The organism is Streptomyces sp. NPDC026500, from assembly GCF_055567635.1.
Map to the genome: position 1 here is coordinate 1 of NZ_JBVHQB010000043.1, position 41,749 is coordinate 41,749.

Here is a 41,749-nt window from a genome sequence, read left to right on the forward strand (position 1 = left end):
GGCTGCTCGTGGACTGCCATGATGCTCATCCCTCCCAGAGATGTTCGACGTGGTCCTGCCTGCTTCCGTTGCGTCTTCAATGTCTCGCGGTGGCAAGGGAGTTCGGAGGGGTCGCGGGTCCCTGACAGGAGGGCCGAAGGTCCCTGTCCGGGGAACGCCGGAGTCGTGCGCGATCACCAACCAGGTTTTCCCGCAAGGGAATTCACTTCGCTGTACCGCGATGTACGCCGCACTCCGGTGCACATCACCCATGTACGGCCACTCCGGTGCACATGCGTCCATGTGCGATCCGTTCCGGAGTACATCGTCCGTGTGCGCGATGCTCTCGCACACGGCGTCCACGGGCGGGCCGTCCGGTACCACCACCACAGTCCCGCCCGGTCGTCACGCCGCGTCGCTGGGTACCAGCACCACCGGGCAGTGCGCGTGACGGAGCAGGGCACGGGCGACCGGGCCCGGCCCGGGCCCGCGGTACTGGACGCCGACGACCACGACGACCGCCCCGCGGGTCGCCTCCAGGAGCTCGCGCACGGGACGGGCGGGCGGCAACGATCCGCGCCCCGTGGGCGATGCGTCGCCCACGCCGGACACCGGCCGCTCGCCTCCCGGCGATCGGCAGGCGCCGTCATCCGGCACCAGAGCCCGGCGGCGGGCCTTCGCGTACCGGGAGGCCTCGGCGCGCAGCACGCACAGGCGGGCCCCTCGCCGCTCCGCCTCCGCGAAGGCGAACGCGGCGGCATCCGCGTCCGTCTCACCCCCCGGCCAGAACAACACCCCACCGTCCGGGGCTCCTTGAGCGCCCCGGACGACGAGCAGCGGGCCACGCGTGCGCGCGGACAGTCGACGGCTCACCGAGCAGGCCAGCAGTCCGCCGAGTACGCCCGACCCGCGCGCTCCGACGACGGTCAGCTCGGAGTTCCGGCCATGGTGCGCCAGTGCCCGGACCGGGCTGCCGACGGCGGCCAGGGCCGTGACGGTCAGACCGGGACAGCGTCGGCGGGCCCGTAACGCGGCGGCGGCGAGCACGGGTCCGGCGATGTCCACGTCGGGCACGGCGTGGACGATGTTCAGGGCGGCGCCGCGCAGCGCCGCTTCCTCGGCGGCCCGGTCCAGCGCTCGTACGGCGATGAGCGAGCCGTCGACACCGACCGTCACCTGACGGGTGATCATGTCTGTTCCTCCCCTTGGCCGTTGACTCCTAGGTCGCGGCCGACGCGCCGTCCCTGCCGTCGGCGAGTGAGGCCCGGCCCGCTTCGAGGCGGGCGACCGGGACGCGGAACGGCGAGCAGGAGACGTAGTCGAGCCCGGTGTCGTGGAAGAAGTGGATGGAGTCCGGGTCGCCGCCGTGTTCGCCGCAGACGCCGATCTTCAGACCGGGGTGGGCGGCGCGGCCCTCCTCGACGGCGATGCGCACCAGACGTCCGACGCCGTCCCGGTCGAGGGTCTCGAACGGCGAGGCGGCGAAGACGCCCTGGGCCAGATAGGCCGGGAAGAAGGACGCCTCGACGTCGTCGCGGGACAGGCCCCAGGCCGTCTGGGTCAGGTCGTTGGTGCCGAAGGAGAAGAAGTCGGCGGCCTCGGCGATCCGGCCGGCGGTCAGCGCGGCCCGGGGCAGCTCGATCATCGTGCCGATCGGGCACTCGACGGTGAGCCCGGACTCCCGCGAGACCTCGGCGAGGACACGCTCCGCCGCGGCGCGGACGATCCGCAGTTCCTCGACCGTGCCGACCAGCGGGACCATGATCTCCGCCCGGGGGTCTCCCCCGGCGCGGATCCGTTCCACCACGGCTTCGGCGATCGCCCGTACCTGCATCTCGACCAGGCCGGGGACGACGAGCCCGAGGCGGACGCCGCGCAGTCCGAGCATGGGGTTGGACTCGTGCATGCGCTCGACCGCGGCGAGCAGGCGGCGGTCGTGCTCGGTGGGCCGGGTGGCGACGCGGACGGCCAGTTCGGTGCGGTCGGGCAGGAACTCGTGCAGCGGCGGATCGATGAGCCGGATCGTCACCGGCAGTCCGTCCATCGCGGCGAGGATCCCGGTGAAGTCGCCCCGCTGAAGGGGCAGGAGGGCGTCCAGGGCGGCGCGCCGTCCGGTGTCGTCGTCGGCGAGGATCATCGCCTCGACCAGGCTCCGGCGCTCACCGAGGAACATGTGCTCGGTGCGGCACAGCCCGATGCCCTCGGCGCCGTATCGGCGGGCGCGGGCCGCGTCCTCGGGGGTGTCGGCGTTGGCACGCACGCCCAAACGCCGTACGGAGTCGGCGTGCTGGAGGGTACGGGCGACCGCGTCGGTCAGTGCGCCGTCGCCTTCCCCGGTGTCGAGGAAGTGCCCGACCGGGGAGTCGGCCAGCGGCAGGGCGCCGAGATGGACGGTGCCCACCGTGCCGTCCACGGAGATCACGGTGCCCTCGGTGAGCACGGTCCCGTCGGGTGCGGTGAGGGTGCGGGATTCGACGTCCACCGTCAGTTCTTCGGCACCGCACACACAGACCTTGCCCATCCCGCGGGCGACGACGGCCGCGTGGCTGGTCTTGCCGCCCCGGCTGGTCAGCACGGCCTCGGCCGCGACCATCCCGGGCAGGTCGTCGGGCGTCGTCTCACGCCGTACGAGGACGACGTGCTCCCCGGCGTCCGCGCGTCGTACGGCCTCCGCCGAGTCGAAGACGATCGCGCCGACCGCGGCGCCGGGCGAGGCGGGGACACCGTGCGCCAGCGGCGTGACCTCGGCATGCGCCTCGAACCGGGGGAACATCAGCCGTGCCAGCTGCGTCCCGTCGACCCGGGCGAGCGCCTCGTCCTCGCCGATCAGCTTCTCGTCGACGAGCGCCTCCGCGATCCGGAAGGCCGCCTCGGCGGTGCGCTTGCCGACCCTGGTCTGAAGCATCCAGAGCCTGCCGCGCTCGACGGTGAACTCGACGTCGCACAGATCGCGGTAGTGGTGCTCCAAGGTCTCCATGTGCTGGAGGAGTTGACGGTGGGAGGCCGGGTCGAGGTGCTCAAGTTCGGCGAGTGGGACGGCGTTGCGGATGCCGGCGACGACGTCCTCGCCCTGGGCGTCGGGAAGGTAGTCGCCGTAGACGCCCCGTGCGCCGGTGGCCGGGTCGCGGGTGAAGGCGACGCCCGTGCCGGAGTCCGGGCCGAGGTTGCCGAGGACCATCACCTGGATGTTGACGGCGGTTCCGAGGTCGTCGGGGATGTGTTCACGGCTGCGGTAGAGACGGGCGCGCTCGCCGTTCCAGGAGTCGAAGACGGCACGGATCGCCCGCTGGAGCTGTTCGGCCGGGTCCTGCGGGAACTCCTCGCCGGTCGCGTCGCGGATGACCTGCTTGAAGTGCTCGACGAGCGCTGCGGGGTCGCCCCCGGCGGTGTGCCGGTCGAAGCGTTCCGGTGCGATGCCGAGCACGGTGCGGCCGTACATCTGGAGGAGCCTGCGGTAGGAGTCCCACGCGACATGCTCGCGGCCCGTGGCCTTGGCGAGGCCGGCGACGGACTCGTCCCCGAGGCCGATGTCGAGGATGGTCTCCATCATCCCGGGCATCGAGAACTTGCTGCCCGAACGGACGGAGAGCAGCAGCGGGTTGTCCCGGCCGCCGAGCTCGCGACCGGTGCTCCGCTCCAACTCGGCGAGCGCGTGCACGACTTGCGCACCCAGCTCGCCCGGTTCCTCGCCGGTGGCCAGGTACTCGCGGCACGCTGTGGTGGTGACGGTGAAGCCGGGCGGGACGGGAAGTCCCAGCCGGGTCATCTCCGCGAGATTGGCTCCCTTGCCGCCGAGCAGGTCCGCCATGTCGCGGCCCCCGTCAGCGAATTCGTACACGTAGCGGGTCATGTCCTTTACCCTCCGGGTGTGTTCAGGCGTGCGTGACGGCGGCGGAACAGGCGAATTCGCACACGTGGCGATCGCGGGTCATGTCCTTCGCCTTCCAGGTGTGTTCAGGCGTGCGGGACGACGGCCACCGAACAGTCGGCGTGGTGCAGCACCGCGTGGGCGACCGGACCGAGGTAGGTGCCGAAGCGGGTCTCCCGCTGCCGGCGTCCCACCACGATCAGGGCGGCGCCCGCGGAGGCGCGGACGAGTTCACCCGCCGCGCGGCCGTCCACCACGGTCTCGGCGACGGGAATCTCGGGGAACTTCTCGCACCAGGGGCGCAGGGTGGCTACCACGGCGTGTTCGTGCTCGGCCAGCAACTGCGGGCCGCCCACCTGGACGAGCCGGTCGACGGCGGCGAAGGAGGGCGGGGCGCTGAAGGCGTGAAGGACGCGCAGCGCGGCGCCACGGAGCCGGGCTGCGTCGAAGGCGAACTCGATCACCTCGTCGCACGGCCGGTCGGTGTCGAGGCCGAGTACCACGTCGCGGTACGGGACCTGCGGTATCTCGTCCGGGGAGATGCCGTCCGGTGCCGGAAAGTGCTCGTCGCAGGTGCCCACGCCGGCGCGCACCAGGACCACCGGGACCGGTGACCTGGAGACGATCCGCTGGGAGATCGAACCCAGCAGGAATCCCGTGACCCCGCTGAGCCCGCGGGACCCGAGGACCAGCACGGCGGCCTCGTCGGCCGCGGCGAGCAGAGCGGTCACCGGGGCGTCCTCGACGGACCGGTCGAGCACCCGCAGTCCGGGGTGCGCCGCACACAGACCGTCCGAGACCCCGGTCAGCAGGTCCTCGGCCCAGGCCCGCTGGGACATGTCCGCCGGCACGGACGGAGCCGGTCGCGGATGCCACTGCCAGGCGTGCACCAGAAGGAGCGGCGTGCCCCGGCGCAGGGCTTCACGGGCCGCCCAGTGCGCGGCGGCCAGACTCTCCGGGGACCCGTCGATCCCCGCTGCGACCGGTCGAATCATGATCCGCACCTCCAGCGTCGTACGCTCGGCGGAGAGACCACGGGCCGGGCGGCGGTCGCCGCTGCCGTGGCGTCTCTTCTCCCGTCAAGCCTGCTACCGGGGCGGAGTCCGCGCGCAGGGGCCGGGCGTCCCTTCCACGGGGCCCTTCGGCCCCGGGCTGTGCCGGGCGGCCCGCAGCCGGGGCCGGATGGCCCATGGCGACCGGAGGGGCACGGGCAGAGATTGGGGGTGGAAGGATCGCGCGCCAGGAAGAGGCAGGATCATGAACACTTCCACCACATCCACCATGCTGCGAGCGCTGCCCGTCGACCACCGGGAGCGGCTGCTGCGAATGGCCCGTGAGGTGTCGTTCCCCGAGGGCACCCGGCTGTTCGAGGAAGGCCGCCGCGCGGACCGGTTCTGGATCATCCGGACCGGCACGGTGGCCCTCGACCTGCGGGTGCCGGGCCGCCGACCGGCCGTCATCGAGAACCTCGGGCACAACGAACTCGTCGGCTGGTCCTGGCTGTTCGCCCCGCACACCTGGCATCTGGGCGCCGAGGCGACGAGCCCGGTGCGCGCCTACGAGTTCGACGCCGAGGTGGTCAGGGAGACGTGCCGGGCCGATCCCGAGCTGGGGATGGCCGTGGCCCTGTGGACGGGCGGGATCGTCGCCCACCGGCTGCAGTCGGCCCGGACCCGGCTGCTCGACCTGTATGCCCCCTACGGAAGCGGCGACGCGCGCTGATCGCGATGGTCGCGCTGACAGCCATTGCCGGAACCGACCAAGGAGCCATCGTGCACGGCAGTCCGCACATCGTGAGCGACGTGATGACCCACACCGTCGCCGCCATCGGCCGTGGGGCCGGTTTCAAGGAGATCGTGCAGCTGATGGAGCAGTGGCAGGTCAGTGCCCTGCCCGTGGTGGAGGGCGAGAGCCGGGTGATCGGGGTCGTCTCCGAAGCCGATCTGCTGCCCAAGGAGGAGTTCCGCGACGGTGACCCGGACCGGTACACACAGCTGCGGCGGCTGAGCGATCTGGCCAAGGCCGGCGGGGTGAGTGCCGAGGAGCTGATGACCTCTCCGGCGGTCACCGTGCGCGCGAACGCGACCCTCGCGCAGGCCGCCCGCATCATGGCGCACGCCAAGGTCAAGCGGCTGCCCGTCGTCGACGAGCTCGGCGGTCTCGAGGGCGTCGTCAGCCGCGGTGACCTCCTCAAGGTGTTCCTGCGCAGTGACGAGGACATCGCCGAGGAGGTCCGCAGGGAGATCGTGTCCTACCTCTTCCACGCGTCGCCCTCGGCGGTCCGCGTCGAGGTGCGGGGCGGTGTCGTCACCCTCTCCGGACGCGTCAAGGACACATCACTGGTACCGGTGGCCGCCCGTCTGGTGCGGGCCGTCGAAGGAGTGGTGGACGTAGGCTTCGACTTCACAGCCCCGGAACACCGCCAGGAGCGGTGAAGTGGGCCGCCAGGCTCGGATTGGGCCGATCGGCCCTAGTGCATCCGGGCCGGAAGGATGATGATCGTCGTCAGGGACTCACGGTCCGTGGTCCATCACTGAACAAGGGGTCGTCATGGCCGAGGCGCGTACGTTCTCCGAGCAGAACCCGATCCGGGTGTTCCTGCTGGACGACCACGAGGTGGTACGCCGCGGTCTGACGGACCTGCTGGACGCCGAGCCGGACATCTCGGTGGTCGGCGACGCGGACAGCGTCGAGCACGCCCTGGTGCGCGGCCCGGCGCTGCGCCCGGACGTGGCGGTCCTCGACGTACGCCTGCCGGACGGCGACGGCATCACTGTGTGCCGGGAGCTGCGCAGCCAGATGCCGGAGCTGTCCTGTCTGATGCTGACGTCGTTCGACGACGAGGAAGCCCTCCTCGACGCGATCATGGCCGGGGCGGCGGGCTACGTACTGAAGCAGATCAAGGGCTCCGACCTGGTTTCGGCGGTCCGTACCGTCGCGTCCGGCCAGTCGATGCTGGACCCCACGACGACCGCCCGGCTGATGCGCAAGCTGCGCACGGACCCGGCCGAGGAGCCGGCCCTCTCGCCCGAGCTCGCCAGTCTCTCGCCGCGCGAGCGGGACATCCTCGCGTTGATCGGGAACGGGCTGACGAACCGTGAGATCGGCAAAGAGCTCTATCTGTCCGAGAAGACGGTCAAGAACCACATCTCCCGGCTGCTGGCCAAGCTCGGCGTCCAGCGCCGCGTGCAGGCCGCGGTCCTGGCCAACCAACTCGAACACCCCGAAGCGGCCGACCACCACCACTCCACGCGCTGAGTCCCGAACCGGCCGACCACCAACGACAGCTGGATCCGGCCGAGTTGGGTGGGGAGGCCGTTCGCGGCCTCCCGCCCCATGTCTGGATCAGTTCCGGGTCATGCTGATCGCGCGTTCGAGGTTGACGTGTCCGGCACGCTGGAAGGCATTCGTCATGGGGTGTTGCTGAGATCCGTGGACGCCCGGATGCGCGGGATGTTCTGCCCGGCAAGCACGCGGGTGCCTTCGGCGAGGATCTCGTCGATGTAGCCGTTGCCGCGGAGGGCAAGCAGTTCCTCGACATCACGCACCGACCCGGCGCAGCCCTGTACGCAACGTCGGGCGCAACAGGGCCGTTCCATCCAAGAACCCCGCCAGTAGGTCTGCCTCACCGAACACACCGGCGCCTGACAACCTGGCGCCAACGGGCGCCGCTGCCGTGACCGGTTGCGTGCGAGCCGCAACCAGACGGCACCCCTCCGGGGCGACAGCGCTGGGGAGGCACAGGCCGCACGAGTGGTCGCGATCCGCGGGCCGGCCTGGCGGTGGGGCAAGACGCCGGGGCGGCAGGGAGCGCAGCCGGTCCCTGCCCGGCCAGGCGCTTGAACTGACGCGACGGCCTGCCTCGACGACGTACCGCATGATTGTCGAGACCGACGATGTCCGGCGCGTCTTCGCTGTTACCGTCACGCCATGTCCAAGATCGAGATAGACGTCGTGACCGCCGAGTTCTTCGGTGCCTTTGACAACCGGGGCGGCAAGGCTGCCGACGTGGCCCGGATCCGCCGACTGGTTCTTCCGGATGGCGTGATCGTCAAGACCGGCCCGGATTTCACGGTCTACACCGTGGAGGAGTTCATCGAGCCCCGCAAGCGACTGCTGACCGACGGTCGGCTGGTCGAGTTCTCGGAGTGGGAGACCTCTGAACGGACAGAGATCGCGGGTGATATCGCGTCGCGGTTCGGCGAATACCGCAAGTCCGGGATCTTGGATGGTGAGGCGTTCGAGGGAGGCGGGACCAAGACCATCCAGTACGTCCGCACCCCAGAGGGCTGGCGGATCGCAGCATTTGCCTGGTACGACCAGCCCTGACCACAGAATCGGTTCGGCTGCGGCCTATCCGCTTGGGTTGTTGTAGTGCGCCATCATCACCAGCCTCAGCAAACTGCCGGACCAGGCCCGTCGGAACCTCATCTGAGGCCAAGGACGAAGTGGTCCGCCATCATGAACTGGCGAACGAAAACACGGGTGTGGGCCAAGCTGCACCGCCTCGTACTTGACGAACTGGGCTCCCGCGGCGACCTGGACCGGTCCCGTTGCGCGATCGATTCGGTGAACATGCGGGCCCAAAAAAGGGGGAGTTGACGGGTCCGAATCCTGTCGATCGGGGCAAATACGGCTCAAGGATCCACCTGGTCACCAAGCGGAGCGGTCTGCGGTCTGCCCCTGTCTGTCGGGGTTTCCGGTGCCAACGTCCATGACAGCCAGGCCCTGATTCCGCTCGTGAAGGGCATACCCCCGGTCCGCTCGGGCCGAGGCCCCCGTCGTCGCAGGCCCGGCAAGCTCCATGCCGACAAAGGGCGACGACTACGCTCACCTGCGGCGATGGTTATCCAAGCGGGGAATTGGGCAACGCATCGCCCGCAGGCGAGTTGAGACCTCGCAGCGCTTGGGGCGTCACCGTTGGACCATCGAACGGACCATGTCCTGGCGCGCCGGCTGCCGCCGTCTCCACCGCCGCTACGAGCGCAAAGCCGAGCACTTCCTCGCCTTCACGAGCATCGCCTGCGCCCTCATCTGTTACCAGCGGCTCGCCTGCTGATGTGGGCCCGCAGCAGATTCACCGCCAGGTCGTGACCGTAGCGGGCGGCCATGTCCAGGGGGGTGCGACCCTCTGGATCCGCGAGCTCCGGGTCAGCGCCGAAGGCCAGCAGCACAGCAGTGATGTGAACGGTCAGTGGCTCACCGCTCTGCAGGGATCCGTCGCCCTCGGCATCGACGGCGTGCGTCAGCAACGTCATGTTGCTGAAGACCTCGTCGGGATCAGCGCCGTCGGCCAGCAACCGGGCCAGGGCCTCCGCATCGTCGTGCTCGACCGCGTGATGGGCGGGTGTCCAGTAGTCACTCACCAAGGCATTCAACCGCCATCGCAACCTGTCTGCCAGCGACTATCTCCGTTGGCTATAACCAATTGAGATGGCTTCCTACCGACCATCTGCGCACGCTTCCGGTCCGGCGGGAACGCCGTCGCGTTAAACCCCGCGGTGGGAAACCTCTTCGCCGCCCAGAGCTCGCCGTGGATCAGCTCCGCTCCCTCACCTCTGCGATCCGCAACCGCGGGCGAGCACGGCCGCGGCGGCGCGTGCATCCTCCAAGGGGGCATCGAGCTCACAGCCAAGCCGACTTACGATCAGGGCAAGGACCAGTCGTCTGTCACATCGAAGGGGCTCGTATGGCTGAGCTTGTGCGGCAGCAGGATGTGCATGCGTACGTGGGCTTTCACGCCTTCGGGTTGCAGGAGTCCGATGACTCAGACCTGCCGGTGCCTTTCCCGGACGACTTCAACCGGCATGCGTTCCTCAGCACGCGCCCGGGGCGCCTGGACATCACCAGCGGTGGCCATACCCACACCGCCGCAGTCAGCGTCGAAGTGTGGGACGGGCCACCGCCCCAGCAGAACCGGGCCGACTGGGACGAGTTGGCCGAAGCCGAATTCGAGTCGACCAGTGGTCAGGTAGCCGTGTGGTCCATGCACACGGGCCGGATGGACGACCTGATCACACTGGCGGATTCCGGCGGTTCGTGGCAGGTGCGTGTGCACTGTGCGGGCCGGGCCGAGGCTGCAGCCCTGTCGGAGGGCGAGGGCACCGGCCACGGTGTGGAGCGCTACCTCGTGCAGTTCTGGCCCGCCAAATCATGAACTGGCTGCGGCGGGAGTGACCGGTGCGAGGACCATCCCGCCGCAGCGTAGGTCAGGTGACGATCTTCACGATGAAGCCGTCATCCATTCCGTCGATGATGCGGTTCTTGGCGTAGAAGCTCTTCAGGATGGAGCCGCCCGCCTGGTTGTCGTCGCCCGGGATCGGCTTCGCGGAGAAGTTGAACTTTCTTGCCTCCGGGTCGTAGTCATGCTCCGCGGTCCCTTCATACGTGCTCGCGAAGGGGTACTCGTCACACTCCTTGCCGCCGCTGGTGTAGTTGGGTCCCCAGTACCGCTTGCACTGCTTGACCGCGGCCTTGCGGTTGTCGTCGATGCGGCGTGTACTCACCGTCCGGCGGAGCGGATCCGCTGCCGTCTGCCCGGGCACCTTCGAGTGGAAGGTGACGGCGGACGCCGGGATGTCCGACCAGGCGTCGGTGTCGCCGTGGCGGTACTGGAAGGTGACCGCGGTCAGGTCGGCGGGTCCGGCCGCACCGAGGGTGACGGAGCGGCCTATCTCCTCTCCGTTGAGGGGGGCGGTCCTGAACGACAGTCCTGGGACGGTCAACGACACCCCGCACGACGAAGGCTGACTGACGGAGGTCACCGTGAACTTGCAGACCGGCCTCGCGGCCATCGCGCACCCGGATCGCCCGCCAAAGCGGAGCCCCTCCACCTCATCCGCCTCTTCGGCCTCTCTCCCCGCACCGCCATGAAGTACATCCATGCCGCGTGCCCGCACAGCAGCCAGCCCGACCCCATCACGTCCTGAGCAGCACGAGCTCCACTGTGGACAAGACCCAGGTGTTGAGATTGGTAGGCCCGGATGTTCAGGAGTCGCGTATTCGCCATAGGCGTCGGTCGATCGCCATCCTGTGTCAGTGCTCTGCGGCATGATGACCGCCGTGAACACCGAGATACTGATAGATGTCTGGCAGCGGATTCTCGCCGACCCGCACAAGTCGTGGGTGCTGTTCGAGCATGGCACTTGTGTCGTGTTGACCGCTCCCGTTGGAGAGCTTGCTGAACAAGCCACAGAGATCCTGAAGGAGTTCGGCCCGGCGCATGCCGGATCTTCGGCAGGGGACTTTGGGGTGATCGACCTCAAGGATGCCGAGGGATGGGTCGTCACCGGGCACCACAACGACGTCCTCACCTATGTCGGCCCTGATGAACCACACGATCGGTCGGAGATTGCCGTCGGGCTGTTCGGACGTTCGAAGCGCCATCGGGATGGCACCGAACTTCGCGTCGTCCACGTTGAGGACAAGCGAGGCTCAGCGGACCCAGCGTGAGTATCTACGCTTCACCATCTGTGGTCGCCGGAGGCGTACCAACTCCAGGTTCCACCGACCTCGGTACTGCCCGAGGGCGCATGAGCACACCGGGCGGGGCCCGCGCGCAGGAGTACGACGTAAATGCGGGGGTGCGCCGCCCTCGAACAGCCGGTTCGTATCTGGCCCGGACGGGCGATCGACGCGTCACCGCGGCCACGCTGTTGCCCGCATTGCCAGACGCCGGCACCCAGGCGGCCCGGGCTGATATGGGAGCAAATATCAGACTTGTTCGCCGTAGTGCGTGTCCGTGTACGTGGTGGTGTAGTCCTCCACGGGCGTGGCCATGTCCGCGGCGTAGTCGGCGCGGGCCTGGCGGTCCGCTTCGGTGATGTCGGGGTGGACGGGGAGTGTGTGGGGTGCGGGCCAGAGTTGGACCAGGTGGCGTTCTCCGTGGTCGCCGATGCCGGGTTCGGGGTCGTCGGCGTGGCAGTACAGGCGCATCCGCACCCAGTGCGACCCGTCGGATGAGGACGGGAACTCCAGGAGAGGCTCCTCATCCGGCCACGCGTCCAGGAGGTCGCCCTGCTCGAGGGTCGCCACATGGAGGGCAGGGATGTCGGTCCGCAGGCTGATCTCCTCGGCGTGCTCCCACTCGCCGCCCTTCTCGGGTGCCGGCGGGACATCGTGAACCTGGACGGTCAGCTGGAGGGGGCCGGTGTCGGTGGTGGTGAGGACGACGGCGCCGGCGTCGGTGGCCGGGCCGCAGCGCCAGCCGAAGGGCATCTCTTCGGGGTACTCGTAGTCGTCGGTGAAGCCGATCAGGTAGCCGCCTTCGCCGAGGTCGACGGTGAACGAGGATGCACGGACCAGCATGCGGGGTCCCTAAGAATGTTGGCGGTCCGGGAGGACCGGATGTGGCTGATGCGGAGTTGCCGTTGATGGCTCAAGGAGATTGGCCGCCCTGTCCTCCGGAACGCTCCGACCACTGATTGAGAACTGCGGTCATCGCTGGCCAGGGACCTGTCGGCGGAGTGTTCTTCGGACCACGAAGTACTGGTCACGAGACACGGAGCGACGAGCTTGAGCGCGGCTCACGAGCGGATACGGGCTGGCATGAGCACCTCCTGTATCAACAAACCTGTCCGACCCGGTCTCACGGTCCTGACCAATGGCATGCGCGTCAAACGCCAATCGCCAGCCACACATCTGTCCCGTCTCACCGAAGGCTGAGCGGTTCTCACCGAAGGTTGACGGGCGGGCCCTCGTCTCAGGAGAGTCTGACCGCCAAGGTCATCGGGCCGGGTATCGTCACCGGGGCACTCCCACCCGGTGGCAATCCCGCTCCGCCAGCGTGCGAGTTGCGACAGGCAGATGAAAACAGGGCTGTCGCGGTGACCATCGAGGAGGCACCCGCTGAACGCCGGTGAGCTCATGAAGGCAGAGCTGGACAGGTACGACTGGGCCGCGCTCCGATGCGCGTGCGAACACAGCGCGGCTCATTTGCCCGGCGACTTCCTGCTGCTGGCAGCCGCCAAGAGGCGGGAAGACGCGTGGGCTCTCGGCCTCGAAAACCACCTCATGATCCAGTCGTTCCCGCAGGAGCCGGCTGTCCCCGCTGTGTCGGTGCTGATGGCAGCCCTCACACAAGAGCTGTCCGTCGGCGCGAGGACCGAGATACTCGACCTGCTACTGAGACTCATCTACAACGACGACGAAGACGTCTCGGAAGCGTGCCAGCAGGCTGCCCGGCAGGGACTATGGCTGTTCTACGCCGAGATCGCAGCCGCACGACGGCCCGACACCGTCGCCTACGCCTGCGACATTCTGAAGCTCATCGAGCCCGATCGCACCCGCCTGTCGGACTACGGGACTTCCGGTCGCTTCGACGTCCGCCCCTCTTGGATCGGTTCGTAGCCGAGCGATCCACAGGCTTTCCAGACCCTGTGCCGACGACCCCCGGGCCTGATGACCTGGGCGGTCAGGCTCTCCTGAGACAAGGGCCCGTCAACCTTCGGTGAGACGGGACAACATCGTCGCACTGGTGCCTCTGCCGACTCCAACGCCACCTCATTTCGTCACCGAACGGTTGGCATTTCGTCGGCTCCCCCCTGCAACCCAACGGGCGTACCCGTGGCCCGCATCGTCCGTGACGCCGAGCTGAAGACCTTGATCACCCAGGCGCACGAGGCCACCTACCGTCATGCCCCCATCCCGCCGGGGCACCGGCGCCCCCGCCACCGCGCCCCGCGCAGTGAACTCCTCGTCATCGAGGGCGTGTTGATCCGCCTTCAGGTTGACCGCCTACCCGGCGGCCACGATCCGCTCCCCGTCTGGCTGTGGACATCGGCCACCGGCCTGTCGGGCAAGGACGTCGCCCTGCGCCGGCCGGCGTTCCTGCGCAGATTCGACCTGGAACACACCTTCCGGATGATCAAGCAGACGCTGGGCTGGACCGCCCAAAACTTCGCACCCCCGAAGCGGCGGACCGGTGGACCTGGCTGGTCGTCGCCGCCCACACCCAACTCCGTCTCACCCGGCCGCCGGCCGCGGACCGCCGCCGCCCCTGGGAGAAGCAGGCCGAGCCCGGCAGGCTCACCCCGCCCGGGCCCGCCGCGGTTCAGGAACCACCGCCCGAACTTGCCTTGCCCGGCCCGTGCGCCCAAACCCAACCGGCCCGGCCCCGGCAGACCGCTCGGCTCGAAGCCCAAGACCATCGCCGAACGTGACCAGGTCAGACCATAAAGGCCGACATGACATAACGGTGATCGTGACGCTTAAACGAACGGCTCGTTGGATCGTCCGCTTCACCAGCACCCGCCCGCAAAGCACCTGATGCGCACTCAATCAGGGGACACAAATCTTTGCAGGGGGTCAACCGTCTCTGCGGTCCAGGACACGACGGGCCGCCTCTGCCTCGGCCGCAGGCGGCGACAACTCGTCGAGCGTGTCGAGTTCGGCGTCTGCCACCAGCTCGCGTTCCCAGGCCGCAGCGAGGCGCTCCTGCTCATCGCGTGGTTCGGCGCCGACAGTCTGCCGATCCTCCGGGTTCAGAGCCGCCAGAAATCTAGCCACCGAGTCCATCGGCATGCCGTACTCCTCGTCGCTGGAACAGCGTGTTGATTCCCGCCCAGCATGATCAATCGGCTTTCCGCCGGTCGCCTGACACGGCTTCAGCACACTCGGATGGCCGCAGCCCGGAGACGGCTTCCGCCGGATCCACGTGCCTCGCCGCTCATAAGGCTGTCGATGCTCGGCTGTTCAAGGCCGGATTCTCCCGTGCTCAGTCACCGGGCAGCGAGTGGTGCTCGCAACGGCATCGCCCTGTGGCCCTCGAGCTCTGGGCAGGCCTCTCCCAGCCGTGCACGGAGAACGGTTCGCCCTTGAGGTAGTGCGCGATGCCCAGCGCGTTGTACGAGACGGTGTTCTCCGGGAGGTGGTCGCTGGGGTGCCAGGACAGGCCCGCGCAGTTGTGGGGTTCCCTGTTGCGGGGCTCGCCCTCCCAGTGGCGGGCGGTGAAGAACCAGCCGATGCGGGGCTCCCCTTGGGGATTGCGGAAATGCATGACGTGCACGATCCGCAGGGCGTTCCGATCGATGATGACGCCGGTCTCCTCCAGTCCCTCACGGATCACGGCGTCGAACACGTCCTCGCCCTCGTCGAACCTCCCGGAGGGAAGGTTGAGCAGGCCGTCGGCGTAGCCGGTGCCGTACCGCTCGGCAAGGCACACGGTGCCGTTGCGCTCCAGGATGAGCATCACGTCGTTCACGAGCTGTTGGGGCACTGCTTGCCCTTCGGCCGGTGGGGCGTTTGCCGGGATCAGCGGCCAACAACCCCCGGTCTCCAACGCCTTCGACAGTCCATTGGACACGCGCAGAAACAGGGTCAGGCCCGTGGGTATCTCCAGCATCATCGGCGATGACCCAGCTGGCGAGGTCTTCCGACGTCTTGTCGTCGGTGTCGAGCCAGGCCGCGCTGTCGACAAATTCATATCCCACCGCTCAGCCTTCAACCGGCGGCCCCAGGGTGGGCGACTTGCAGCCGAAGACCCGCCTCTCCCACCGTAGGGGCGGGAGAGGCGGAGCCGGTCTGGGGCGATGGTCAGGACGTGGCCGGGACTGGTCGAACATGGAGGGCTTCACATGCGTCGTCGTTTGCGACGGGGAGGAGCCGACCGGCTTCGCCTGCCGCGCGCCGCTCCAGCCCGGCCGTGAATGGTGGCGCTCCACGGTGCTTCACGAAGGATCTGGTTTGTCAGTCGGCGGGATGCGCAACCTGTGGCGCGTCCGCTGGTGGCGCGCGGGTCAGAGGCGGATGACGATCAAGGCGACGTCGTCGCGGGCGCCGCTGCTGACGCCGAGGTCCGCGAGCAGGGCGTCAGCAAGGCCTTCGGGCTCGTGGCGGGCATGGCGGGCGAGCGCGTCGGTGAGGCGTTGCAGGCTGGCGTCGATGTCCTCGCCGCGGCGTTCGATGAGGCCGTCGGTGTAGAGCACGAAGGTGTCGCCCTGGGTGTAGGGCAGCTCGGCATGGGGGTGTGGGACGTTTTGGGGGCGGGCTCCCAGCGGAGGGTCGGTGGCCCGGTCGAGAAGGTCGAAGGTGCCGTCCGGGTGGACCAGGATGGGGGGCGGGTGGCCGGCGCTGCTGTACATGATGCGGCGAGCGCGGGTGTCGACGACGGCTTGGACGACAGTGGTGGCCAGCGCACCCTCCACGTCGCGTGCATACAGGCCCAGGACGTCCAGGGCCCTCGCGGGCCGTTCGACGGCCCGGACGACGGCGGACAACGCGCTGCGGAGCATGCCCATGACGGCGGCGGCTTCCAGGCCGTGGCCGACGACGTCGCCGACCGCGACGGCGAATCTGTCCTCGGGCAGGTCGACCACGTCGTACCAGTCGCCGCACACGTTCAGTGACCCGGCAGCGGGCAGGTAGCGCACCGCGGTGTCCCGGTGCCGGGGCAGGTGGGGCGAGTGGAGCATGGCCTCCTGCAAGGTGACGGCGACCCGGCGTTCCCGGGCGTGGGCTTGGCGCAGTTCCTCGTTCAGTCGCTTGAGCTCACGCGCCCGCGCGTACAGTTCGACCTCCCTCGCCTCCACGTCGCTGAGCGCCCCACCTTCTCGCAGGCGGGGGTGGGAGCGTATGAACGAGGTCACGTCCTCCCCCCGGTGGAGGATCCACTCCACCTGCCCGTCCGGCCCAAGCGCGGGGGTGTTGATCGCGGACCACCACCGCTCCTCGAACACGCCGGGCCGGTCGGCCACGGGAATGTCGTACTTCATCGGCGCCATCGTGTCCGGTTCTTTCGAGCGCAGGACCCGGTGCAGGGAGGCGTGCAGATTCCGCACGCCGTCGGCATCCGGGTCCGCCGGATTCTGAGGGAAGGCATCGAAGAGATACCGCCCGAGCAGATCCTCCCGGGTACGGCCGGTCACCCGGCAGGCCGCCTCATTGACGTCGGCGAGCACCAGATCCGGGCTCAGCACCATGCAGGGGCTGGGAGTGATGGAGAACAGCGCCTGGTAGTCGATCGCCGGCCTTGCCACACGGTGTGGCTGTGCATCCTCATCAGGGCTGCTCTCGTCCCTCACTCTTCCGTTCTACCGCTCGTCGGCGGCCTGGGCACCTTGGGAGCGGTACGCCCACCGACACGTCGCCGAACGCGACCCCGCCGCCCGACGGCAGCGCTGACCAGGACAACTGGGGCTCCACCGTCCGCTTCGCCAGCACCCGCCCGCAAAGCACCTGATGCGGCACGGCCCGGCAGCCGCTGTGCATCCTCGGCCGGCCGCCCACGGCCGATGCCGCCTCTCCTCGTTCAGCGGCGAGGCCTCGCCGCGCTCGGGCCTGCGACTGCTTCTAGGCTGAAGGCCTCGGGGCTTGTCGCGGAGGTTCCCATGCCCCGAACCATCTGGTCCGGCGCCATCTCATTCGGCCTGGTCACCGTGCCGATCCACGTGGTCAGCGCCCGGGAGGACCACAGCATTCACTTCCACCAGGTCCACCTGAAGGACATGGGCCGGGTACGGAGCCGCAAGATCTGCGAGCTCGAGGACCGCGAGGTAGCCCAGTCCGAGATCGGCAAGGGCTACCAGTGGGGCAAGGACACCATCGTCCCGGTGCTCGACGAGGAACTGCGGGAGATACCGCTGCCCACCGCGAAGGCCATCGAGATCGAGGCGTTCGTGCCCCTGGACTCCATCGACCCGATCCAGATCGGCGAGGGCTACTACCTGGAACCCGACGGCCAGGTGGCGGCCAAGCCCTACACACTCCTGAGACAGGCCCTGGAACGCTCATCGAAGGTGGCCGTCGCCAAGTACGCCTGGAGCGGCCGAGAGCGGCTGGGCCTGCTCCGGGTACGCGACAACGTCATCGTCCTGCACGCGATGCGCTGGTCCGACGAGATCCGCGACCCGTCCCAGCTGAAACCGGAAGAGGTCGAGCTCACCGACGACGAGATCGCCCAGGCGGAGCAGCTCATCGACCGGCTGACCCGCGACGATCTGGAGGGCGACGACTTCACCGACCGGTACACGCAAGCGGTGGAGCAGCTCATCGACGCGAAGCGGGAGAACCGCGAACCGCCCACGTCCGAGGAACCCGAGGAGGCGCCGGGGCAGATCGTCGACCTGATGGCCGCGCTCAAGGAGTCCGTGGCCAAAGCCAAGGCCTCCCGAGGTGAAGACGCCACCGTCCACGACATGCCCAAGAAGAAGACCGCAGCCAAAAGGACGACGACCACAAGGACGGCAAAGAAGAAGCAGCCCGCCAAGAAGGCAGCCAAGAAGACGACGGCGCGGAAACCGCGGCGCAGCGCCTGAGGCTGCTCACTGCCCGGCTGAGCGTGACGGCGCCGAAAGGGAGGCGCAGGCGAGACCCCGTTCATCCGCCGCGGGAGGTGCGGATGGACGGGGCCGGTGCAGGACGGTCCGGGCGGCCTACCGTCAGGACGGTCCGGGCGGCCCACCGCGGGGACTGCGGCTTGCGATGCCTACCGTTTCCGCTGCCGAAAAACTTGGGGGCCAACCCCTTGGGCGACTCCAGATCTCCAGCAGCCCCCGGGTGCAGGAGGTACTTCGCCTCGTCCAAGCTCACCGCGAACCCGTAGGGCTCCCAGGAGTGTCCATTCCACCGTTCGATGACGCGCGGCGCGTCAGCATTCGTCACGTTGTCCTCGCCAAGCCGGTGGCAGCAGGGCCGCCGAGTAGCCGGTCCCCGCCCCGATCTCCAGAACCCAGTGTCCGTCCTCGACGACCAGGCTTTCGATCATGTGGCCAGGCTCAGATCCAGGTGTCGAGCCACATTCTGGCGAACCGGTCGGCAAGCGGGATCGTCTGTCCGGTGTAGATCGGGAAGAAATAGATGAAGTTCCAGACGATGAGCAGGACAAGGACGCTTGCGGCCACCGCACCTCGTATGCGGCGCTTGTCGGTCGCTCCCGCCGGACCCCGCACCGATCCGGACAGCTCCGAGTTCGTCCAGCCCACCCACGCACCCCGCCCCCATGACGCCCGGTTACGCGCACGCCTGACCGCCGCGGTGACCGAACCGGAACCTGGGCGTGAGGGCATGAGCCCCAGCATGCGGCGGTGCCCCGATCACCCAGGGTGATCGGGGCACCGCCGCATTGCCGTCCGGGTCTACTCCGCCGCGCTACTCGAAGGAGAGGGAGCCCTGGCCGGGCTGGCTGAGGTAGTTCTGCCAGCCGGCAGAGAGCGGCTGGTTGGCGCCGAAGCTGGTGCCGGAGCCGAGGTGGGTGGCGATGGTTCCGTCGGTGCCCTGGATGACCAGGTCGGCCTTGCCGTCGCCGTTGATGTCGGGGAAAGTCAGGCGACCCTGGCCGGGCTGGCCGAGGTAGTTCTGCCAGCCGGCAGAGAGCGGCTGGTTGGCGCCGAAGCTGGTGCCGGAGCCGAGGTGGGTGGCGATGGTTCCGTCGGCGCCCTGGATGACCAGGTCGGCCTTGCCGTCGCCGTTGATGTCGGGGAAAGTCAGGCGACCCTGGCCGGGCTGGCCGAGGTAGTTCTGCCAGCCGGCAGAGAGCGGCTGGTTGGCGCCGAAGCTGGTGCCGGAGCCGAGGTGGGTGGCGATGGTTCCGTCGGCGCCCTGGATGACCAGGTCGGCCTTGCCGTCGCCGTTGATGTCGGGGAAAGTCAGGCGACCCTGGCCGGGCTGGCCGAGGTAGTTCTGCCAGCCGGAGGAGAGCGGCTGGTTGGCGCCGAAACTGGTGCCGGAGCCGTTGTTGAAGTGGACGCCGATGGTGCCGTCGGTGCCCTGGACCAGGAGATCCTTGTTGCCGTCGCCGTTGATGTCGGCGTAGTACAGGCGGCCCTGACCGGCGCCGCCCAGGAAGTTCTGCCAGCCCGCGCTGACCGTGGTGCTGGCACCGAAGCTCGTCCCCGAACCGGGACGGAGCCCGATCGTCCCGTCGGTGCTCAACACCATCAGATCGGCCTTGCCGTCACCCGTGACGTCCGCGCGATTGTTGGTGTCCTGGATGTTGTCGTAGCGGCGGGGGCTGAAGGTGCCGTGACCGCTGTAGTAGGGGTAGGGAATGCTGTGGTGGACGGCGCCGCTGCTGCCGGACTCCTCCAGCGCGTCGTACGTGGAGTGATCGGAGCTGGTCCATCCGTTGAAGATGACCACATGGCCGCTGGCACCCGAGTCGGGGTTGAGGAGGACGTCACCCGGCTTGAGGGACTCCTTGGCTATGGAGGAGGTGTAGTTCAGCAGAGTGCCGGTGGTCTCGCCCCAGTTGTTCCCGCTGGAGGAGTCCAGGTGCCAGGCCATGGAGACGAAGCCGGAGCAGTCGGTGCGGTACTTGCCGTTGGCGTCGGTGCGGTAGCTGGTCATGCTGTACGGCACGCCTGCGTCGACCCACGACTGGGCCCGGGCAATGACGTCCGCCCTGCTGATGCTGCCCCCTGCCGAGGAATCCGCGGTCAAAGTGGCGAAGGCGCCGACCGGCCGGGGTGCGGCGGCCAACTGCGCCACTGAGGCGGTCGTCGGGTTGGGCACGGTCGGGGTGAAGTGGGTCAGTAAGCACGAGTTCGCCGTACTGGACGCGCCGGCGGACGGCGCCGGGGTGTCGGCGACGGCCTGCCCCAGCGTCATGGCGGTGACCGCGCCGACGACTGCGACGGACAGGGCAAGGCGCTCGATCATGTCCATGACATACTCCTGATGAGGTTTGTAGCGCAGGGGTTCTCCGGGTCCGGAGAACCAGGAGCTGAACTGTGAAGAGGGCGAGCGGGATCGCTGTCGCACGGGCGCGACGATCTGGCGGCGCGGCTCGTGGAGTCGGAGAGGGCGGCGACGCGGGCGCCTGCCTTCGTAGAGTGACGTCGGGCCAGGGTTCGGCTCGCGCCTCCCGCTCTCAGGGCTTCAGTTGGGGTACGTCCCATCCGAGGCATGCCGGAGGCCGGTGGTGGGCCTTGCGCCTGAGGAGGAGGCTTGGCGGCCGGGGCCGGGATCAGCTTCGCTACGAGGCGATGCCGTGCGATGCGATGTGGTGCGGGGACGTTCCAGCGCGCGACCCGCGTCGCGAAGGTGAGTGGCAGTCAGCCGCCCTTGCCACCGGCCCGGCAGGTGGGGATGTCGACGCCGACCGGTGCGCCTGCGGGCGGTGCGCCCGTGAACCCCCGTGGTGGGCCTCGGCTCGCCGCCCCGGCCGGTCTTCCTGAGCTGGTCGGTGGGGTGTGGGCCGGGAGGGCGGGCAGGTTCAGTGAGCAGGCGACAGTAGTGGTCGAGTGAGTGGTCGTGGTCATGACGATCCCCCCGGATGGCCGCGCGGTGGTTGGCTCAAGAGCGGTAACTGTGGATCAGGGTCTTTCCGTCAGGCGGCCCTCCGGAGGGCTCGTACTTCCCGGGGCCCCTCCGCAGAGCGCCATCCGGTCCGATCGCGCCGCAGACCGCGCCGCAGACCGGGGGCGCGCTTGCCCGAGGAGCGTCCGGCACCGAGTGTCCGGTATTGGCTAGCCCCTGACCTTGGCCTGGGCGGCGGCGACGTAGCGCACGGTGAACAGCACGGGGACGACGAATCCGGCGGCCTGGACAAGTGTCGCCGCCGTGGAGTGGCCCTGGCCGGCGTGGGCGAGGGCCGCGAGGGCGCCGGCCGTGACGGCGAAGGCGGCGGTCCATACGGTGGTGATGACCACGTTGACCCGGACGAAGGGCTTGAGGCTCCAGACTTCGGGTGGGGTGGTGCGCTTTGCGATGCCCAGCGTGAACGGCTTGCCCGCGAGCAGTGAGGCCCCGGCGATGAGAGCCAGGGTCGCCGAGGAGAGCGCCGCCGAGTAGGCGTGTGCGACCGAATGGGGGTCCGCGAAGGCGACGACCGCCAGGACCGCGAAGAAAACGGCCGAGCCGGTTTCCATGATCAGCGCGTCGAACCCGACTCCCGTCCGCCACTGCTGGGCAATCACCGCCACCGCCACCAGCAGACCGGCGAGCGCCCCCCACTGCCACTGGGCGGACGGGACCACTGCGAAGACGATCCATGGAAGGAAGGCGCGTACGTACGACATCGAAGACCCCCGGGTTGCTGACGTTCCTGTTTTGACATGTCGAAACTAGAAGTTCCACCCTCGACATGTCAAGAGTGGAAGGTAAACTGATGGCATGAGCCTTCGACACGCCCTCCTCGGACTCCTGTCAGAGCGACCCGCCAGCGGCTACGACCTGCTGAAGCGCTTCGAGACCTCTTTGGCCAACGTCTGGCCCGCCACGCAGAGCCAGATGTACACGGAGCTGTCCAAGCTCGCCGACAACGGCCTGATCAGCGTCTCGACCCAGGGCCCGCGTGGCCGTAAGGAGTACACCCTCACCGACGAGGGCCTGGCGGAACTGCGCCACTGGCTGACGGAGATCAAGCCCCAACGCCACACCCGCAGCGACATCCTGCTGCGGGTCTTCTTCCTCAACGTGATCACGCCCGACCAGGCGCGCAGCTACCTCACCGAACTCATGGAGCTGTCGGAGCAGGAGCACGAGGCCTTGCGTCGACTGGCCGACTCCATCGACTGGGGCGACGACCCGCTGTCGGTGAACGGCAAGATCGCCCTGGAGTACGGCCTCCGCTTCAACACAATGCGCCGCAAGTGGGCCGCGTGGGCGGCCGACCAGATCCGCTAGGGCGTGCCGGAAGGTGACGGGCGCGTTCTCGGGCGGCCAGTTCCCGGTGCAGCCGGGTGACGCTCGTGCAGCCTTCGGCGAACCGTCGTTCCAGATAGGACGTGCAGGGGTCGAGCCGACTGGGCCAGGGCCGGCCCTCGCGGAGGGTGTCCTGCCGGCGGACGGCACTCGCATAGCGCAACACAGCGTTGAGCCCCCAGCCCAGGTGTCGGGCGATCGCCCGGCGCGGACGTCGTCCGGTCTTCCCCGCCGACGCGGGGGTGTTCCGTCCATCCCCCGGTTCCTGTACCAGGCGTTCCTGTCCTCCCCGCCGACGCGGGGAGCAGCCGCCATCGCTTCCGCCCGCGTGGATCTGCCATCGGGACACCTGGTCGTTCCTGATCGAGCAGACCTCCCAGCACCCCCACTTCCGCCTCCCTGAACGCATCAACGACCTTGACGACGGAATGATCGAGACGTCTCTGTCCGGCCGCTCCGTCCTGGCTGTCCTGGCTGTCCTGGTCACCATGCGCAAAGTCAGCGACGACTACGCCTCAGTCGACGAAGACATGGCCACCTGGGCCCTGGCCTGCGCGGTCTGCCAGCGCACCCAGCTTGCCGTCACCGACACCACCCACACCCGACCCGACGGCGCCCAGGTCACCACCATCGTCCTCGACGACCGCCCCACAACCACCAGTCGGGCAGCCTGACCGGCCAGTCCAGGCCCCTGTTCGCTACCGGCCGCACGCGAGAGCAGCAGCCTCGCCTGGCGGCGGGTGTCAGGCGGAGCCACATCGCGTGGTCGGCTGGCCGATTGCAGGAACGAGCAGCGCGCGTTCACTGTGGCCTTCACCCGCTCGGAGCGTGGACGTCAGCTCTGGAGATCGTTTCACCAGAGATCGCGTACACGGGCCCGAACCTGAAACGCGAGCGCTGAGGACTCCGGCTTCCGCTGCCCGCTCCGGAGTCTTCAGACGTAGCCCGGTCCCTGTAACGCTCTGGCAGGGACCGGGTTTCCTGTTTGTACGCCCGCTTCCACACCCCAAGAGATACGGTGGCCGGCGCAGAACGGACAGCCCCAGGCACGGCCGTCGTCCAGCTGCTCCCCCACAATGTCCTGCACGAGCCCTCCACAGGGCACTGCGCCATGGCCTCATGTGGGACCCTTCACACCCGCTGGGTGAGGCTCGCTACGCCTCGGCGTGAACGACGGTGTCAGACCCTTCCGCGGCAACAACGCGGATCCCTTCCTCTTCATCGCAGAGCAGTGACGCGTGGCGCACACGCATCTCCCATTCCGGCGGCCAGCGCGTCGTGTCGTCCCAGCGGATTCCGTCCAGCAGCAGCCCTTCCAGCTGGGCGTTCGTGAGATCCGCGCCGACGAAGTCGTTGCTGGCCTGCTCAACTTCGGCGACAGCCTTCGCCAGAGCAGCTGCCTCTTCGCAGCCGCGTGCCAGATCGTCCATCAGGTCCTGGGCGATTGCGGTGACCCCGAACAGGTATGAGCGGCCGGCGGTTTCAAGCGCCTCGATGGTTGGGGCGAGTTCTTCGTCCAACAGTTCCCGGATGCTGTGGAGCTCACCGATGAGCCGGTCCGCAGGGCTGGCGAGTGTTTCCTCCACAGCGCCGAGGTAGTCCGGGCGGGCGGGAAACTGTAGGCGACGGTTCGGCTCCGGCAGTTGAGAGATGCCCTCGAGATGGCCCCGCAGGTTGTCCAGCACGGTGTCCACGTGGCTCATCGCTTGTGCGGTGTCACTCAGAAGGTCACACAAGTCCTGGACGATGCGGACTGCAGCCCGCATGGCCTCGGCCAGGTCACGAGGCCAGTAGAGGCGCACCAGCCGCAACGCTTCCTCACGGTGCTTGACGCGAATGGCGGCGGGGCGGTGCGACAAGGCTCCCCGCTCGGTCAGATGGGCTTGGAGCGCATGGTTGCGCTGGACCAGGGCGTCGCAGACGTCCCTGGAGAGGCGGCGGTTGACGCTGGTCCCCAGAGTGCGGTGCGTCGCGGCCAGGAGGCGGTCCAAGGCGAGATCCGGAGAGCGCTGTTCGGGCGGCCCCCCGAGAGCATTGAGACGGTCGTTCACGGCGATTCCGAGATCGTCGTGGACTGCTGTCAGCAAGGCTTCGAGGTCGTCAGTGTGGCGACGGTCGGCCCCGTCGGTACCGCGGGACTCGTTGCCGGTCATGCCTTCCCCCTCTCGTTGACGAATCGTCCTTCCAGGTGCAGGCCCTGCTTCAGGGCCGCTCGAGCGCGCGCAAGGTTTTGACGGACGGCTGCCTGCGTGGTGCCCATGGCGCGCGCACTCTCCGCCGTGGTGAAGCCGTCCAGGTGCCAGGCCATCGCGGCGCGCTGCTTGGCCGGCAACTGCAGCAGTAAGGAGATCACTCGGCGTTGTTCTTCTCCGAGTTCGGCGGCGTGGGTCGGGGTGTCCCAACGCAGGCTCGTCTGCGGTTCCGGCAGATCCGCGCAGGCTTCTTCGAGCTTCACTTGCTGGCTCACCCAGGACCGCCAGGCGACGGTGCGCAGCCAGGCGCGGGGGTAGCTGATGGAGACGCCGGGGGCGCACATCTGGGTGAAGGCGTCCTGGGCTGCGTCCTGGGCTTCGGTCCAGGACGCTCCGTGCAGGAGCAAGAAGCGGACGAGTGCCGGGTACTGCTCGTCATGCAGTACGCCGGCGAGATGGATGCCTGGTTGCGGGTCCGCAGTCCTCTCGAGGGGCTCGGCCAGATGGAGGTCAGTGCTGAGGGCGTCCTCCACGGTCATCACCCCCCGCACAGCCGTGTGGAACCGCGCCGGAACGGCGGTGAGCGGGGTGGGAAGCCAGAGCGGCCGGTGAGATCAGGCAGCGGAGCCGGTCAGTGTGTGCGGCCTCCGCGATGAGCGTCCTCTCCACGGACGCCTTCACTCTCCCCTGAGCGATCCCCACTATGCCCTTAACGACACTGACTGCCACGGTTACCACCGCTTCCACGATCACAGGCTCCATGCCGCACTCTTCCTTTGCCAACGAGCACCCGGTTCTGCCGCGTGCACCACAACAGTGGTGATTTCTGGGCCAGTTGTGACATCCGGCTGGTCACGCGGGTGGAGCGCGGCATCGAGGGCTCCTCGACGCGTCACGCGTCCCGTACGAACGGCCCCCGTACTCCCCGTTCGGCCCGACCTCGATATAGCCCTGGCGGGTTGAGCTACCTGCTGTTGCCGGCGCCGCCCGAAGGGCGCCTCCCAGAGTCGGTTGGCGCGGATGCCAGCACGGCAGCCCGGGCGGCGCCCGTGCCCGCGGTCTCGGTCAGCCTCCCCGGTGCGTTGTGAGCGCCGGCGATGAACGTCTCCGTGACCGCCGTCGTCCCGGTCCGTCGCAGCCGCAGCCGCTTGTTGGGCCGCACCGGGAAGGGAGTGCCGCTCCTCACTCAGCTGACCCGAAGACCGATCGCCAGCGTCAGTTCAAGGACCTGGTGTGGCGATGCGAGATCCGGAAACAGCTCCCGCAGCTGCGACATCCGGTACCGGACTGTCTGGGGATGGACGAACAACGCCGCCGCGACCTCGTCCCGCCTGCCCTGGTGCAGCAGCCACGCCCGCAACGTCTCCTCCAGCCGCCGTGCGGTCGCGACAGGCAAGGTCCGCAACGGTGCGAGGGCTCGGGCACGCAGGTCTGCGAACGCGTCCGCGTCGGCGCTCAGTACCAGCTCGGGCAGGTGGTCCTCGGTGTCGCGAATATCAGAGGAGAGGGAACGTGCGCGTACGGCTCGTGCGTACGAGGCGGACGCACGAGTCCATGGCCGGGCCGGGCCGACCACGGCGGTGCGGTCGGTCAGCTGCCGCAAGAGATGTGATCGGTCGGCATCGGGGACGAGCAGCACACCGGTGGCGTCCGGCAGATCGTCGAGGACGAGGGTGCTCGGGTCGAGCGCGCGGTAGGCAGGCCGGGCCTGGGCGGCGGGAAGCAGGACCGCGGTCAGTGAAACCGGAGGCTGCCACTCGGCCCGTTGAACAGAGGCCAGCAGCACGTCCGGGCTCGCGCCGGCGAGGAGGTCGCGGGCCAGGTGTTCCAGGTGGCGCTCCTGGGCCCTGCCCTGGGCGGCCAGCTCGTCGGCGTGGCCCGCGGCGCTCGCGGCGGAGAGCTCGTCGATGTAGGCGAAGGTCAGCTCGGCGAACTTGGCGACCTCGGCGGCGGGCAGACCTGCGGGTACGGCACCCGCTGCCAGGCATCGCCAGGCCACGCGGGCGCCGACGCGGTAGGCGCTGAGTAGGGCGTCCATCGAACGGCCGTCGCGCACCTCGCCGCGGCCCAGCTCGTAGGCTGCGTCACCGGCGTCGCCGCCTGTGGCATTCCCGCTCGCGAGGTCCAGGTAGTGCCCCAGGGCGGTGCGGACGGCTCGGCGGATGGTGCCGCCCATGCGTCCCGAAAGGGCGTTGGCGTAGGAAGGGACCTCGTCGATGATCGCCTGGACGACCTCGTCGGCGGTGGTCTTCAGCGCGGCCCGAAGTGCGGTGACCGTCGTCTCATCCAGGGCCAGTTCGCTGGCCCTCTGGATTGCATGGCTCACGTTTTTGTTCCCTGCGAACAATTAAGCCGACCAGATTTACGTCCTGCGGTCAGGACTTTACGCCTTGAGGCGCAGCAAGCTGGAGTCATGACGAGTGCAGCCCTCCGCAGCAGGGCGTGGAAACTGCTGGAGATGGTCACGACGCCGCTGCTGCCGTCGGACTACCTCGACCTGGTCAGCCCGCTGCGTGCGGGCGCTGACCTGCGTGCGCGCATCGAGGCCGTGCACCCCGAGACGAGTGACGCCGCGACCATCGTGATCAAGCCGGGACGGGGCTGGCGCGGCCACACAGCCGGTCAGTACGTGCGGATCGGGGTCGACGTCGACGGGGTGCGCCTGTGGCGTGCCTACTCCATCACCTCGCCGACAAACCGCCAGGACGGCCGCGTCACGATCACCGTGAAGGCGATCCCGGACGGCAAGGTCAGCAACCACCTGGTCCGCAGGGCCAAACGGGGCACGCTGATCCAGCTCGACCAGCCGACCGGTGACTTCGTGCTGCCGCAGGCCAAGCCCGCCAAGGTGCTCTACCTGACGGCCGGCAGCGGCATCACGCCCGTGATGGGCATGCTGCGCGACATCGAGTTCGACGATGTCGTCATGGTCCACTGCGCGCCACAGCCGCAAGACGTGATCTTCCGCAACGAACTGCACGACCTGGTCGCGGACAAGAAGCTGCGGCTCACCGAGGTGCACACCGATACAGACGGCATGCTCGACATCGCCCGTCTCGACGAACTCGTGCCCGACTGGGCCGAGCGCGAGACCTGGGCTTGCGGGCCCGCGGGCCTGCTCGACGCCGCCGAAGAGCACTGGACCGAGCACGGCGTACAAGAGCGCCTGCACACCGAACGCTTCCGCCCCGGCATCGTCGTCGCCGGCGACGGCGGCGAAGTCACGTTCAGCGCCACCGGCAAGACCGTCGACGCGGACGGCGCCACGCCGTTGCTGGACATCGGCGAGGAGGCCGGCGTGCTCATGCCCTCCGGGTGTCGCATGGGCATCTGCTTCGGCTGCGTCACGCCGCTCAAGGCGGGCGCCGTCCGCGACCTGCGCACCGGCGAGATCACCGAGGCCGAGCCGGGCGTCCTCATCCAGACCTGCGTGTCCGCCGCGGCGGGCCCCTGCGACATCGAACGGTAGGAGCACCTTGACCGCCATCGACCCCACCGCCCACCTGACCGCGGAGCAGATCGAGGAGCTTGGCCGCGAGCTGGACGCGATCCGCGACGAGGTGATCGCCGGCCGCGGCGAGAAAGACGCCGCCTACATCCGCAAGGTCATCTCGGCGCAGCGCAAGCTCGAGCTGGTCAGCAGGGGCGTGCTGCTGTTCTCGATCTTCCCGCCCGCGTGGCTGCTCGGCACCGCCGGTCTGTCCGTGGCGAAGATCATGGACAACATGGAGATCGGCCACAACATCCTGCACGGCCAGTGGGACTGGATGCGAGACCCGAAGATCCACTCCACCACCTGGGAGTGGGATCACGTCTCACCGTCCGAGCAGTGGAAGCACTCGCACAACGAGCTGCACCACACGTACACCAACGTGATCGGCAAGGACAACGACCTCGGCTACGGCATCATGCGCGTCGACGAGGACCAGAAGTGGCACCCGTTCCACCTCGGCCAGCCGCTGTGGAACTTCATCAACGCCTGCTTCTTCGAGTACGGCATCGCAGCGTACGACCTGGAGCTCGGCAAGAACCTGCACAAGCGCCGCCGCAAGAACCCGGAGTTCCGCGCGCGGGCCCAGGCCGTGGGCCGCAAGATCCGCAAGCAGGTGCTCAAGGACTACGTGATCCACCCGCTGCTGTCGGGCCCGTCGTTCCCCACCACGCTCGCCGCCACGTTCACCGCGAACCTGGTCCGCAACATCTGGTCCCACTCGGTGATCATGTGCGGGCACTTCCCCGAGGGCGTACAGGTCTTCGAGCGCCGGTCGATCAAGGGCGAGACGCGCGGCCAGTGGTACCTGCGCCAGATGATGGGCTCGGCGAACATCAGCGGCAGCAAGGCCATGCACTTCATGACCGGCAACCTGTCGCACCAGATCGAGCACCACCTGTTCCCGGACCTGCCGAGCAACCGGTACGCCGAGGTCGCGGTGAAGGTGCGCGCGCTGTTCGAAAAGTACGAGCTGGAGTACGTCACCGGCCCGCTGCCCAAGCAGGTGTTCTCCGCGTGGCACAAGGTCTTCCGGCTCTCGCTGCCGAACAAGAAGCCCAAGGTCAAGACGCCGGACCGCGAGCAGGAGCTCGTCGCCGCCTGATTCCCGGTATTGGTTCAGATCTCTCGGCCGTACCGGCGGCGCCGCCGGGTTCGGTGAGATCCGTTGCGGACGGTGGGCGCCCGCGGCATCAGACCGTACGACACGGGATCCGGGCAGCCCGGTGTCCGGCTGCGCAGCCTGGACGTGCGCCTGGCTCTGTTCATGAGAACGGGTTTTGTGGCGGGTGACGCTCTGTCATTGCTCGATATCGAACAGCGGGATGGACGGTGATGGCGGAGCAAGGACTGTGCGAAGGCGGTTGAGGTTGACTCGCCACTGCTTCCAGTCTTCCGGGTCGACCCAGTTCGAGGCTGGCCCGGCCTCCTCGCCGATGACGCGAGCGAGGGCCTCGTCCGCGAGCGTCCGCCCGCGCCCAAGGGCCGTTACGCCACGCTGAAGGTCCGCGGCATCGCCGAGGTGCGCAGGTCGACCGAGGTCGCGGCCCTGGCCTCCCGCTGAACCGGGCCGCGTTTCCCTGCTTGCCATAGGCGCCCACGCCGCCGTACATTCCCTGCACCCGGCTTGTCCGGCCGCTTCGTTTATCCCCTTTGAGCACATGAGGAGCGCCCGGTATGACGGGTGTACTGGCGGTCGCAGGCGGCACCGCATCCGGCAAGTCCACCCTTGCCGAAGCCCTGTCGCTGCAGTGTCCCGAGAGCGTGGCGCTGGTCCATCTGGACGACTACTACGTGCCCGCGCACGACCCCCTGAGTGGTGTGTGGACGGTCAGTGCCGACGGGCACGCCGTCCTCGACTGGAACCATCCGCAGTCCATCGACGAGACAGCGGTGACACACGCCGTCGACGCGGCGCTGCTGCGCCCCGGCGTGCTGCTGGTGGTGGTCGAGGGCCTGTTCGCGCTGTCACTGCCGTCCGTGGTCCGGCGGGCGGCGTGGCGGGTGTACGTCGACACCCCCGACGACATACGCCTGGCCCGCAAGATCCTCCGGAAGATCGAGGTGCAGCGGCAGGACCCCCGACTGTCCCTGCGCAACTATCTGCAGACCGGCAGGGACCGCCACGCAGCCCACGTCGCGCCCTCTCGAGCAGCGGCCGATCTGGTCGTGGACGGGACCGCGAGCGAGGCGGAGATGCTGGCGGCCGTCATGCCGCTGATCGGGCCTGCCCTCGCGCCGCCGCCCGCGGCGCGCTCGCGGGCACGGGGGGTGTGCGCTGTGCCCCGTACCCCCGGGGTCCCGGTGTTCGCGCTGTGACGTGCTCCGGGGGCACCGGCCCCGGCGAGGGACACCGCGTGACCGCGCTTCCGGCAACACAGCCCAACCCCCGGCGGGCTCTCAGGCGAATCACGACCGATCCAGTTCCCCTGCACCCAGGCGAACTGCAGGGGCGACATAGCCCCCGGCAGAGGGCGAGCCGGTACCGGATGCGCCCCGGTCACAGGACTCCCGATGGGCCGCGAACTTCGCCGCCGCCCGCCAGTTCCACGCCCGCGAGGGCCATCTAGAGGCATCTAGAGGGACCTTCTCGCCACCGTCGTACCCGTGAGGGCCGCCGCGCTCGCCGGCCCGGACGCTCTGGCTGTCCACGATGGCCGCGCTGGGAGTGGGATCACGGCCGAGCTGAACCCGCTCGCGTTCGCACCGGACACGACCTAGGACGACCTAGGACTTGCCGGGCTTCAGATCGCCGATGACCCCGATCCGGATGCCCAGCCACGGATAGGTGTGGTTGTAGAACACGTTGTCCTGCGGCTGCAGCCCGACAGCGGAGGGCCACATCTGGAAGGCCGGTGCGTTGGAGATTCCGCCGTGGAGCCGCCGCCACACCCGCAGGGAGCTCTGTCCGGAGGGGGGTGCCGTGATCGTGTCGGTCCACTCGACCGCGTTGCCACCCTGGTCGAGAGTGCCCCACGGCGAGGTGGTCCTCGCCCCGCCGACCGTGCTGAGGCTGCCCTGGTAGACCTCGGCGTAGGTACTGGGATCGAGTCCGACTGGGTTGACGGTGGAGCAGGCCTCGGGCTGCAGCTGTCCCGGGCACCAGCTCGGTGCCGGCTTTCCGCTTGCGTGGTAAGAGGCCAGCGGCTGGGTCGCCGCGTTGGTGACGTCGCCGGTGGTCGGGTTGAGGACGGTGGGGTTGGGGGCGGTCGCGTCTCCGTCGCCGAAGACTCCCGGGTTGGTCGGGTACTTCCAGTAGGAGTAGGTGCCGCCGCCGCGCGGGTCGTAGTAGGCCGCCTTGATCCATTCGTCCTGGCTCGGCAGGACGAAGCCCGAGCGATGGGCTCGGGTGGTATTCGGCCGCGCCAAGTCGTACATCCCGCGCTCGGTGCGCACCGACAGTCTGACCTGATAAGTGACATAGTTGAAGCGGCCGTTGCTGCTGGACTGCTTGGAGATCAATCGGCCGTTATAGAGCGAGTTGACGAAGCGTGCCGCCCTCAGGAAATTTGCGAAACCGTACGGCTTGTCCGCCCACTCCGGAAAGGCCACCGAGTAGTGGCTGCCGCTGTCGGCGCTTCGGGAGAAGTTGATTTGGCCGTACCTCGGCCACGCCGACGAGCTCTCGGTCTCGTCATAGAGACCGAGGCGGTTGCGTCCCTCGGGATCGGCCGTATTCAGGAACGACACCCACTGTTCCACGGTGACTTCGAGCTGCCCGATCTCGTAGCGATGGTCCACGCCGCCGACCCTCAGACAACTGCTCGGGGAGGGAGCTTCGGCGCACGAGCGGTACAGGGCGTCCTTGAACGGGAGAATGCCCACCGAAGGGTTACCAGGCGCGCCGACCCTGGCGGTCCTGAGTGTGATGACCGCGCCCCCGTCGGAGGGGCCTTCCCCAGAGGGACGCGGCTCGGTAGCAGCAGCACCGGAGCCGGCCGTCACGGAGGCTGCGAGCAACGCCGACAGCCCACACGCCGCTACGACGGCCCTGCTGAGGCGAGTACCGCGGGAAACGAAGTGCATGAGCAGTCTCTTTCGGCCATGGGCAGCCCTCTCCGCGGCAACGGCCAGCGCGGATCGGACCGACGATCACTCAACGGTTGACGTCACGCTAACCTCATTCACTACTCTCCGCTTTCCATCGATGGCTGGTCGTAGCCGTGCAGGGTGAGCAGCCGGCCCGGACGGGCGCTCCCGACGCCTTGGCAGTGCTCGGCGATCTGCAGGCACCCGGCCAGGCCCGGCTGAGCCGTACCGAAGCCGAGCAGGCCTGCACCGTCCACGTCGTGATGGATCGGCTCGTCGTCAGTGACGACGCGCTTCGGAGAGCGGCTCGTCGTTCCAGGTGTCCGTCATGGCCGCCTCCCTCTGCCAGGCGCCGGGCGGCGACGTGATGTTCAGGGCTTGTGCTGTTTCGGCTCTGTCAATCGGCGGGTCAGATGATCGCCGAGCGTGTGAAGACGACCGCGGCGCCAAAGGCGGCCACGCCGGCGAGCACGGCGGTGGCCAGCGGGTTGCCGGCAGCGTAGGTGAGGACGCCTTCACCTGCGGCTCCCACGGCACCGGCACCGCGAACAGCCCAGTCCTGTAAGTTCCCTGCGCCCAGAGCCGGCAGCACCGCTGACGGTCGTTCCGGACACGGGGCTGCCGTTGACCGTACATGGCGTCTGGGCTTGTGCAGGCGTTGCGGTCGGGGCGAGGGGAGCGGCCACGAGAGCGGCGGCGCAGAGCGGCACACCCGACCGACCCGGCGCCACTCGTCGCGCCCCGCAGGGTCCTGCCACCCGCCCTGCTGTGACCCTGCGCGGCAGGGGTCACACCAAGTCAGGTGCACTCTCGTGGGCGGGATCCTTGGATGCCTGGTGATCCGGACCGCCGACCGGGGCGGCGGCACGCAGCGCCTCTTCGACCCGGCGGTTGCTGGTCATGGATGCCGTGACGGCCGTCATCGCCAGGAGGAGGCCGGCGGCGGCGTAGAGCGGGGTGCGGATGTCGTAGGTGGTGGCCAGCCAGCCTCCGAGGAAGGCCCCGATGGGGGCGGCGCACATGGCCAGCATGCGGGAGGTGGAGGCGACCCGGCCCATCAGGTGGGCGGGGACGATCGCCTGCCGGAGGGAGGGCGCGAGCACCATCGTGGCGCCCATGCCGGCCCCGCAGACGGCGAGCGCCAGCCCGGCGACGTACGGGTTCGGGGCAGCGGCCAGGCCCAGGATGGCAAGCCCCTCGACGGCGGCCGTGCAGGTCAGTGCGGTGCCGGTGCCGAGTCGTCGGCCAAGGTAGGAGGCGATGCCTGCGCCGAGCAGGCCGCCGGTGGCCTCCGCTGTGAGGAGCAGGCCGAAGCCGTAGGTGTCGATGCCGAGGCGGTCGTGCGCGAAGAGGGCGAGGACGGTCTCCACAGCGAGGAAGGCGATGTTCCCGACCGCCGGACGGAGCGCGAGCCCGAGCAGCACCCGGTCCCGGAAGACGTACGAGGCCCCGGCCCGCGCCTGCCGAAGCAGCGACTCGCGGACCTCCGGCACGGGCCGGGGCATGGCGGGCAGCGTACGTACGAGCAGTGCGGAGAGCATGAACGACACCGCGTCGGTGAGCAGCGGAACCGCCCGCCCGAGCGCGAGCAGCGCACTGCCCGCAGGCGGCCCCGCGAACCCGGACATGGCGGTCTGGGCGCCGCGCAGGCGGGAGTTGGCGCGCTCCAGGAGCGCGGGGTCGCGGTGGAGCAGATCCGGCAGGAAGGCCGTGGCGGCCGTATCGAAGAAGAGCCCGCCGATGCCGAGCAGGAAGGCGACGGCCGCGAGCAGCGGAATGCTCAGCACGTCGAGCGCGGCCGCCGCCGCGGGTATCGCGAGCAGCACCGCACGTGCCGTGTCCGCGACCCACATCGTGCGCCGGCGGTCCCAGCGGTCCACCAGCGCACCGCCGAGCACCCCGAAGAGCAGCCACGGCAGCGTCCCGGCGGCCGTGACGACGGCGAGCGCCATCGGATCGCGCGTCAACGTCAACGCGAGCAGCGGCAGCGCGGCATGCGATACCCCGTCACCGAGCGAGGACACCGTCTGCGCGCTCCACAGCCGTCCGAACCCGGTCGGCAACTTCCGAATGTCCGAGGTCACTTGGCGCCCCCCTCGGCCTGCTGGCGCGGTGCCGGGTGGAACAGTGCGAAGACGAGTGACGCGTCCGGCAGCGACGGATCGGACAGCTCCCGGTACTCGTCCGCCAGTGCCTGCAGCCGCGCCCCCAGCTCCGCGAACTGCTCCTCGGTGAGCCGCAGATGCGCCATCCGCACGTGCCGCTCGCCGTCCGCCGGCGACGCCTCCAGGTCCGCCACCGCATGGCGCATCAGCACATCCGGCCCCCCTTCGCCCGGATCCGGCAGCTCGATCGCCCGCGCGGCCATCGCGTAGTACCGCTCGGTGACCCCCCGCACCTTCCGTGTCCGTACCACCTTCACCAGGCCGGCCCGCTCCAACAGCCGCACGTGATAGCTGGAACTGCCCTTCGCAAGGCCCACCCGCTCGGCGATCTGCGTGATCGTCGCGGGCTCGAAGCGGAGCACGGCCATGATCCGGTGGCGCGTGAGATTGGAGACGGCGCGCAGCTGGTCGTCAGTGGTGACGTGAAACGTCTCGGGAAGATCGTCGGTAGGCATACGAGCAATGGTCAACGACTCTTGACCATTGCGCAAGGGGTTTCGCACGGACTTCCAGAATCTGCTGTCCAGCGCGCGAGACCTTCCGCCAAAGCCCCCGACCCCACTGCCGATCCGGGGAGCTGTCAATAAACCTTCGCTTTCTGAAGATCGCTCCCGGCGGGTCACCCAGGCCCCTCGGAGCCTTCAAAGGCCCTTCAAAACCTCGGGCGTTCAAGAACCCCGGACCGCCGTTCTCTGACACGCTCCGGGGCCATGACGACCTGACCACCACTCAGGAGCTGGCGCACGACGTGGACTTGCTCGTCGCCGAGCCGCCCGTGCGCGCCGAGATCAAAATCGGGTACGCCCGGGTGTCGACCGGCGGGCAGAAACTGGAGCGGCAGCTCGACGCGCTCACCGCCGCCGGGTGCCGGAAGATCTTCGCGGACAAGTAGTCCGGGAAGGATTCGCTCCGTCCCGAGCTGAAGGCGTGCCACGCCATCAGGCGTTCACCTGTTCCGTGAGCTTGCCCTTGCGCAGGTGGAGGATGCGGTCGGACTGGGTGGCCAGTTGCTGGGAGTGGGTGACGACGACCACGCATTTTCCCTGTTCGTGGGCGAGTTCGCGGAAGGTGTCGATGATGCCCTGGGCGGTGTCCTCATCGAGGTTTCCGGTGGGTTCGTCGGCGAAGAGGATGTCGACGTCGCAGGCGAGGGCGCGGGCGATGGCGACACGCTGCTGCTGGCCGCCGGAGAGCTGCAGCACGTTGCGGGTGGTCATCGCCTTGTCGAGACCGATCTTTTCCAGCAGGTGCAGGGCGCGCGTTCTGCGGCTGCCGGTGGCGGGTTTGGTGCCGGTGATCTCCATGGCGCAGGTGACGTTCTGGAGGGCGCTCATGTAGGTGAGGAGGTTGTACTGCTGGAAGATCGTGGCGGCGTGCTTGTTGCGGTAGCGGCCGAGGCCGAGTTCGGTAAGGTTCCGGCCGTCGAAGCTGATGGTGCCCTTGGTGGGGGTGTCGAGGCCGCTGGCGAGGCTGAGCAGGGTGGTCTTGCCGCTGCCGGAGGGGCCCAGGATGGTGTAGAAGGTGCCGCGTTCGAAGGCGTACTCGATGCTCTTGAGCACGGTCGTCCTGCGGCGCTGGCTGGAGTAGGTGTGGCTGACGTCGGTGAGGCGCAGGACGGGCGGGGTAGCGGTGGGGCTGGTCATGGCGGGTCACTTGCCCTTCGTGAGGATGGTGCGGGGGCTCAGGCGCAGCACGGCGCCGGCCGGAATGGCGGTGGCGAGCAGTCCGATGCCGAGGCCGACGCCGCCGACCGTGGCTAGGTCCGCCGGATCGAGCGCGACCGTGATCTTGTCGATGGGGTCGGCGTTCTCCACGGGCTTGTCGTTCGGGTCGATGCCCTGATCGAGACCGGTGCTGCCGGGGGCCGGAGGCTGCCAGGAGTCCAGCTTCTTCTCAGCGGCGGAGGCTTCCTTGCCGAGCAGTGACTGGCCGGCGCTCTGGGTCAGGTCCGGGGCGAAAAGTGAGCTCACGCCGATGGCGACGGCGGCGACCACGACGATTTCCAGGGCCTGCTGGGTGATGAGCTTGCTCTTCTTCTCGCCCATGGCCAGCAGGACGCCGTACTCCTTGTGGCGCTGCTTGACCGCGAGGTTGACCAGGAGGGCCAGGACGGCCGCGCCGGCGATGCCCATGAGCCACATCGCCACGGTGGCCGTGGAGCGGATGCTCTTGAGCGGGCCCGTCATCTGCTGGACGGCCTTGTCGTTGGCGTCCAGCTTGAAGCCGTCGAGCGCCGAGCCCGCGACCTGCTTCGCCCTGTCCTTGAACGCGTTCTGGTCGTCGGCGTCCTGGAGGAGGAAGGTTGCCTTGCCGACCTGCAGCGTCCCCTTTCCCTCTGACTCGAGTGCGGAGATACCGCCCACGGTGCCGTACAGCAGGTTGGCCGGGCTGAGGAAATTCTCGGGTTCGGGGTCGGTGCTGGGGCGCGGGTCGCGGTAGATGCCGGCCACGGTGAAGTCGGCCGTCGTCTTCTCGTCGTTGCTGGTCAGGGTGATCCTGTCGCCGACCTTGAGACCGTTCTTCCTGGCCAGCCGCTCCTCGATCAGGAGCTTCTTCTTGTCCCTGTCGGCGGCTGTGAGGTGCTTGCCGGACAGGAGGGTGAACTTGCCGCTGCGGAAGTCGGGCAGCAGCGAGGAGTCGAGGACGCCTGTGGCCGAGGTGCCGCCGGGGCCCATGGGCTGGATCTTCGGCCCGCCGTCGACCAGCTTGTACTTGCCCTTGAGGAAGGCGCGGTCCCACATCGAGTAGCTGTACTTCTGCACCTGCGGCAGCGCACCGAGCTTGTCGACGGTCGTGGCGTCGATGCTCGGGGCCTGCATGCCACCACCGCCCAACTGGTGCATGTCCATTTCCATGTTGACCTCGGCGCCCACGGAGTGCTTGGCGTCCTGCTCGGCCTGGGCCGTCGCGTCGTTGATCAGGACGCCGGCCAGCACCATCACGGAGATGACGAGGAAGGTGGCGAAGGTGATCAGGGTGCGGCCCTTGCGGGCCCACAGGCTGAGCCCCGCGCGTTTGACGAAGTTCATGGGTATCGCTCTCTCGGTCCCTGTCGGTGGATGGACGTGCGGTGAGTGGGCCGGTTATTCGGTGTCGGCGAGGATGGAGCGGGGGTGCAGGCGGAGGATCCCGATGCCCGGAACGACGGTGGAGACCAGGGAGATGCCGAGCCCGATGCCGGCGACCTTGCCGACGGCGGCCGGCTCGACCCGTACCGCGGCAGGAGCGATCTCGGCGCCCCGCACCCCGGCCGCCGCGACCGGCTTGCCGGCCTGGCGGCCGAGGAGCGCGTCGCCCGCGTGCTGTCCGGCGAGGGAGCCCGCCAGAGCGGCGAGCGCGACGGCGGGCAGAGCCACGGCCGCCACCTCTACGGCGTGCTGGCCGACGAGCTTCCACTTCTTCTCGCCCATCGCGAGCAGCACCCCGAGTTCGGCGCGCCGCTCGCGGATCTGCAGCGCCACGATGAGACCGAGAATCAGCGCCCCGGCCAGGGCGATCACCCAGACGATCAGGCCCGCGAACGTGCCGACCCGCTGGATCGGGCGGACCTGGTCCTTGTACGCCTTGTCGTTGACGCGGAAGTCGAAGGTGCCCTTGCCCAGGAGCCGCTCGGCCTCGGCGTGCAGCTGCTCGGCCCGGTCCGGTGAGCCGATCTTGAACACGGCCTCGCTGACCGTCACGGTGCCGGTGCCGAGCTGCTGCGCGGTGCCCACCGGTACGTACAGGGTGTTGCCGGGCAGTTCGTGCGGCCGCGTCCACCTCGTCGGATCCTGCGCCGGGTCCTGAAAGATGCCGACCACCGTGAGCCGTACCGTGCGTTGGCCGTCTTCAGACCTCACCCGGACGGTGTCGCCCGCCTTGAGGTGGTTCTTCTCGGCCAGGCGCTGTTCGATCACCGCGACGTCGTGGCCCGCGTCGGCGGGGGTGATGCCGCGGCCCGCCGTGATCTTCGTCGATCCGTACGAAAAGGGCAGCAGCATGTCCGAGTCGCGGACGCCGTTCACAGCCAGAGGATCCTTTTCCACTCCGCGTTTCCGCTTCCCGGCGTCGGTGCCGCCCGGCTTCGGCGCATTCGATGTCAGCGGCGTGAAGCCATCCGCGCCGGCGCGCACCGGAAGCTCCGGGTTGTAGCGGTGCACCAGGTCCGAGGCACCGAGCCGGTCGGCCAGGGCCGGGGTGAGGCCCTTCTTCCTGACCGTGACGTCGACGCCGATGGCCCGTTGCGCGTCGGCTTCCTGGCCGGCGGCTGCGGCCTGCAGCAGGAAGCCGCCGAGGAGCAGGGTGCAGATGACGACGAAGATCGCCAGCAAGGCGGCGGTCTTGGACTTTCTGGCACCAAGGCTCATCCCGGCGCGCTTGACGAAGTTCATGCCGCAGACAAAAGCAGCTTGCCGCTTGCAGCAAGATAAGCGTGTTACAGGGGCATAAGGACCGGCCCCGGCCCTGGTCGAGGGTGCCGACTTGAACCCGGCCGTCTTCGCTGCCCACTCCGGTACAGCGCCGGCCGGCTCGGAGCACACCGCTCCGCATCCTTATCCGGCTGCAATCGTGATCTTGGTTTCATGGGGCCATGAGAGTTCTGGTAGCCGAGGACCACCGTGTTCTCGCCCGCACCATCGCCACCGGTCTGCGCCGCCAGGCGATGGCCGTCGACATCGCCGCCACCGGCGACGCGGCCGAGCGGATGTGTCTGCTCACCGCCTACGACGTGCTGATCCTCGACCGCGATCTGCCGGTCATGACCGGCGACGAGGTGTGCAGGCGGCTGCGGGAACTCCAGGACCCGCCGCGAATCCTCATGCTGACCGCGGCCGGCGAGCTCACCGACAAGATCTACGGCCTCACCGCGCTCGGCGCGGACGACTACCTCGCCAAGCCCTTCGACTTCGCCGAGCTCGTCGCCCGCGTACGCGCCTTGAGCCGTCGCGCGCCGAAACCGCCCCCCTCCGTGCTGCGCTTCGGGAGTATCTCCCTGGACAAGGCGCGGCGCGAAGTGGTTGTGAATGGCCGCCCGCTGGAACTGACTCCGAAAGAGTTCGCGGTCCTGCACCTGCTGCTGATGGCCGGTGGCGCACCGGTGGCGCACGACGAGCTGGTCCGCACCGTCTGGGACGAGCACCTCGACCGACGTACCAGCGCGGTCCGTGCCACCGTCAGCCGGTTGCGCGGCAAACTCGGCGACCCGGGCCTGATCGCCGCCGACACGGGAGAGGGATACCGGCTGTGCGACTGAACCCGCGGGCGCTGCTGAGCAGACTGCCCTTCCGCGGTCGCCTGGCCGCTGCCTTCTCCGGGCTCTTCCTGCTCGCCGGCATCACCCTGCTCGCCTTCGTGGTGCTGCTCGCGCGCTATGGAACAGATCAGCAGGTCCAGGGGCTGTCGATCACGTACGGCGATGTGCCGAGCGGTCGTTCGACGCCCTTCGGGCCGGTGCACGCCGTTCGGCCGGACCGCTCCTCTCCGGCTCCGAGCGACAGTGTCATGATCAAGAAGATCGACCAGACCGTGCAGGCTGTACAGGACACCGCGCTGCGCCAGATGGTGCTCTGGTCCGCCGTCGGCCTCCTCGTCATGGCGTTGCTGGCCGGACTGCTCGGCTGGTGGCTCGCGGGACGGGCACTGCGTCCCGTCACCTCCATGACAGAAGCCGCCCGCCGTATCAGCGAACAGAACCTGCACCAGCGCCTGGCGCTCACCGGCCCCGACGACGAGCTGCACCGCCTCGCCGACACCTTCGACACCATGCTCGACCGGCTGGAGAAGGCCTTCGAGAGCCAACGCCGCTTCGTCGCCAACGCCTCCCATGAACTCAAGACACCCCTCGCCGCCCAGCGCGCCACCCTCCAGGTCGGCCTCGCCGATCCCCTCCCCGAGAGCCTCGTCGAAGTTCGCGAGGACCTGCTCACCACCAACCGCGAAGCCGAACAACTGATCAACGCGCTCCTGCTGCTCGCCCGGAGCGACCGTGGACCGGACGAGACCGAAAGCGTGGATCTTGCGGAAACCGCCCGGCTCGTTACCGCCGAACTCGCACCGCAGGCAGCCCAGAACGGCGTGCACGTCGACCTCGGCGCCGACACCCGGCCGGTCGTTCTCGGGGACCCCGTCCTGCTGCGCCACCTGCTGACGAACCTGATCCGCAACGCCATCCAGTACAACCACCCCTGCGGGTGTGTCCGCGTACGACTCGACGCCGCCACCGTTACGGTGACCAACACCGGCCCCCACGTGCCCGCCGAACGGATCCCCGACCTGTTCGAGCCCTTCCGACGCCTCGACGCGGACCGCACCGCCACCTCCGGCCATGGCCTGGGGCTGTCCATCGCCGCCTCCATCGCGGAAGCACACCACGCCACGCTGACGGCGCAACCCGGCCCCGAGGGTGGACTCGCACTCACCCTGCGCTTCCCCTGAGCGCCGTGACGCTACTCGTCACCGCCCGCCTGCCCACCAACTGGTCCATCTCAGCAGCAGATGGACCAGCCGACCGGGCCGGCACCGGCAGCAGATCCGGCAGCAGGACCCATTCGGCTCGCACACCGGCCAACTCACCCGAATCAAGATGCTGTTCGCCCCCTACCGACCACACGTGGGGATAGAGAACGGTCAGTGAGCCACGGGCGTCAGATCACCTCAGCTTCCCAAGCTGAGAGTGCGAGTTCGATTCTCGTCACCCGCTCCATGACAGAGGCCCAGGTCATCGACCCGGGCCTTTTTGCTGTCCGTTGTCATCACCCACCGTTTTCTTGCGCGCCTCCAGGTGCGCGCGCAGCCCTTCGGTGAGCGGAGCCGAGTCGGCGAGCTCAGTACCTTCCGCCAGGCCGGCGGGGAAGTAGGAAGAGGAAAGCTCAACCGGCTCTCCGTCCGCTTCGATCAGCAGCCGCCGAAGGAGCACCTGAGTCTTCCTGGGCACACCCAGGAGCCCAGCGACTCGGGGCGGTACGGGTACCTGGCGGACTTCGACGAGGCGCCCCGGGGCCTGATCCTCCTGACGGTCGAGCACCTCCCGGCCGCGCTGGACCTTTGCTCGGCCACTTCCGGCCGCCCGCGGACGATGGTGCCGAACCCCTGCCGGGACTCCAGCCAGCCATCCCGCTTCAGCAGCTCCAGCGCGCGGACGACAGTGGGGCGGGACATTCCGAAGGCTTGGACCAGCTTATTTTCACTCGGGCCCCGGCTCCCCGGCGGGTACGTACCGTCCTCGATACGCCCCTGGAGCGTCTGCGCCAGCCGCACATACTTGGGTGCAGCCACCTCGTACGCCATAGCCCCGCCTAGTGAGAATCCGCCAAGTCAACCTGTCAACCAGCCTACTCACGTGAGTGGGTACTGAACACCCGCAGACGCGCAGGTGAGGTTCCCCCGAGATGCGGGGAAAGGTGACAGCAGGTCAGATGGGTCTCATGAGAGGAGCCCAGAAGATGCCTGCCCCGAGGAAGTACCCGCT

The 41,749-nt window shown here is 68.7% G+C and carries 39 protein-coding genes and 6 pseudogenes; 18 read left to right on the forward strand and 27 right to left on the reverse strand.

Going from position 1 to position 41,749, the window contains the following annotated elements; translation table 11 throughout:
• Positions 1-384: 384 nt before the first annotated feature.
• The 3 genes from ACZ4N5_RS41045 to ACZ4N5_RS41055 form a co-directional block, all read right to left on the reverse strand.
• Entirely contained in the window at positions 385-1,170 is a 786-nt protein-coding gene (locus ACZ4N5_RS41045) for a universal stress protein (protein ID WP_467762070.1), read from the reverse strand.
• A 28-nt stretch (positions 1,171-1,198) separates the two neighbouring features.
• Entirely contained in the window at positions 1,199-3,829 is a 2,631-nt protein-coding gene (gene ppdK, locus ACZ4N5_RS41050) for a pyruvate, phosphate dikinase (RefSeq protein WP_467762071.1), read from the reverse strand.
• A gap of 104 nt (positions 3,830-3,933) precedes the next feature.
• The gene (locus ACZ4N5_RS41055) at positions 3,934-4,842 is read right to left on the reverse strand and encodes a universal stress protein (RefSeq protein ID WP_467762072.1); all 909 of its coding nucleotides are present in this window, start codon (positions 4,840-4,842) and stop codon (positions 3,934-3,936) included.
• A 262-nt stretch (positions 4,843-5,104) separates the two neighbouring features.
• Between ACZ4N5_RS41055 and ACZ4N5_RS41060 the strand changes: the two genes are divergently transcribed.
• From ACZ4N5_RS41060 to ACZ4N5_RS41070, 3 genes are all read left to right on the forward strand, one after another.
• Positions 5,105-5,569, forward strand: a complete 465-nt coding sequence (locus ACZ4N5_RS41060) for a cyclic nucleotide-binding domain-containing protein (protein ID WP_467762073.1) — start codon at positions 5,105-5,107, stop codon at positions 5,567-5,569.
• Between the two features lie 50 nt (positions 5,570-5,619).
• Positions 5,620-6,282, forward strand: coding sequence for a CBS domain-containing protein (locus ACZ4N5_RS41065; protein WP_467762074.1), 663 nt, complete (start codon positions 5,620-5,622; stop codon positions 6,280-6,282).
• A gap of 115 nt (positions 6,283-6,397) precedes the next feature.
• Positions 6,398-7,105, forward strand: a complete 708-nt coding sequence (locus tag ACZ4N5_RS41070) for a response regulator (RefSeq protein WP_467762075.1) — start codon at positions 6,398-6,400, stop codon at positions 7,103-7,105.
• A gap of 87 nt (positions 7,106-7,192) precedes the next feature.
• Here ACZ4N5_RS41070 and ACZ4N5_RS41075 read toward each other — a convergent pair.
• Positions 7,193-7,377, reverse strand: a pseudogene (locus ACZ4N5_RS41075) (GNAT family N-acetyltransferase); the annotation flags it as partial.
• A 400-nt stretch (positions 7,378-7,777) separates the two neighbouring features.
• Between ACZ4N5_RS41075 and ACZ4N5_RS41080 the strand changes: the two are divergent.
• Positions 7,778-8,176, forward strand: a complete 399-nt coding sequence (locus ACZ4N5_RS41080; RefSeq protein ID WP_467762076.1) for a nuclear transport factor 2 family protein — start codon at positions 7,778-7,780, stop codon at positions 8,174-8,176.
• Positions 8,177-8,290: 114 nt separating this feature from the next.
• A pseudogene (locus tag ACZ4N5_RS41085) lies at positions 8,291-8,906 on the forward strand (IS5 family transposase); the annotation flags it as partial.
• Here the strand turns inward: ACZ4N5_RS41085 and ACZ4N5_RS41090 are convergent.
• Entirely contained in the window at positions 8,878-9,213 is a 336-nt protein-coding gene (locus ACZ4N5_RS41090) for an ankyrin repeat domain-containing protein (protein WP_467762077.1), read from the reverse strand. The pseudogene ACZ4N5_RS41085 and the gene ACZ4N5_RS41090 overlap by 29 nt on opposite strands.
• Positions 9,214-9,536: 323 nt before the next feature.
• Here ACZ4N5_RS41090 and ACZ4N5_RS41095 point away from each other — a divergent pair, with 323 nt between their 5' ends.
• Complete coding sequence (locus tag ACZ4N5_RS41095) at positions 9,537-10,004, forward strand: hypothetical protein (RefSeq protein ID WP_467762078.1); 468 nt, start codon at positions 9,537-9,539, stop codon at positions 10,002-10,004.
• A 52-nt stretch (positions 10,005-10,056) separates the two neighbouring features.
• Here the strand turns inward: ACZ4N5_RS41095 and ACZ4N5_RS41100 are convergent, their stop codons facing one another.
• The gene (locus tag ACZ4N5_RS41100; RefSeq protein WP_467762079.1) at positions 10,057-10,572 is read right to left on the reverse strand and encodes a NucA/NucB deoxyribonuclease domain-containing protein; all 516 of its coding nucleotides are present in this window, start codon (positions 10,570-10,572) and stop codon (positions 10,057-10,059) included.
• A gap of 325 nt (positions 10,573-10,897) precedes the next feature.
• On the opposite strand from ACZ4N5_RS41100, the gene ACZ4N5_RS41105 reads away from it, so the two are divergent.
• On the forward strand, positions 10,898-11,299 hold the full coding sequence (locus ACZ4N5_RS41105) for a hypothetical protein (RefSeq protein ID WP_467762107.1): 402 nt from the start codon (positions 10,898-10,900) through the stop codon (positions 11,297-11,299).
• Positions 11,300-11,560: 261 nt separating this feature from the next.
• Here the strand turns inward: ACZ4N5_RS41105 and ACZ4N5_RS41110 are convergent, their stop codons facing one another.
• Positions 11,561-12,154: a hypothetical protein gene (locus ACZ4N5_RS41110; RefSeq protein ID WP_467762080.1), complete on the reverse strand. Its 594-nt coding sequence runs from the start codon at positions 12,152-12,154 to the stop codon at positions 11,561-11,563.
• 558 nt (positions 12,155-12,712) lie between these two features.
• Between ACZ4N5_RS41110 and ACZ4N5_RS41115 the strand changes: the two genes are divergently transcribed.
• Together ACZ4N5_RS41115 and ACZ4N5_RS41120 are read left to right on the forward strand one after the other, a co-directional pair.
• Positions 12,713-13,195, forward strand: a complete 483-nt coding sequence (locus ACZ4N5_RS41115; RefSeq protein ID WP_467762081.1) for a hypothetical protein — start codon at positions 12,713-12,715, stop codon at positions 13,193-13,195.
• A gap of 339 nt (positions 13,196-13,534) precedes the next feature.
• Positions 13,535-14,023, forward strand: a pseudogene (locus tag ACZ4N5_RS41120) (NF041680 family putative transposase); the annotation flags it as partial.
• Between the two features lie 129 nt (positions 14,024-14,152).
• Here ACZ4N5_RS41120 and ACZ4N5_RS41125 read toward each other — a convergent pair.
• The 3 genes from ACZ4N5_RS41125 to ACZ4N5_RS41135 form a co-directional block, all read right to left on the reverse strand.
• On the reverse strand, positions 14,153-14,368 hold the full coding sequence (locus tag ACZ4N5_RS41125) for a hypothetical protein (protein WP_467762082.1): 216 nt from the start codon (positions 14,366-14,368) through the stop codon (positions 14,153-14,155).
• 193 nt (positions 14,369-14,561) lie between these two features.
• Positions 14,562-15,062 carry an NUDIX hydrolase gene (locus ACZ4N5_RS41130; RefSeq protein WP_467762083.1) on the reverse strand — a complete coding sequence of 167 codons (501 nt, stop codon included), beginning with the start codon at positions 15,060-15,062 and terminating at the stop codon, positions 14,562-14,564.
• A 520-nt stretch (positions 15,063-15,582) separates the two neighbouring features.
• A complete protein-coding gene (locus ACZ4N5_RS41135; protein ID WP_467762108.1) occupies positions 15,583-16,764 on the reverse strand; it encodes a PP2C family protein-serine/threonine phosphatase in 1,182 nt (393 codons plus the stop codon).
• A gap of 408 nt (positions 16,765-17,172) precedes the next feature.
• On the opposite strand from ACZ4N5_RS41135, the gene ku reads away from it, so the two are divergent.
• On the forward strand, positions 17,173-18,099 hold the full coding sequence (ku, locus tag ACZ4N5_RS41140) for a non-homologous end joining protein Ku (protein WP_467762084.1): 927 nt from the start codon (positions 17,173-17,175) through the stop codon (positions 18,097-18,099).
• 61 nt (positions 18,100-18,160) lie between these two features.
• On the opposite strand, the gene ACZ4N5_RS41145 is transcribed toward ku, so the two are convergent.
• The 4 genes and pseudogenes from ACZ4N5_RS41145 to ACZ4N5_RS41160 form a co-directional block, all read right to left on the reverse strand.
• A complete protein-coding gene (locus ACZ4N5_RS41145) occupies positions 18,161-18,445 on the reverse strand; it encodes a DUF6087 family protein (RefSeq protein WP_467762085.1) in 285 nt (94 codons plus the stop codon).
• Positions 18,446-18,558: 113 nt separating this feature from the next.
• Positions 18,559-18,738: pseudogene (locus ACZ4N5_RS41150) on the reverse strand (phospholipid carrier-dependent glycosyltransferase); the annotation flags it as partial.
• Between the two features lie 193 nt (positions 18,739-18,931).
• Entirely contained in the window at positions 18,932-20,446 is a 1,515-nt protein-coding gene (locus ACZ4N5_RS41155; RefSeq protein WP_467762086.1) for a C40 family peptidase, read from the reverse strand.
• 803 nt (positions 20,447-21,249) lie between these two features.
• The gene (locus ACZ4N5_RS41160; RefSeq protein WP_467762087.1) at positions 21,250-21,801 is read right to left on the reverse strand and encodes a hypothetical protein; all 552 of its coding nucleotides are present in this window, start codon (positions 21,799-21,801) and stop codon (positions 21,250-21,252) included.
• A gap of 94 nt (positions 21,802-21,895) precedes the next feature.
• Between ACZ4N5_RS41160 and ACZ4N5_RS41165 the strand changes: the two genes are divergently transcribed.
• Both ACZ4N5_RS41165 and ACZ4N5_RS41170 read left to right on the forward strand, forming a co-directional pair.
• Positions 21,896-22,408, forward strand: coding sequence for a PadR family transcriptional regulator (locus tag ACZ4N5_RS41165; RefSeq protein ID WP_467762088.1), 513 nt, complete (start codon positions 21,896-21,898; stop codon positions 22,406-22,408).
• A gap of 446 nt (positions 22,409-22,854) precedes the next feature.
• On the forward strand, positions 22,855-23,100 hold the full coding sequence (locus ACZ4N5_RS41170; protein ID WP_467762089.1) for a hypothetical protein: 246 nt from the start codon (positions 22,855-22,857) through the stop codon (positions 23,098-23,100).
• 480 nt (positions 23,101-23,580) lie between these two features.
• On the opposite strand, the gene ACZ4N5_RS41175 is transcribed toward ACZ4N5_RS41170, so the two are convergent.
• The 3 genes from ACZ4N5_RS41175 to ACZ4N5_RS41185 all read right to left on the reverse strand — a co-directional run bounded on the left by ACZ4N5_RS41175 (position 23,581) and on the right by ACZ4N5_RS41185 (position 26,944).
• Complete coding sequence (locus ACZ4N5_RS41175) at positions 23,581-24,579, reverse strand: hypothetical protein (protein ID WP_467762090.1); 999 nt, start codon at positions 24,577-24,579, stop codon at positions 23,581-23,583.
• On the reverse strand, positions 24,576-25,151 hold the full coding sequence (locus tag ACZ4N5_RS41180; protein WP_467762091.1) for an RNA polymerase sigma factor: 576 nt from the start codon (positions 25,149-25,151) through the stop codon (positions 24,576-24,578). The genes ACZ4N5_RS41175 and ACZ4N5_RS41180 overlap by 4 nt, the downstream gene beginning before the upstream one ends.
• Positions 25,152-25,804: 653 nt before the next feature.
• The gene (locus tag ACZ4N5_RS41185; protein WP_467762092.1) at positions 25,805-26,944 is read right to left on the reverse strand and encodes a PucR family transcriptional regulator; all 1,140 of its coding nucleotides are present in this window, start codon (positions 26,942-26,944) and stop codon (positions 25,805-25,807) included.
• Between the two features lie 87 nt (positions 26,945-27,031).
• On the opposite strand from ACZ4N5_RS41185, the gene ACZ4N5_RS41190 reads away from it, so the two are divergent.
• From ACZ4N5_RS41190 to ACZ4N5_RS41200, 3 genes are all read left to right on the forward strand, one after another.
• Positions 27,032-28,087 carry a ferredoxin reductase gene (locus ACZ4N5_RS41190; RefSeq protein ID WP_467762093.1) on the forward strand — a complete coding sequence of 352 codons (1,056 nt, stop codon included), beginning with the start codon at positions 27,032-27,034 and terminating at the stop codon, positions 28,085-28,087.
• 7 nt (positions 28,088-28,094) lie between these two features.
• Complete coding sequence (locus ACZ4N5_RS41195) at positions 28,095-29,213, forward strand: fatty acid desaturase family protein (protein ID WP_467762094.1); 1,119 nt, start codon at positions 28,095-28,097, stop codon at positions 29,211-29,213.
• Between the two features lie 572 nt (positions 29,214-29,785).
• On the forward strand, positions 29,786-30,427 hold the full coding sequence (locus tag ACZ4N5_RS41200) for a uridine kinase family protein (protein WP_467762095.1): 642 nt from the start codon (positions 29,786-29,788) through the stop codon (positions 30,425-30,427).
• A 264-nt stretch (positions 30,428-30,691) separates the two neighbouring features.
• Here the strand turns inward: ACZ4N5_RS41200 and ACZ4N5_RS41205 are convergent.
• The 6 genes and pseudogenes from ACZ4N5_RS41205 to ACZ4N5_RS41230 form a co-directional block, all read right to left on the reverse strand.
• Positions 30,692-30,811 (reverse strand): annotated as a pseudogene (locus tag ACZ4N5_RS41205) (IS5/IS1182 family transposase); the annotation flags it as partial.
• A 24-nt stretch (positions 30,812-30,835) separates the two neighbouring features.
• Positions 30,836-31,933 (reverse strand): hypothetical protein, encoded by a 1,098-nt coding sequence (locus ACZ4N5_RS41210; protein WP_467762096.1) that lies wholly within the window; start codon positions 31,931-31,933, stop codon positions 30,836-30,838.
• Between the two features lie 302 nt (positions 31,934-32,235).
• On the reverse strand, positions 32,236-32,394 hold the full coding sequence (locus ACZ4N5_RS41215; RefSeq protein WP_467762097.1) for a hypothetical protein: 159 nt from the start codon (positions 32,392-32,394) through the stop codon (positions 32,236-32,238).
• A gap of 152 nt (positions 32,395-32,546) precedes the next feature.
• Positions 32,547-32,669 carry a hypothetical protein gene (locus ACZ4N5_RS41220; protein ID WP_467762098.1) on the reverse strand — a complete coding sequence of 41 codons (123 nt, stop codon included), beginning with the start codon at positions 32,667-32,669 and terminating at the stop codon, positions 32,547-32,549.
• Between the two features lie 256 nt (positions 32,670-32,925).
• Positions 32,926-34,221, reverse strand: coding sequence for an MFS transporter (locus ACZ4N5_RS41225; protein WP_467762099.1), 1,296 nt, complete (start codon positions 34,219-34,221; stop codon positions 32,926-32,928).
• A complete protein-coding gene (locus ACZ4N5_RS41230; protein ID WP_467762100.1) occupies positions 34,218-34,757 on the reverse strand; it encodes an ArsR/SmtB family transcription factor in 540 nt (179 codons plus the stop codon). The genes ACZ4N5_RS41225 and ACZ4N5_RS41230 overlap by 4 nt, the downstream gene beginning before the upstream one ends.
• A 293-nt stretch (positions 34,758-35,050) precedes the next feature.
• Between ACZ4N5_RS41230 and ACZ4N5_RS41235 the strand changes: the two genes are divergently transcribed.
• Positions 35,051-35,194 carry a recombinase family protein gene (locus ACZ4N5_RS41235; RefSeq protein WP_467762101.1) on the forward strand — a complete coding sequence of 48 codons (144 nt, stop codon included), beginning with the start codon at positions 35,051-35,053 and terminating at the stop codon, positions 35,192-35,194.
• A gap of 46 nt (positions 35,195-35,240) precedes the next feature.
• Here the strand turns inward: ACZ4N5_RS41235 and ACZ4N5_RS41240 are convergent, their stop codons facing one another.
• The 3 genes from ACZ4N5_RS41240 to ACZ4N5_RS41250 are packed head-to-tail and all read right to left on the reverse strand — an operon-like array spanning position 35,241 to position 38,672.
• Positions 35,241-35,945 carry an ABC transporter ATP-binding protein gene (locus ACZ4N5_RS41240; protein ID WP_467762102.1) on the reverse strand — a complete coding sequence of 235 codons (705 nt, stop codon included), beginning with the start codon at positions 35,943-35,945 and terminating at the stop codon, positions 35,241-35,243.
• Between the two features lie 6 nt (positions 35,946-35,951).
• Positions 35,952-37,331, reverse strand: coding sequence for an ABC transporter permease (locus ACZ4N5_RS41245; RefSeq protein ID WP_467762103.1), 1,380 nt, complete (start codon positions 37,329-37,331; stop codon positions 35,952-35,954).
• Between the two features lie 54 nt (positions 37,332-37,385).
• Positions 37,386-38,672 (reverse strand): ABC transporter permease, encoded by a 1,287-nt coding sequence (locus tag ACZ4N5_RS41250; RefSeq protein ID WP_467762104.1) that lies wholly within the window; start codon positions 38,670-38,672, stop codon positions 37,386-37,388.
• A gap of 200 nt (positions 38,673-38,872) precedes the next feature.
• Here ACZ4N5_RS41250 and ACZ4N5_RS41255 point away from each other — a divergent pair, with 200 nt between their 5' ends.
• A complete protein-coding gene (locus ACZ4N5_RS41255) occupies positions 38,873-39,535 on the forward strand; it encodes a response regulator transcription factor (protein WP_467762105.1) in 663 nt (220 codons plus the stop codon).
• Positions 39,526-40,716, forward strand: coding sequence for a sensor histidine kinase (locus ACZ4N5_RS41260; protein ID WP_467762106.1), 1,191 nt, complete (start codon positions 39,526-39,528; stop codon positions 40,714-40,716). Before ACZ4N5_RS41255 ends, ACZ4N5_RS41260 begins: the two co-directional genes overlap by 10 nt.
• A 328-nt stretch (positions 40,717-41,044) precedes the next feature.
• Here the strand turns inward: ACZ4N5_RS41260 and ACZ4N5_RS41265 are convergent.
• Positions 41,045-41,568 (reverse strand): annotated as a pseudogene (locus ACZ4N5_RS41265) (GntR family transcriptional regulator); the annotation flags it as partial.
• Positions 41,569-41,749 lie beyond the last annotated feature (181 nt).

Excerpts from the sequence above, each read along its gene's own strand:
- ACZ4N5_RS41055 (WP_467762072.1), bottom strand. The coding sequence starts at position 4,842 with ATGATTCGACCGGTCGCAGCGGGGATCGACGGGTCCCCGGAGAGTCTG.
- ACZ4N5_RS41200 (WP_467762095.1), top strand. The coding sequence starts at position 29,786 with ATGACGGGTGTACTGGCGGTCGCAGGCGGCACCGCATCCGGCAAGTCC.
- ACZ4N5_RS41080 (WP_467762076.1), top strand. The coding sequence starts at position 7,778 with ATGTCCAAGATCGAGATAGACGTCGTGACCGCCGAGTTCTTCGGTGCC.
- ku (WP_467762084.1), top strand. The coding sequence starts at position 17,173 with ATGCCCCGAACCATCTGGTCCGGCGCCATCTCATTCGGCCTGGTCACC.
- ACZ4N5_RS41135 (WP_467762108.1), bottom strand. The coding sequence starts at position 16,764 with ATGGTGCTGAGCCCGGATCTGGTGCTCGCCGACGTCAATGAGGCGGCC.
- ACZ4N5_RS41190 (WP_467762093.1), top strand. The coding sequence starts at position 27,032 with ATGACGAGTGCAGCCCTCCGCAGCAGGGCGTGGAAACTGCTGGAGATG.
- ACZ4N5_RS41255 (WP_467762105.1), top strand. The coding sequence starts at position 38,873 with ATGAGAGTTCTGGTAGCCGAGGACCACCGTGTTCTCGCCCGCACCATC.
- ACZ4N5_RS41230 (WP_467762100.1), bottom strand. The coding sequence starts at position 34,757 with ATGCCTACCGACGATCTTCCCGAGACGTTTCACGTCACCACTGACGAC.
- ACZ4N5_RS41245 (WP_467762103.1), bottom strand. The coding sequence starts at position 37,331 with ATGAACTTCGTCAAACGCGCGGGGCTCAGCCTGTGGGCCCGCAAGGGC.
- ACZ4N5_RS41240 (WP_467762102.1), bottom strand. The coding sequence starts at position 35,945 with ATGACCAGCCCCACCGCTACCCCGCCCGTCCTGCGCCTCACCGACGTC.
- ACZ4N5_RS41175 (WP_467762090.1), bottom strand. The coding sequence starts at position 24,579 with ATGACCGGCAACGAGTCCCGCGGTACCGACGGGGCCGACCGTCGCCAC.
- ACZ4N5_RS41250 (WP_467762104.1), bottom strand. The coding sequence starts at position 38,672 with ATGAACTTCGTCAAGCGCGCCGGGATGAGCCTTGGTGCCAGAAAGTCC.
- ACZ4N5_RS41110 (WP_467762080.1), bottom strand. The coding sequence starts at position 12,154 with ATGCTGGTCCGTGCATCCTCGTTCACCGTCGACCTCGGCGAAGGCGGC.
- ACZ4N5_RS41095 (WP_467762078.1), top strand. The coding sequence starts at position 9,537 with ATGGCTGAGCTTGTGCGGCAGCAGGATGTGCATGCGTACGTGGGCTTT.
- ACZ4N5_RS41165 (WP_467762088.1), top strand. The coding sequence starts at position 21,896 with ATGAGCCTTCGACACGCCCTCCTCGGACTCCTGTCAGAGCGACCCGCC.
- ACZ4N5_RS41070 (WP_467762075.1), top strand. The coding sequence starts at position 6,398 with ATGGCCGAGGCGCGTACGTTCTCCGAGCAGAACCCGATCCGGGTGTTC.
- ACZ4N5_RS41160 (WP_467762087.1), bottom strand. The coding sequence starts at position 21,801 with ATGTCGTACGTACGCGCCTTCCTTCCATGGATCGTCTTCGCAGTGGTC.
- ACZ4N5_RS41060 (WP_467762073.1), top strand. The coding sequence starts at position 5,105 with ATGAACACTTCCACCACATCCACCATGCTGCGAGCGCTGCCCGTCGAC.
- ACZ4N5_RS41155 (WP_467762086.1), bottom strand. The coding sequence starts at position 20,446 with ATGGACATGATCGAGCGCCTTGCCCTGTCCGTCGCAGTCGTCGGCGCG.
- ACZ4N5_RS41170 (WP_467762089.1), top strand. The coding sequence starts at position 22,855 with ATGATCGAGACGTCTCTGTCCGGCCGCTCCGTCCTGGCTGTCCTGGCT.
- ACZ4N5_RS41125 (WP_467762082.1), bottom strand. The coding sequence starts at position 14,368 with ATGCCGATGGACTCGGTGGCTAGATTTCTGGCGGCTCTGAACCCGGAG.
- ACZ4N5_RS41115 (WP_467762081.1), top strand. The coding sequence starts at position 12,713 with ATGAAGGCAGAGCTGGACAGGTACGACTGGGCCGCGCTCCGATGCGCG.
- ACZ4N5_RS41105 (WP_467762107.1), top strand. The coding sequence starts at position 10,898 with ATGATGACCGCCGTGAACACCGAGATACTGATAGATGTCTGGCAGCGG.
- ppdK (WP_467762071.1), bottom strand. The coding sequence starts at position 3,829 with ATGACCCGCTACGTGTACGAATTCGCTGACGGGGGCCGCGACATGGCG.
- ACZ4N5_RS41045 (WP_467762070.1), bottom strand. The coding sequence starts at position 1,170 with ATGATCACCCGTCAGGTGACGGTCGGTGTCGACGGCTCGCTCATCGCC.